We start from the raw sequence: 55,529 nt of genomic DNA, 5'->3' as shown, positions 1-55,529 counted from the left end.
TCACCGTGTGTCGCTCGGTCCGCCCGATGACGAGGCTGAGGACATGCGAATTCACGGAGCTGGTGGACCGGTCGTCGAACTGGTCGAGGTGGTGCGGAGGTATGCGGGCGGCAGCGGTGCGCCCGCCCTGGCCGGCGTGACGGTCGCCTTCGCGGCCGGGACGTTCAGCGCGGTCATGGGGCCGTCGGGGTCGGGGAAGTCCACCCTGCTGCAGTGCGCCGCCGGGCTGGACCGGCCGGACGGCGGCCGGGTCCGGCTCGCCGGGCAGGAGCTCGGGACGCTGCGCGAGCCGAAGCTCACCCAGGCCCGCCGCCGCCGGGTGGGCTTCGTGTTCCAGTCGTACAACCTGATGGACTCCCTGTCGGTGTGGCAGAACGTGCTTCTCCCGCAGCGGCTCGCCGGCACCCGGCCGGATCGGGCCTGGGCCCGTGAGGTGCTGCACCGGGTCGGCCTCGCCGGGCGGGAGAACGACCGGCCCGGGCAGCTCTCCGGAGGCCAGCGGCAGCGGGTCGCGCTCGCCCGGGCGCTCGCCGCCCGACCCGAGGTGATCTTCGCCGACGAGCCGACCGGGGCGCTCGACCTCGGCGCCGGCCGCGAGGTGCTCGGGCTGCTGCGCGAGGCGGTGGACGACCTGCGTACCGCCGTGGTGATGGTGACCCACGACCCGGCGGCGGCCGCGTGGGCCGACCGGGTCGTCTTCCTGGCCGACGGCCGGGTGGTCAGCGAACTGGCCGACCCGACGGCGGAGACGGTGGCCGCGTGGATGACGGCGGTGACGGCCGCATGATCCGCCTGGCGATCGGAACGCTCCGCCGCCACCGGGGCGCCTACCTGGGCACCTTCCTCGCCGCGCTGCTGGCCGTCGCGCTGCTGGCCGGGGCCGGGCTGCTCCTCTTCTCGGTGCTCACCGCGACCCCGCCGGCCGACCGGTTCGCGAACGCCACGGCCGTGGTCTCCGGCGCCCGCGAGGTCACCCTCACCACGACGAAGGAGAAGCACAAGAAGGGCAAGACCAAGACCAAGACGAAGACCGAACGCCTCAGCGGTGCCGGGACGCTTCCCGCGGACCTCGTGCCGCGGCTGGCCGAGCTGACCGGGGTGGCCCGGGTCGTCCCGGACACCGCCTTCCCCGTCGAGCTGACCACCGCCGCCGGGCCGGTACGCGGCGCCGACGGCGCCCCGGTGATCGGCCACGGGTGGTCGTCGGCCGCGCTCACCCCGTACCGGTTGCGTGCCGGACACGAGCCGGCGGCCGGGGAGGCGGTGGTGGACGCCGACCTCGCCGCCCGGGGCGGCCTCACCGTCGGGGACGAGGTCCGGATCACCACCCGCACCGGCGTCCACCGGCTGCGACTGGCCGGCGTCGCCGCGCCGGCCGGGCGGGACGCGTTGCCCGCGCAGGGCGCGCTCTTCCTCGCCGACGGTGCGGTGACCCGGGTCTCCGGCCTGGCCGGCCCCACCGCGGTCGCGGTGCTGGCCCAGCCCGGAGCCGACCAGGCGGCCCTGCTGGCGGCCGTCCGGGCCGGGGCCGGGGATGCGCCGGTGCTGACCGGGGCGGACCGGGTGCAAGCCGACCTGCCCGGGGCGCTGCCCGACTACATCGGAGCGATCTCCGTCTTCGGTTTCACCATCGGCATCACCGCCTTCGCCGCGATCTTCGTGCTCACCGGCACGGTGGCGCTCGGGGTCCGGCAGCGGCTGCGCGAGCTGGCGCTGCTGCGCACCATCGGGGCGACCCCGCGTCAGCTACGGCGGCTGCTCGGGATGGAGAGTCTGGTACTCGCCGCCGTGGCCGCGCTGCCGGGGCTGCCGCTCGGCGTGCTCGTGGCGCACCTGGTGGCGGCCCGGTTCCGGCACCTCGGGGTGGTGCCGGCGCAGTTCTCCGTGCGGGTCAACCCGGTGGTGCTGCTGCTCGCCGGGTGCGCCGGGGCGCTGGTCACCCTGGTCGCCGCCCGGTTCGCCGGCCGCCGCGCGGTACGGGTCGCGCCGGCCCAGGCGCTCGTCGAGACCGTCGTCGCACCACGCGGCGGGGTGGCGGCCCGCGCGGCCGTCGCCCTGGTCGCCGCGGCCGGCGCGGTCGCCGTGCTGACCTTCGTGCCGCTCGGCGGTCCGTTCGGCATGGGGATGACCTTCATCTCGTCGGCGCTGCTGCTCTGCGCGGTCGCCGCGCTCGGCCCGCTGCTGGTCCGGCTGGTCGCCGCCGTGCCGGGACGGCTCAGCGCCGGCACCGGGGCGGCCGGCTGGCTCGCCGCCGCCACCACCCGCACCGAGGTACGCCGCACCGCCGCGGTGGCCGTGCCGCTGGTGCTGATGTTCGCGATCAACGCGCCGCTGCTGCTCAACGGCGAGTTGACCGCCCGGCTGGCGGAGGAGCAGCAGGCCGCCCGGCTCGCCGGGGCGACCACCCTGGTCACCGGCGCCGCCGGACTGCCGCTCGACACCGCGGCACGGGTGGCCGCGCTGCCCGGCGTCACCGGCGCGGTGGCGACCGTGCCCACCCGCGTGGTGCTCGCCCAGGAGGGCAAGCCCCAGGACCACGCCGCGCAGGGTCTGCTCCGCACCGGGTCGGAAGGCGTCCTCGACCTGGCCGTCGAGGACGGTGCGCTGGGCGGGGACGGGACGTTCGCGGCGAGCGCCGACCTGGCCGCCGCGTACGGTTGGCGGCTCGGTGACGAGGTGCCGATCTGGCTGGCCGACGGGGAGCGGGTCGTCCTGCGGCTCTCCGCCCTCTTCACCCGGCATCGCGGGTTCGGCGAGCTGACCCTGCCGGCCGCCCTGGTCGCCGCGCACGACCCGCGTGGTCTGGTCAGCACGGTCGCCCTCCGGCACTCCGACGGCGCGGTTTCCGAACGGATCGGGCAGCGCTGGCCCGAGCTCCGGGTGGTGCCGACCGCGGCGGCGACCCGTACCGACGACGGGAACCAGCAGGGCGCGTGGGAGTTGCTGGTGGTCGTCTCGCTGGGCTTCACGGCGATCGCCGTGGTCAACACGTTCGCCATCTCGGCCGCCGCCCGCCGGCGGGAGTTCGCGGACCTGCGGCTGGCCGGCGCGACGGCGGGGCAGGTGCACCGCCTGGTGGACCGGGAGGCTGTGATCACGGTGGTGGCCGGGCTGGCCCTGGGCGTCGCGGTCACCAGCGCGGTGGTCGTCCCGTTCAGCGTGGCTCAGGACGGCGTGTTCCGGCTGGTGGTGGCGCCGGCGACGTACCTGGTGCTGCTCGCCGGGGTGGCCGGACTGGGGCTGGTCGCCGGCGCCCTACCGGTCCGGCTCGTGCTGCCGCGGCGTGGCCTGCCGGCCCTCGGGGACCGGTGACCCGCTGCTCCCGGGCCGTCGCCGACCCGTCGGCGGCGGCCCGGGCCGTTAGGATCCGCCGGGTGACGATGGCGACCGCCCGGAGCCTGGCGTACCTGGCGGCCGGCATCCTGGCCGGCGTCGCCGGGTTCGCCTGGTCGGTGCTGGCGCTGGTCACCGTCGGTCTGCTCTCGGTGACCCAGCTCGGCGGCCCGGCGTTCCTCGGCGCCGCCTGGGTGACCCGGCGGATCGCCACCGTCGAGCGCCGCCGGGTCGGCTGGGTGCTCGGGCGGCCGTTGGACGAACCGTACGAGCCGGCTGCTCCGGGCACCATCCGGGAACGGGTCACCGCCGTCGCCCGGCAGCCCGCCACCTGGCGGGACCTGCTCTGGCTGCTGGTGTCCCTACCGCTGGGTCTGGTGACCGGGGTGGCGGCGGTGGTGGCCACCGCCGTGCTGGTGGGTGCCGTGGCAGCGCCGGCCTGGCTCTGGGCGGTGCCCAACGACAACGCGCCGTGGCCGTTGCGGCCCCTGCTCACCACCACTCCCGGCCGGTTCGCGCTGTGCGCGCTCGGGCTCCTGCTGCTGCCGGTCGGGGCCGCGCTGCTCCGGCGGCTGGCCCGCGCGGTGGCCGCCGCCGCCCGCGCCCTGCTGGCTCCCGGCGCGCATCTCCAGCTGGTACGGGAGGCCGCCCGGCTCGCCGAGACCCGTTCCCGGGTGGTCGACGCGCAGGCCGCCGAACTGCGCCGGATAGAGCGTGACCTGCACGACGGCGCCCAGGCCCGGATCGTGGCCGCCGGCATGACTCTCGCGCTCGCGGCCCGCAAACTGCGGTCCGAGGGCGGCACCGCGCTGTCCGACGTGGACCTGGCCCGCAAGCAGCTCGACGAGGCGCTGGCCGAACTGCGCCGGCTCGTCCGCGGCATCCACCCGCCCATCCTCACCGACCGGGGCCTGTACGCCGCCGTCGCGGCGCTGGCCGCGGACAGTTCGCTCGCCGTGAGCCTGCGCGGCGACCCGAACGGTCGCTACCCGGCGGCGGTGGAGTCGGCGGCGTACTTCGTCGTGGCCGAAGGGCTGGCGAACGCCGGGAAGCATGCCGAGGCGTCCCGGTGCGGCATCGTGCTGAACGGCGCGGCCGGCGCGCTCCAGGTGACCCTGACCGACGACGGCCGGGGCGGCGCCGACCTCACCGGCGGCGGGCTCGACGGCCTGCGTCGCCGCGTCGAGGCGCTGGACGGGACGCTGACCATCACCAGTCCACCGGGCGGCCCGACCGTCCTGCACGCGGAGCTGCCATGCGCATCGTGATCGCCGAAGACCTGCTGCTCCTCCGGGAAGGGTTGGTGCGGTTGCTCACCGACACCGGCCACGAGGTGGTGTCCGCGGTGGACAACGCCGGCGACCTGATCGACGCCGTCGAGCGGCACCACCCCGACCTGTCAGTGGTGGACGTCCGGCTACCGCCCGGTTTCCGCGACGAGGGGCTGCGCGCCGCGCTGCGGCTGCGGGCGGAGGGGCGGGACCGCCGGGTGCTGATCCTGTCCCAGTACGTCGAGCGGGCGTACGCGGCCGAACTCCTCGCCGACGGCCGGGGTGGCGTGGGCTACCTGCTGAAGGACCGGGTCACCGCGCTCGACGACTTCCTGGACGCGGTGGAGCGGGTCGCCGCGGGCGGGACGGCGATGGACCCCGAGGTGGTGCGCCAACTCTTCGTCCGCAACAGCCGCCGCTCCGGCGTGGACGCGCTCACCCCGCGCGAGCGCGAGGTGCTGGGGTTGATGGCCCAGGGAATGTCGAACTCGGCGATCTGTGCGGCCCTGGTGCTCGCGCCGGTGAGCGTGGAGAAGCACATCACGAACATCTTCGCCAAGCTCGACCTGCCGCCGGCCGACGACGCGCATCGCCGGGTACGGGCCGTGCTCGCGTACCTGAACGGCTGACGGACTGCTCGACCCGTTCGGTTCACGTCCCCGCTGCCGGAGCGTGCGCAACCGCCACGTCACGTCCCGCACCCGCTCGCTCCTCGAGTGCCGCGCGGACGACGGCCACCGCCCAGACGAACATGAACGGGATGATGGTCACGTTCTTGACGGCCAACGTCCACGCCAGCGCCGTCTTCGGCTCGGTCAGGCCGGCGATCCACGTGTCGACGCCCACCTTGAAGACGAGGGTCAGCGCGACGAGCAGGACCCCGTTCCAGAGCATCGCGGCCCGGTGCGCGGCGATGTAGTCGGTGCTGTGCCGGACCTCGGACCAGGTGGGGCGCAGCGGGCGGAGCATGCTTCGGGCGACCCAGAGGAGGAACAGCAGGCGGATCCCGTTGGTGAACAGCTCGCCGGCGATGCCTCCGGTCCACGCCCAGTCCGCACCACCGCCCACGGCGAGGAAGCGCTGCGCCGAGGCCAGTACGCCGAACGCGAAGACCACGGGGTAGTGGCGGACGAAGAACCGCAGGGCAGCCAGGAGCACGGCTCGGGACTCGATCCACCCCGTCGTCATGGCAACTCCTTCAGCAAACTGAACTGTTTAGCTATCTGAACTATATGCGATGGTGAAGGATGTGTCCATGGCCATGGATGAGCGAGCGCCGGAGGCGGCGGAGGCCGGAGCCCGGCTCGGCAGGGACCTGAGCGACGCCGTCGTGCTGTTCCACGAGGCGCTGGGCTCGCTCATGGGTCTGTCGGCGGCGGATCACAAGGCACTCGGGATCGTGCGCCGGGAAGGCCCCATGTCGGCGCGCGAGCTGGCCGAGCGGACCGGGCTGACCGCGGGTGCGGTGACCGGCCTGGTGGACCGCTTGGTCGCCGCGGGACTTGCCCGGCGTACGCCCGATCCGGCCGACCGGCGCCGCGTCGTCATCGAGGCGACGGTGCCGGCGGACGCCGCGGTGAGCGAGGCCGTCGGGCGAATGGTGGCCGGCATGGCGGAGGTGAACGGCCACTTCACGCCCGAGCAGCTCCGCGTCGTCGCCGAGTGGGTCGAGCGCACGACGGCGGTGCTGCGCGAGCAGGCCCACGCGATCTCGCACGGCTCACCCGCCTGACCGCCTCCGACGACGACCGGACCGGGGCCACCACAGTGGCGGCCCCGGCACCGGTGGTTCAGTCGAGTCGATCGGTCCAGGCGGTGCCGAGGATCACCTGGTAGGCGCTGATCCGCAGCGGTGAGAGGGTGAGCCGCTCGTGCGCGAGCAGTTCTCCCGTGTTCGGGTCGAAGATCAGCAACGACTGCGCGTTGTGCTCGCGGTCGTCGTAGGTGATGGCCACGCCCTTCCGGCCGGCCCGATCGGTCACCTGGCCCCGCCACCGGAACCCGGGCACCTCGGCGAGGACCCGCAGGATCTCAGCCCGCGTCTGCCGCGGAACGACGTACCGGCCGTACACCGTGCTGACCTTCTTGCTCACGGCGCCCGCGCCGTACCTGACCCCGAGCAGGTCGGCCAGCTGGGCCCGACCCGACGGCAGCGGTGCGAGGTCCTCCGCCGGGAGCGGCATGTCGTCGGGCGCGGGCGTGGCGGGAGCCTTGGGCTTGAGGTTCCGCTGCCAGTACTCCCGGGACTCCTGGTCGGGGTACTGCGGCTCGAGCTGGGTCGTGATCTGCTTGCCGGTCCCGTCGGCCGCCTGCCAGACCTTGGTCTCGTCGGCGAAGGCGACATGGTGGCGGCCGTCGGCAGAGGTCATCACCGGGTCGCCCCACGTCTTCGTGTGGTGGTACATGTACCGACCGGTGCGGTGGTCGTACTCCGCATCGACCAGCCTGCCGGCCAACCCGCGTAGCTCGCTCCCCGCGTCGCGGGTGCCAGCGCCGTACGCCACCGGCACGAGCACCACCCCCGGGTCCGCCCCGGGCGGACCGGCGATCCCCGAGGTGTCCGGGGTGGACGGACCGAACGTCTGGACGATCGCCGCGGCGCCGACCGCTGCGGTCAGTGCGCCGGCGGTCAGAACCAGCCGGCGCGTCGGGCGGGCGTGGCGGTGGTGGGCGACCGGCTCGGCGACAGCCTCCGCGCGGACGATCAGGTCGTGTGCCGACAGCCGGGGCGGTGCGATGGTGCTGTGCCGGGCCGGGTCGGCCGGGCCGAGGAGGGTACGCGTTCGCTCTTCTCCGAACATCACATGACCTTTCGCGGACTCGCCAACACCGGCTGCTGTGCCGGCGGTACGGCTCGGTACGACATCGCTTCGGTGAGGCGCCTACGGGCGCGGTGCAGACGTACGGCAGCGGTGGTGCGGGTACAGCCGAGGACCTGAGCGGCCTCGGAAACGGTCAGCTCCTCCCACCCGACCAGCCGGAGGATCTCCTGGTCGAGGTCGGCGAGGGTGGCCAGAGCGGCGTGGAGATCGGCGACGCCCACGGTCGCGTCGGCGCCGGACGAGCCCGGCTCCCGCAGCAGGCCGGCGTCGGTCATCGGTAGCACGTCCGGCGCGGCTCGCCGCGCTCGCCATTCGTTCGCCAGCAGGCGACGGGCCACCCCGTACAGCCAGGGCAGGCTGCGGTCGGGAACCTCGCGGCGACGCCGCCAGGCGACGACGAACACCTCCTGGGCGAGTTCGGTCGCCGCGTCCAGGTCGGCGAGCCGGCGCTGGCCGTACCTCACCACGTGTGGGTAGTCGGCCGCGTAGACCCTGGTGAACCAATCCTCGTCGCGTTTTCCCGGTGGACTCATCCAAGACTCCCGCCTGGTTGACGAACGTTCACCCTGGCTTGTGTCACCACCGGCCCGATGATTACCGCGGACCTCCCACCAGCGCTCGGGCGGTTCCGCCGGAACGGACCGTCGACCGGCTCCCACCGGGGCGATCCGGCGGGCGCGGCGGGACGCCGTGGGCCGGCTCGGCCTCCACTCTGCTGCGAGGGCGCGTGACGCGGTTGCGTTGCTCAGTCTCCGGAGACCGGAAGGAGGCGCGGGTCCAGGGTCCCGTTCAGCCAGGCGCGCAGGACCCCGTTGAACAGGCCGGCGTCCTCCACGTTCCAGATGTGGTGCATGCCCGGTGCGAGCCGCAACTGTGCCTGCGGTGCGGCCCGGGCGATCTCCCGCAGGGACTGACGCACCGCCGCGGATTCCTTCTCGCCCGCCATCGCGAGCAGGGGCCCGGAGTAGTGGCGCAGGGTCGCGGGCACGCCACCCGCGAACACCTCGGCGTTCATCGCGGACGCGGTCTCGCGGTGTACCGAAAGGCCGTGCGCGACGTACCGGGCGCGCGAGTCCGCCGGGAGCCCGAACGCCGCGGCTTGGGCGCGCCAGAACCACGGCGCCCGCCAGAACGCCAGTTGCAACCGGCAGATCAGGCGTACGCCGGCGCCGGCCGGCGTGAGCGGCGCTCCGGTGAGGAACGCCGAGTGCACCCGGTCAGGGTGCCGCGCCAGCACGCGAAGCGCCGTCACGGCGCCCAGGGAGAGCCCGACGAGATCGAACGGGCCGTCGACACCGTGGTCGGTCACCCGGGCCACGAGGTCGTCGGCCATCGCGTCCAGGCCCGGCCAGCCCTCGCTGACCCGCGTCCCGAAACCCGGCAGATCCGGCGTGAGCACCTTCCGGTCATTGAGCGCGGGCAGCTGCGGCTGCCACATCCAGTTCGCGACGTTGCCGCCGTGCAGCATCACCAGCGGCCGCCCCGCCGGGCCGGTCTCAGGACGGTGCACCTCGGGGAACCCGCTCATGCGACCTCCTCCTCGACCGCGTCGAGCCAGGCGAGCTCCGTGCGTAGGTGCGCGATGCCGTTGTCGAGCGTGGCGAGCCGGAGCCGGGCACCGCGATCGGACGCCCCGGCCTCGGCTCGCATCCGCTCGAAGCGCGCCAGCTGCGCCCGGGTCGCCGCGCGACGCTGCGCGAAGAGCGACCGGAGGCCGTCATCGTCGAGGTCGGCTCCGAAGAAGACCCGCGCGAGGAACGGGTCGCGTTCGACCTGGCGCTCCGGCTCGCTGGCGAGCCACGCGGCGAGAGCCGCCCGCCCGGCGGCGGTGATGCGGTGCTCCTGACGGTCCGGCGCCCCTGATCCGGCCACCGTCTCGACCTCCGCGTACCCCTCGGCGACGAGCTGGGCGAGGGTGCGGTAGATCTGCGCCTTGTCCGCCGACCAGAAGTGCCCCACCGTCGAGTCGAAGTGCCGCTTCAGGTCGTAGCCGGTCATGGGCGCGAGGGCGAGCAGCCCCAGGATGATGCGTGACAGAACCACGCGGCTAGTAGACAAGTCATCTAGGAGATTTGTCAACTAGCCCCGGAGTCGAACCTGTGTGTTCCGGCCTGGGCAGCCCGTGGCCGACGCACAGGCAATTCGATCGACCTGCTGAGCGAGCTCGACGCAGCAGGCGCCGACATCTGCGCGTCCGCTACTGCCGCCGCCCCGGGTCGGGCGGCCTACCCACGACGGGGCATAGTGACCCGCGGTGTCTTCGACGGTTGCCGCGCTGGGATGAGGTAGTTGGACGTGACGACGCGCTTACCTGCCCGACGGGTCCTGGCGGTGGCGGTGACAGCACTGGCCGGGGCGACCCTCGCGGTTCCCGCGGCGCCCGCGGCGGCCGCTCCGCCGACCATCAGCATCCTGAGCGTGTCCGCGGAGAACGTGAAGTCCGGCCAGTCGGTGCAGGTACGGTTCCGTGCCGCGAACAATGGGAGCGGCAAGGAAACGGTCTTCGTGGCCGTCTCCGGCGGCCTTCAATGCACCGCCGGTTGTTCCGTGTCCCGGGTCATCGGCCCCGGCCTGAGCGAGACCTTCACAGCCACGGTCGTCGCGCCCAAGGTCCACGAGAGCGAGGTGAGCGGCCGCAACCTCGCGGTCTCCGCCCGGATCGGCACGCAGACAGCGTTCGACCACAAAATGATCTTCGTCCACGGCGCCGGCCAGCCACTCCCCGCCGACCAGCCGTCATCCGCGGTGAGCCAGGTCTCCGGCCTGGTCCGTGACAGCGACGGGAAGCCGATCGGTGGCGCACGCCTGACCGTCCGGGACAGCGCCGGACACGACTACCGTACGACCAGCGGTCGAGACGGCAGGTTCTCGATCAAGTCGAGCGCCAGCAAGCCGGTCGCCGTAGGGCTCATCAGGGTCGAGGCGCGAAAGGACGGCTACCGCACCGCTCGCGCGACGGTGCGGGGTGCCACCGGCGGCGCCGCGACCGTTCGGCTCACCCTCGCCGCCGTGGCCCCGCCATCGTCGCCCTCCGCCGCGGCGAGCCTTCCCGGGCCGACCGAAGAGCCCGCGACCGAGGCAGGCTCCGCCGGGGCGGCGCCGCCGGCCACCCTCAAGCAGGTCAGCGACGAAGGTGGCAGCTCGCCGCTCTGGATCATCCTGGGCGGGCTCCTGGTCGCCGCCGGTTCGGGCGGCCTCGTGCTGGCGCTGATCCGCAGGAGGAACGCACTGAACGAGCCGAACCCGCCAGCCCTCGCCCCGAACAGGGTGGACGCGCCGGTTGGCGGATCCGGGGCCGGCATGGCAGATGCCCCGACCGCCGTACTGTGCACCGTGCCGCCGGACGGCGGATTCTCCGACCCTTACGGCGCGGCCACCCAGGGCGGCAACCAGCAACACGGCTACCACCATGGCCCTTACGACAGTTACTCCGGACCAGTTCGTTAGCGGTCAGGTTGCCGCCGCCGCATAGCACCGGACGGCGACCTTCTGCTCCGGGCTCCACTGCTGTTCGACTGTGGCCAGCGGCTGCCAACCGAGCCTCTCGTACGCAGCCGCCGCCGCAGTGTCAGAAGGCACCACGTCGAGCACCGGATGCAGACCGCGATCCCGTGCTCCTTCCCCGACCCGTGCTTTGTCGACACCGACTCCAGGCGCACCGCGTAGCGCGATGTCCCGAGCGTCGTACGCATTCACGACCTAGGCCACTCGTGCTGCTTTACAACCACGGCGTGCCGCTGGAACGGATTCAGGACGTCCCCGGGCACAGCTTCCCGACCATCACGAAGTCGATCTACGTCGAGGCCATTCGGCGGGTGCAGCAGGACGCCGTGGACCGGCTCGGCTTCCTCTTCGCCGCGTAGGCGCAGGGTCAGCCCTCGGGGTCACAACGATCAAGGCCGGTCTCCCGTGACAGGAAACCGGCCCTCGATCTGCTGCGCGCCCGAAGGGACTCGAACCCCTAACCTTCTGATCCGTAGTCAGATGCTCTATCCGTTGAGCTACGGGCGCAGGTGCTCGGCCAGTCTACACACCCGGCTTTCGCGCGGAGACTCCGGGATTCGAACCCGGGAGGGGCTTTAAGACCCCAACCGCATTAGCAGTGCGGCGCCATAGACCAGACTAGGCGAAGTCTCCCCGGTGGCCTGCAGACCACCGCGCCCGAGGATACAGGCCCAGACCCATCGGGAGCAAAGCGACTACCGGACCGCCTCCGCCGGGTCACCCGGCTGGCCGCGGTCGAGCGCTGTGCGGCGGCTCGATCAGGACTAGGCTCCATCGATATGCAGGAGCAGCCGCCCAGCGAGCCGAACCCCCGAGAGCCTGCTGAGGGAGCGCGCCGACGCTCCCCCAAGGCGACCTTCACCCCGCCGCCGCTGCCGGCGACGCCGGATCCGGCGGAGCGGGCGGAGGCCGGGGAACCCCGTCCGCGCCGGGCCAAGGCGGCTCCGACGGTGCTCTTCCAGCCGCCCGAGCCGGACCGTCCGCTGCCCCGCCAGCCGAGGGCGGCCACCGGGTCCCCGGACCGCCGGGCTGACCGGTCAGACAGCGCCAGTGATCCGAACCACACCGCGCCCTCGGGCTCCGCCGCCCCCGGTTCCGACGCCGGACCGGCGCAGCCGACCCCCGACACCGCCGCCACGCGGCAGACCGGGGCGGATCCGGGCACGGTCGACCCAGCCGGGGAAGATCCCGCCCCGGCAGCGCCGACCAAGGCTGGCCCGGCGAAGAAGGCCGCGCCGCGGAAGGCAGCGGCACCGCGGAAGGCGGCTGCGGCCGAGGATGTTCCGGCCAAGCCCAGCCGGGCGAGGAAGGCCGCCGGCAAGAAGGCGGCGCCGGCGAAGAAGGCAACCACGGCCACCCGGCCGCCGACCGAGACGGCCACACCGCCCCCCGGGACAACCCCGGCCACCGCGACCACCTCGACCGGAACGGCGAGCACCGCACCTCAGCGAACGGCCACCCCGGCCGAGACGCCGGCCGCCGTGGCCGAGACCACGACCACGCCGACCGCCCGGACGGCAACTCCTCCCGCTCGGCAGACGGTCACCCCGGCCGAGACGACCACGCCGGCGGCCGGAAAGGCGACGCCGGTGAAGAAGGCCACCGCCGCGAAGAAGACGGACGCCGTCCTGGAGCGCCCGAGGGAGATCCAACAGGTCGCGCCACCGACGCGTACGCCGGAACTGCGCGCCGCCCTCGCCCGGGTGGTCGAGCATCCGGGCTTCGCGCCGGAGCTGCTCGCCCTCGCCGCCGTCGAGGCGGTCGGGCCGCGCGCCCGGGAGTGGGCCGACCGGCTGCGGTCGGCGTACCCGGATGCCTCGCCGGACGGCCTGGCCCGGCTCGCCACCCGGCGGTTCGTCCGGCAGGCCGGGGCGGGTGGGGCGACCGCCGCGCTGGCCGGCGCCTTCGCCCCGCTGGCCGAGCTGGCGGCGGTGCTCTGGACCCAGGCGAACCTGGTGCTGCACCTGGCGGCGGCGTACGGCCGGGACCCGGCCCACCCGGACCGGGCCGCGGAGTTGCTGGTGCTGACCCAGGTGCACCCGGACGCGGAGAGCGCCCGGACGGCGCTGGCGGCGGCCCGGGCGGCGGACGGACCGGGTGACGAGCCCTGGTCGCGGGCGGTGGAGGCGGCCTGGCGGCTGGCCGCGCCGCTCGCCGCGCAGGCGGGCGGGTGGCTGGTGCTGCGGCTGGCGTCCCGGGTGCTGCCCGGCGCGGCGGTGCTGGCGGCGGCGGCCGGCGACTCCGCGGCCGCCGCGCGGCTGGCCGCCCGTGCGGTCAGCAGCTACCGGCCGCCCCGGTCGCGCTAGGAGATCCACGCGAGGTGCGGTACGCCGCGGTCCGCGGGGCCGTCGATGCCGCGTCCTGCCGCATCCGGAGTCGATCGAGCCGGGTGAGCCCGCCGGCACCCGTCACAGCCAGGAGAACCACTCCTTGGGCAGCAGGGCGTAGCCGACGAAGGCCACGATGTCGAGCAGCGCGTGCGCCACGACCAGCGGCATCACCCGCCGGGTGCGCAGGTAGACCAGGCTGAACACCACGCCCATCACCACGTTGCCGAGGAACGCGCCGAAGCCCTGGTAGAGGTGGTAGGAGCCGCGCAGCAGCGCGCTCGTCGCGATGATCGCGCCGGTCCGCCAGGCTAGCTGGCGCAGCCGGGTGACCAGGTAGCCGACCACGATCACCTCCTCCAGCACGGCGTTCTGCACGGCGGCGAGGATCAGCACCGGCACCGTCCACCAGAAGTCCGGCAGCGCGGCGGGCACCAGCGTGGCGTTCACGCCGAGCTGCGCCGCGGCCCAGAAGAGCGCCAGCCCGGGCAGCCCGATCAGCGCCGCCAGTCCGGCGCCGCGGGCCAGGTCCGGCCCGGGCTGGCGGGCGTCCAGGCCGAGGGTGCGGGCCGGGTCGCCGGGGTCGCGGGCGATCAGGTGTACGGCGAGCAGCACCGGCAGCAGCGCGAAGACGATGCCGAGCAGTTGGTACGTCAGGTCCAGCCAGGGCCGGGGCGACACCGACGTGTTCAGCGACGCGGTCTGCTTCGACAGCGGCCCCTCGGCGGTCAGCTTCGCGATGATCGACACCATCGCGTAGACGGCGGACTGCCCGAGCGAGAGCCCGAGCACCAGCAGCGTCTCGGTGCCCAGGGTGCTGCGGGACACCGGGCGGGCGAGCTCAACGGTCACCGCACCACTCTGCCCGACCGCGACCGCCGGCGGCACGCGCCTGAGCGGCCCTCGTGAGCCGGTCGCACATTCTGTGCGACCGGTGGGCACGCTGCGTGGTCATGCTGTGCGTGCCCGATCCCCCGACAGGTCAAGGAGCGCGCCCGGTGGACGACTTCGCGCGGCTGCTGAAGGAGAGCTGGACCCTGGTCGAGGAGCACCGGGAGCGGCTGAGCGACCACTTCTACGCTCGCCTCTTCCTGCTCGACCCGGAACTGCGGAACCTCTTCCCGGTCCAGATGTCCGGGCAGGGCGACCGCATCCTGGAGGCGATCGTCACCGCGAGCCAGACGGTCGGTGACCCGGAGAGCTTCGACGAGTACCTGCGCGCGCTCGGCCGGGACCACCGGAAGTTCCATGTCGAGGCGGCGCACTACGCGACCATGGGCGTCGCGCTGCTGGACGCGCTGCGCAGCACCGCCGGCGACGGCTGGAACCTGGAGTACGACCAGGCGTGGCGCGACGCGTACGCGGCCATCTCGGAGAAGATGCTGGCCGGCGCGGCGGCGGACGAGAACCCGCCCTACTGGCACGCCGAGGTGCTGACCCACCAGCGGCACGGCTCGGACACCGCCGTGCTCACCTGCCGGGCCCTGCAGCACCCGCTGCCCTGGAAGGCGGGCCAGTACGTCAGCGTCGAGGTGCCCCGCTACCACCCCCGGGTGTGGCGGACCTACTCGGTGGCGAACGCCCCGAACGACGACAACGTGCTGGAGTTCCACGTCCGTACGCCCGGCGCCGGTTGGGTCTCCGGCGCGCTGGTCCGCCGGGTCAAGCCGGGCGACCTGATCCGGGTGGCCGCCCCGATGGGCTCGATGACGCTGGACCGCTCGTCGGACCGGGACATCCTCTGCGTCGCCGGCGGGGTCGGCCTGGCCCCGATCAAGGCGCTGGTGGAGGAGTTGGCCAGCTACAACCGGACCCGCTGGGTGCACGTCTTCTACGGCGCGCGTACCGAGGCCGACCTGTACGGGCTGGCCGGGCTGCGGGAACTGGTCGCCCAGCACCCCTGGCTGTCGGTCACCCCGGCGTGCAGCGAGGACCCGGACTTCGACGGCGAGTTGGGCGACGTCTCCGAGGTGGTCAGCCGGTACGGCCCGTGGACCACGCACGACTGCTACGTCTCGGGCTCGGCCCCGATGGTCCGGGCCACCCTGCGGGTGCTCGCCGCCGACGACGTCCCGCCGGAGCACACCCGGTACGACACCTTCGGCAGCATCTAGGCATTTCTCCCCCCATGCCGGGGCGCGTGCCCCTGCCCCCTGGGGCACGCGCCCCGGCCCCCGATCGGGCGGACCGGCACCGCCCGCCCGACCACGCCCGCCCGGCCGTCCGTTCCCACCCGGGCGGGCGTGGTCGGTGCGTCAGTAGCGCCAGGGGTGCCCGGTCTCGCGGTACTCCTCGATCGGCACCAGCGGCACGCCGGGTGCCATCCGGTCGACGTAGAGCCGCCCCTCCAGGTGGTCGATCTCGTGCGCGACGAGGCGGGCCATGCCGAACTCGAACGAGGTGATGATCCGGCTGCCGTCGTACTGGGCGTGCTCCACGTCGATCCGCAGCGGCCGGGGCACCAGGCCACGGTGGTCGAAGAAGGAGAGGCAGCCCTCGTACTGCTCGTCGGTGTCCGGGGCGGCGTCGACCACCCGGGGGTTGAGCAGGACCACCGGCTCGGCGGTGCGGTCCGGCGGCCGGACCACCGCGGCGGCCGAGCCGATGCCGAGCTGCGGCGCGGCGACGCCGACGCCCTTGCTGAACGGGTGCAGCTCGTCCAGGCGGACCAGCACCGCGCAGAGCCGGTCGACCACGGCCCGGGCCACCCGCTCCTCGCGAGGCAGGTCGAACGGGCGGGCCGGCTGGCGGAGCAGGTCGGCGCCGCGTTGCACGATGCCGATGCCGCGCATCCGGTCACTCGGGCGGATCCGGCCCGCGTCCGGCTCGGGCTCGGGCCGGCCGCGGAACCGCCACTGCAACCGGTAGCGGGCGTTCAGCGGCGGGTCGTCGGTGGCCCAGTCGAACAGCGCCCGCTCACCCGCCTCGCGCCGGCTCACCGGGGTGCGCAGCGGGCCCTCCTCCGCCGAGAGCGAGGTCTCCACGCCCCAGACCTGCGGGTCGAGGTCCGCCGGCAGGTCCAGGCGTACGGCGAGGTGCCGGGTGGGCAGCCGGACCGCCCGCTGGAACCAGGGGCCCCACTTGTCCTGCCCGACGTGGTACGCGTACTCGATGGTGGCCCGGTCGCCCGGGTAGAGCGGGAACCGCCGGTCGCCGTTCTCGAAGAGCAGCCAGATCTCCTTGAAGGCGTCCCGGTCGTGCTTGGCCCGCCAGTGCATCGCCTCGCGCTCGCCGCCGTCCTCCCGGTACGCCCGCAGTTGCAGCTCGGCGAAGGTGAGCGGGTGTTCCCGGTGGTGCCGGTTGGACCGGCCGGGATCGTTCGGGTACCGGTCGACGGCCACCCGGACCAGGTACCGGGTGACCGGTTCGGTGCCCGCGTTGTAGAGCTCCCGGCGGATGACGCAGCGGTAGCCGTCGTCGGTGTGGGTGAGGGTGGCCAGTTCCCGCTCGACCACCAGGCCGGTGCCCGGTGGCAGCCACTGGCCGGGCAGCGGGGGATCCCGGTGGCCCTTCTCGGCGCGCGCGTGCCGGAGTTCGTCGTACTCCCGGAAGCGCTGCCAGATCGCGCCGCTGGCCTCCAGCACCGCCTCCGCGCGGCGGGCGAAGTCCTCGGTGGGCCGGTGCCGGCGCCCTTCGACATGGCTGACGTAGGACGGGTCGAACCCCATCAGGGTGGCGAGCTGTTTCTTGGACAGCCCCCGCCCGGTTCGCTGCCGCGCGAGTTCGGCGGCGAAGGAGTCGGCAGCCCGATCGAGCGGTGAGGTCGTCATCAGCTTCCTCGTGGCCGGGAGTATCAGTTTCACGTTCCGTGGCCGGGCAGATACGAAACTGCCACCTTGCCGACACGAGGCTTGACTGGTCAGCGACGTCCGTCGATACTGTGCCCCGCCGCCGATACCGGCGGCGTTTTCCGTCCCGACCGCCGGGTAGTAGGCCGAGGCCGGCCGACCGGAGTGACCGGGGCCTCCCCCGCCGACCCAGGTGAGGCTTCCCTTAGCGCCCGAGGCATGGTTAGGCTAGCCTTAGCTCAGCGAGGGCGCTTCGGACGGGGGACGATTCGGATGACAGCGGTGATGCCGGGGCGCCAGGTCGCCACCGCACCGCTCGCGCCGGTCACCGCCACCCTGCGGGCCATGTTCGGCACCGACGACGTGCCCGGCCTGATGCCCGGCCTGCTGGTCACCGACGAGTACGGCTGGAGCCCCGCGACCACCCTCGTCGACGGCAGCAAGCTGCCCGAGTTCCTGCACGCCGCGACGCTGCGCTGGGGTGGCACCCCGCACGCCTGCGCCGCGCTGGCCTGGAAGTCGTACAGCTACTGGACCGCGCTGCCGGTGGTGCTCGGCTGGGCGTCCGCCCGCCGGGTGCCGCTGTTCGACCCGGCCGACGTGCTGATCCACTTCGAGGACCACCGCCCGCTGCTCACCCTGGGCCTGCGCCGCTCGACCACCGTCGCGGTGCTGCCCGGCGACCCGCTGGCGGTCTCCGGCCTGCCCGAGGTGCGGGTGGTGGCCGGCGAGGCGGAGCTGCTCGGCCTGCTGCGCGCCTCCCTGCTCGACGCCCACCTGGCCCCGATGATCGAGGCGATCCAGGCCGAGGTGCGGATCGGCACCCGCACCCTGCTCGGGTCGGTGGCCTCCGGCATCGCCCACGGCATCCTGCGGGCCGCCGACGGGCTGCCCGGCTCCTCCGTCGAGACCATCGACACCCTGCTCGGCGCGCTCGACCTGCGCGACCTGGTGGAGTTGGTGCCCGGCCCGGCCGGCGAGCCGACGGTGCAGCGGCGCACCTGCTGCCTGGCCTTCACCCTGCCCAAGCCGAAGATCTGCCAGGGCTGCTGCGTCCGCCAGTCCTGACCGGGCCGCCGGTGCCGCCGGTCGCGGTCAGTCGGTGAGCGGGCGGACGTCCCAGACCCAGACGCCCCCGGTGCGCGTCGGCCGGATCCCGGTCAGCTCGGTCATCCCCCGGCGCAGCGCGGCGGCCTGCGGGTGCGGGCCGAGGATCACCACGCCCGCCCGCCAGTACCGCAGGTCGTCGACCGCGTTCACCCGCGCCTGCGGGGTGATCGGTGGCACCGCGCCGGTGCTCCGGATGACCGCGAAGAAGCTGCTGGTCGGCCGGGGTGGGGCGGTGAACAGGGCGGCTCCCCGCTCCTCGCTGCCCGGGCGGGTGTCCGGCCCGAGGAAGTAGCCGCGGGCGATCGGCATCTCCAGCCGGGTCGTCGCCGACCAGCGCAGCGGTTCGGCGTAGTTGGTGTCCGGCAGCGGCAGCGTCACCACGCTCCGACCCCCGGCCACGTACGGCCGCCAGGCGCCCGAGGTGACGAAGGCGGGCACCGGGTCGAGCCGTTCCGCCGGCAGCGGGGTGGGCAGCAGCGGGAGCAGGGCCATGGTCAGCACGGTGGCGGTGGCGAAGCGGAGCTGCGGGCGGGCGGTGGGGAACCGGGCGGCGAGCGTACGGACGCACTCCGCGCCGTACGCGAGCAGCAGCCCGATCACCGGGGTGAGCGCCAGCGACCACCGGGTCGGCACCACCGAGTGCAGGATCGGCAGGTTCTCCAGCGCCGCCCACGGGCCAGGGATGCCGGTCTCCCGGCCGTTGAAGCGGATCTCCCGACCCAGCGAGAGCAGGCCGAAGAAGAGCCCGAGCGCGGCCAGCCCGAGTACCGCCACGTTGCGCCGCAGCCACCAGACCAGCGCCACCACCAGCACCATCAGCGGCCAGCCGAAGAAGGCGTTCTCCTCGGTCGGGTTCTTGGCCAGGCCGGCTGAGCTGCGGTTGTCGCCGGCCAGCGACTCCCGGGAGAAGGCGACGAACGACACCAGGTCGGTGGAGTAGCCGCGGATCAGCCGGGACAGCCCCTGGTAGGCGCCGGGACCGAAGAACTGCACGTAGAGCGGGTACGCCAGGACCACCGCGCTGGCCGCCGCGGCCACGCCCAGCCCGGCGAGGAAGGGTCGGGTCCGCTGGCGCAGGGCGGGCCGGCCGAGGGCGAGCGCGGCGACCACCACGCCCAGTCCGATCGCGGTCATCAGCAGGATCTCGAGGTTGAGGAAGGACTGCCAGACGATCACCAGCGCGAGCAGCAACCCGTTGCGCAGCCAGCGGCCGGGCTCGGCCAGCCGTACGGTGCGCCAGACGATCAGCGGCACCACGAACTGGGACACGATGTTCGGGTGGGCGTTGGCGTGCGACACCATCGCCGGCGCGTACGCGCAGAAGGCGGCGCCCAGCCAGGCCGGCCCGCGAGCCCCGACGAGCACCCGGGAGAGGACGAGATACCAGGCGGTGGCCGTGGCGATCATCCCCGCGGTGAGGAAGAGCAGGAAAGCGGCGCGGGGACCGAGCAGGACGGTGATCGGCGTCATTGGCAATGAAACGGATAATACCGACGTATTTGCCATCAAATTGACGCCATCCGGAACGTTCATCCGGTCGGAGAAGAACGGATAGGCAAAATCGGTCACGACCCGCGCCCCGTGGGCCATCATCCACTCGAACTGCGCCTGGTCCGACGGGTTGTCCCGGAGGCCCTGGCGCGGATCGAGCCAGAGCCGCGCGGTGATCCAGAAGGCGAGCGCGACGAAGCTCAGCACCGCGGCGAGGTCGGTCCACCAGCCCGTCCGGCGGCGTACGCCCCGGTCGGGCCCGCCCTCCGGCGCCCCGGGCGAGGGTTCGCCGGCGGGGAGGTCCGATTCGGGAGTAGTCATGACAATTCGGAGCGTAGTCACGGGAAGGCGGCACCGTGACATGTTTCGGGGTACTGCACTACCATGTGCCGGGTTCGCCGCCCGCGATCACGCGCCCGACCCCCGACCGCATTTCGGCCACCACGGTGCCCCGATTCTTCCGCCCCCTGTGCGGATGATTCACTCTGTCGGTTCAGGCGCGGGTCGAGTCATATCGTGAGGAATCGACGCATGGCAGAAATCACCGGGGATCAGCGCGTCCAGTCCGAGGTCCTGGAGGGCCTCGCGACAGCGGTCAACCACCGTCGCTGGTTCGTCGAGCTCGCCCTGCCGTACCTCGGTGACAACCCGATCGAGATCGGCAGCGGCCTCGGCGACTACGCCCTGGAGTGGGCCACCCGGCTGCCCCGGTTCACCGCCACCGAGGCCGACCCGGACCGGCTGGTCTCGCTCAAGGAGCGCCTCGCCGAGCAGCCGACCATCGAGGTCCGGCAGATGCTGCTGCCGCACTCGGAGCGGGGCGACTACAGCGCGGCCGTGTCGTACAACGTGCTGGAGCACATCGAGGACCACGTGGGCGCGCTGCGCAGCATGCGCGACCTGGTCCGCCCCGGCGGCGCCGTGATCATCATCGTGCCCGCGTTCCAGTTCGCCATGAGCCCGGCGGACATCGCCACCGGCCACGTCCGGCGCTACACCAAGAAGACGCTGGCCGGCGCGATGACCGAGGCCGGTCTTGAGGTCGAGACGATCCACTACGCCAACGCGCTCGGGCTGATCGGCTACTTCATGGCCACCAAGGTCTTCCGGCTGATGCCGAAGGAGGGCCCGATGGTGAAGGTCTACGACACCCTCGTGCTGCCCGCCACCAAGGCCGCCGAGCAGCTGGTCCGCCCACCCTTCGGCCAGTCCGTCTTCGCCGTAGCCCGCGTCCCCGCCTAACCCCGCCCTCACCCCAACCCGGACTCACCCCGTTGATCATGAGGTTGACGGCGATGTCGATCTCCTCGATCGCCGCCAACCTCATGATCAACGTGGGGGTCGGGTGGGAGTGGGTTACTGCTTGATTTGGTAGGTGGGGCGGGTCACGGCGCGGGCGAGGGTGTGGAAGGTGAGGTTGAAGCCGACGTAGGCGGGGGAGGCGTCGGGGGTGAGGTCGAGGCGGTCGACGTCGAGCGCGTGCACCGCGAAGACGTAGCGGTGCGGCCGGTCGCCGGCCGGCGGCGCGGCCCCGCCGTAGCCCCGCTCGCCGTAGTCGTTGCGCACGGTGAACGCGCCGCCGAGGTCCGCCTCGGCCACCCCGCGCGGCAGCGACGTCACGTCGGCCGGCAGGTTGACCAGCACCCAGTGCCAGAATCCGCTGCCGGTCGGCGCGTCCGGGTCGAAGCAGGTCACCACGAAGCCCCGGGTCTCCGCCGGGAAGCCGGACCAGGCGAGCTGCGGCGAGAGGTTGTCGCCCCCGACGCTGCCGTGCGCGAAGGTGGCGTCCATCGGCTCGCCGTTCTGCACGTCGTCACTGGTGAGATTGAACGACGAGACGGTCGGTAGCAGCTCGTACGGGTCCGGGGCGATCGGTCGTTCCAGGGTCATCGAACGGGTCCTTCCGGTGAACGGTTTCCTGCCCCTTCTTACCTCGCCGTCGCCCGACTATCGACCGGAAGCTCCCGTTGTCCGGCCGATCCGCCGGTCCGGGCCGGACCGTTGCCACGGAACAATCCTCCTCGGGAGGACCACCCCTTGACTTCCATCTGGCGTGACTTCTGCAAGGCCCTCGTCGCCGCGGTCCGCCGCCCCGACGAGGCGGCGCTGCGCGCCGAGCGCGGGCGGGCGGTGCGGCGGCTCGCCGAGGAGAAGATCCGCGAGCAGGAACGGCGATCCGCCGGACCGGACCGCCGGGCGGAACCGGCGGACGAGGGCTGACGGCCCGCCAGGCATCTGCCGTGGTCCATGAGCCGTTACCCTCGGGCTATGGCCCTCGACCTGTTCGCCGGGATTCCGGTCAGCGACTACGCCGCCGCGTTGGCCTGGTACGAGCGGCTGTTCGGTTCCCCGCCCGCCTTCGTCCCGAACGACCACGAGGCGGTGTGGGGGCTCGCCGAACACCGGTGGGTGTACATCGAGCGACATCCCGACCGGGCCGGCCACGCCATGCACACCGTCTTCGTCGACGACCTCGACGCCCTGCTGGCCGAGACGGCCGGGCGGGGACTCGAACCGGCGAGGCGGGAGACGTACGAGAACGGGGTCCGGAAGGCCATCTACGTCGATCCCGACGGGAACGAGATCGGCTTCGGCGGCCCGCCGCTCTGACCCCGTGGGGTGCCGTCGTGCGACCGATGATCGTCGCCGCGCTCGGTACGGCCCTGTTCGGTGGCGGAGGGTGTGGGATTCGAACCCACGAAGGACATCGCTGCCCTTACCGGTTTTCAAGACCAGCGCCATCGGCCACTAGGCGAACCCTCCCGGACCACGGACCCGACGGGGTACGCGGCCGTGCCTAGTCTGCCACGGCTGGCGTCCGGGCGAGCGGGCACGCCACCCCGGCTGGGATGATCGACGCCATGTGGGAGACCCCGGCCATCGTGCTGATCACTGGGATCATGGCCGCCGGCAAGTCCACTGTGGCCGAGGCGCTGGCCCGCCGGCTGCCCCGCGCGGTGCACCTGCGCGGCGACGTCTTCCGGCGGATGGTGGTCAGCGGCCGGGCCGAGATGACCGCCGAGCCGTCCGAGGAGGCGTACCGGCAGTTGCGGCTGCGCTACGACCTGGCGGCCGCGGCGGCGGACCGCTACGCCGCCGCCGGCTTCACGGTGGTGCTCCAGGACATCGTCATCGGCGCCGACCTGCCGGCCATGGTCGGCCGGATCCGGCACCGGCCGCTCGCCGTCGTGGTGCTCCCGCCCCGGCCGGAGGTGGTCGCCGCCCGCGAGCGGGACCGCCCCAAGAAGGGGTACCGGGACTGGCCGGTCGCCGACCTCGACGCCGACCTGCGCTCGGGGACGCCCCGGATCGGGCTCTGGCTGGACACCTCGGCGCAGACCCCGGAGCGGACGGTGGACGAGATCCGGGCCCGGGCGTGGACCGACGGCCAGGTGGGGTAGACACGACACATGCGTGCGATCACGATCTCCGAACCCGGCGGGCCCGAGGCACTGGTCTGGAGCGAGGTCCCCGACCCCGAACCCGGGCCGGGCGAGGTGGTGGTGGACGTCCGCGCCAGCGCTGTCAACCGGGCGGACCTGCTGCAACGGCAGGGGCACTACCCGCCGCCGCCGGGCGCGTCGGCGTATCCCGGGCTGGAGTGCGCCGGGGTGATCGGCGCGCTCGGTCCGGACGTGACCGGGTGGCGGGTGGGCCAGGAGGTCTGCGCGCTGCTGGCCGGCGGCGGCTACGCGGAGCGGGTCGCCGTGCCGGCCGGCCAGCTGCTGCCGGTGCCGGCCGGGGTCGACCCGGTCGACGCCGCCGCGCTGCCCGAGGTGGCCTGCACCGTCTGGTCGAACGTGGTGCGGCTGGCCGGGCTCGGCGCGGGCGAGACGCTGCTGGTGCACGGCGGCGGCAGCGGGATCGGCACCTTCGCCATCCAGCTCGGGGCGGCGCTGGGCGCGACCGTGGTGGTGACCGCCCGGTCGGCCAAGCACCCGGTGCTGCGCGAGCTGGGCGCCGCGCACACCGTCGACTACCGGGAGCAGGACTTCGTCGAGGAGGTCCGGCGGGTCACCGACGGCCGGGGCGCGGACGTGATCCTCGACATCATGGGCGCCTCCTACCTGGGCCGGAACGTGGCGGCGCTGGCCACCGGCGGCCGGCTGGTGGTCATCGGCATGCAGGGCGGGCGCAAGGGCGAGCTGGACCTCGGCGCGCTGCTGGCCAAGCGGGGCACGATCGCCGCGACGGCGCTGCGCTCCCGGCCGGTCGCGGAGAAGGCGGAGATCGTCCGGGGCGTACGCGAGCAGGTCTGGCCGCTGATCGAGGCGGGCCGGATCCGCCCGATCGTGGACCGCCGGCTGCCGATGAGCCGGGCCGCCGAGGCGCACCAACTGTGCGAGACGAACGAGCACGTGGGCAAGGTCCTGCTCACCACGGGGTGACCGGGCACGGCCTGTCCGGCGCGGGCCGGACCGGCGGCCGGGCGGGGCAGCATCAGGCGCGGGCCGGACCGGCGGCCGGGCGGGGCAGGATCAGGCGCGGGCCGGGTCGGCGGCCGGGCGGCGCAGCATCAGGCGCGGGCCGGGGCCCTCACCGGCCAGCGCGTCGCTGGGGTTGCTGAGCGTGCAGCGCTGCAACGACAGGCAGCCGCAGCCGATGCAGCTGTCGAGGTCGTCGCGGAGCTTGGTCAGCAGCCGGATCTGCTCGTCCAGCCGCTCCCGCCAGATGGTGGATAGCCGCGACCAGTCCTCAGCGGTGGGCGTACGCGAGGCGGGCAGCGACTCCAGCGCCGCCCGGATCTCGTCCAGCGAGATGCCGACCTGCTGGGAGATCCGGATGAACGCCACCCGACGCAGCTCGCTGCGGGCGTAGCGGCGCTGGTTGCCGCCGGTGCGCTCGGCCCGGATCAGCCCGAGCCGCTCGTAGTAGCGCAGCGCCGACGGCGCCACCCCGCTGCGCTCGGAGAGCTGGCCGATGGTCAGAGACTCGTGCATCACGTTCGCCTTGAGTTGAAGTGCGCTTCAACTTGCAGGCTATCCGCATGACCACGATGACCGCCAGTACGGGCCGGGCCGGCGCCGCCCCGCCCGGGCCACGGCTCCCCGCGCCCGTGGCGCCGCTGCTCGACCGGATCCGGGCCGGCCGGGAGTTCGGCGCCAACGTCTACTCCACCGTCGACGTGCTCTGGGTGCTCTACGACCGGATCCTCCGGATCACCCCGGAGACCGTCGACGCCCCGGAACGGGACCGCTTCCTGCTCTCCAAGGGCCACGCCGTGGCCGGCTACTACGCGGTGCTCGCCGCGAAGGGCTTCGTCCCGCTCGACTGGCTCGACGACCAGGGCGGCCCGGCGAGCCGGCTCGGCGACCACCCGGACCGGCTGCTGGTGCCCGGCGTCGAGATCGGCTCCGGTTCGCTCGGCCACGGCCTGGGGCTCGGCGTGGGCACCGCGCTCGGGCTGCGCGCCCAGGGCCTGCTCACCCCCCGGGTGTACGTGCTGCTCGGCGACGCCGAACTGGACGAGGGCTCCAACCACGAGGCGATCGCGTACGCCGGGGCGACCGGGCTGGCCAACCTGACCGCCGTGGTGGTGGACAACTCCTCGGCCACGCACGGCTGGCCGGGTGGCGCGGCGGCCCGGTTCACCGTGAACGGCTGGACCGCCGCCACTGTCGACGGGCGCGACCACGACGCCCTGCACACCGCCCTGACCGGGCAGGACAACCACCGGCCGCACGTCGTCGTCGCGGTCGTCGACTCCGGGGAGTGACCATGCGGGAGACCTTCGTCGACACCACCACCGCGTTGCTGGCCGAGGATCCGCGTACCGCGCTGGTGCTCGCCGACATCTCCGCCGCCGCGTTCGCCGCGGCCGCCCGTCGGCACCCGGAACGGGTGCTCAACGTCGGGATCCGGGAACAACTGATGGTCGGCGTGGCGGGCGGGCTCGCGCTGACCGGGCTGCGGCCGATCGTGCACAGCTACGCCCCGTTCCTGGTCGAGCGGGCGTACGAGCAGCTCAAGCTGGACCTGGACCACCAGGGGACGAGCGCGGTGCTGGTCAGCGTCGGCGCGTCGTACGACCGGGCGGCCGCCGGGCGCACCCACCTCGCCCCGGCGGACGTGTCGCTGATCGACACGCTGCACGACTGGACAGTGCACGTTCCCGGGCACCCGGGCGAGGTGCCGGCGCTGCTGCGGGGCGCGGTGGCCGCCGAGGGCTCGGCGTACCTGCGCCTGTCCACGCTGCACAACGACCGGCCGCGCGCCGGCGACGGTTCGCTGGACCTGGTCCGGGACGCCGGGCCGGGCGCGCCGCTGCTGGTCGCGGTCGGGCCGGTGCTGGACGCCGCGGTCGCCGCGGTGGCGGATCTGGGGGTCTCGGTGGCGTACACCCACCGGCCCCGGCCGTTCGACGTCGCGGGCCTGCGGGCGCTGGCCGGCACCGAGGTGATCCTGGTCGAGCCCTACCTGGCCGGTACGTCCGCGCGGGTGGTGTCGGCGGCGTTGGCCGACCGGCCGCACCGGCTGCTGGCGCTCGGCGTGGGTCGGCAGGAGCTGCGCCGCTACGGCTCGCCGGACGACCACACCCGCTGGCACGGGCTGGACGCGGCCGGGCTGCGCCGCTCGGTGAGCGGATTCCTGGCACCGGCGCTGACGCCGGCCGGCCGCTGAGCGGCCACGCGGAGCGGGCCGTCGAGGGGCGGCTACTGGTCAGCGGGCGGGGTGCCGGCGGGGCGGGCCGAGGGTCAGCGGGCCGGGGTGCCGGCGGGGCGGCGGCGGGTGCGTTCGCGGCCGAGGATCCAGAGCGCCTCGACCCCGTCCTTCCAGGTGATCTTCTTGCCCTCCTCGCGACCCCGGGCGCGGTAGCTGATCGGCACCTCGTACGGCCGGATCCGGCGGCGCAGCAGCTTGCCGGTCACCTCGGCCTCCATGCCGAAGCCGCGGGAGCGGATGTCGAGCGAGCGGTAGAGGGCCACCGGCATCAGCTTGAAGCAGGTCTCCAGGTCACCGATGTAGGAGTTGAACAGCACGTTCGCCGCCATCGTGACGCCCTTGTTGCCCATCACGTACCAGAAGCTGTACGCGCTGTGACTGCCGAAGGTGCGATTGCCGTAGACCACCGTGGCCCGGCCGTCCAGCACCGGGTCGAGCAGCTTGGGGATGTCCTGCGGGTCGTACTCCAGGTCGGCGTCGAGGATGACCATGTAGTCGCCCTCGGCGTTGTCGACGGCGGTCTTGATGGCCGCGCCCTTGCCCGCGTTGCGCGGGTGGGTGACCACCCGCAGCCGCGCGTCGTCGGCGCGGCCGAGGATCTCCCCCGTGCCGTCCCGGCTGCCGTCGTCGACCACGACCAGCTCGATCTCGCACGGGTAATCGACCGCCAATGCCTGCTTCAGGGCATCCGCGATGCGTTCTTCCTCGTTGTAGACCGGCATGAGGATCGAGAGCTTCACGGGAATCTCCACGGTGGCGACAATACGTCGGGCCTAGCGTAGCCTGGCAGGTCAGCGGCGCGGTGGCCGCCACCGCGGGCGTCGGCCGTGGCAGCCGGCCGCGGATGGTGTTTACTTCCGGCCATGTCGGCAGCCGGCTACCCGCTCGCCCTGGCGCCCGTCGCCGCGCTTCTCCTGCTGACCGTCGCGCTGCGACCGGCCGCGCCGGACGCCGTGGCGCCGCTGCGCCTGGCCGTGGTCCGGGCCGCGCTGGTCACCGGTGCGTTCGCGGTGCTCACCGTGGAACTGCTCGGCGCGCTGCGGCTGCTCACCCGGCCCGCGTTCGCGGTCGCCTGGCTGCTCTTCCTGGCCGCCGCCGGCGCGGCCGCCGGCTGGCGCCGCCGCCGGGACGCGGCGCGACCGGCCGGGCCGGTCGTCGCCGCCCGATCCGACGCGCTGGTCGGGGCGGTCGCCGAGCCGGCCCGCGCGAGCGGCGCCGGCCTGCCGGCCACCGCCGGGCCCGGATCCGCCGCCCACCCACCCGCCGGGCCCGGCCCCGACGGCACGGACCGCGCCGGCTGGTCGACCCGGCTGGCCGAGTGGTGGCGTACGGCGGGCCGCGGCGAGCGGCTGCTCACCGGCACCGTGGGCGGGCTGGTCCTGGTCGAGCTGCTGGTCGCGCTGCTGGCCGAGCCGAACAACTTCGACTCGCAGACCTACCACCTGCCCAAGGTGGAGCACTGGGTGGCGCAGGGCGACCTGGACTTCTGGCCCACCGCCATCCACCGGCAGGTGACCATCCCGCCGGGTGCCGAGTACCTGCTGCTGCACCTGCGCCTGTTCACCGGCGGGGACGCGCTGCACAACCTGGTGCAGTGGGCCGCCATGGTGGGCTGCCTGCTGGTCGGCGCCCGGATCACCGCCCAGCTCGGCGGCGGCCGGCGGGCCCAGCTGCTCACCGCTTTCGTGCTGGCCACCACGCCGATGGTGGCGCTCCAGGCGACCAGCACCCAGACCGACCTGGTCTGCGCCGCGTGGGTGGCCTGCGCGGCCACCCTCGCGCTGGACGGGCTGCACCGGCGCACCGGGCCGGGCACCCTGCTCGGGCTGGGCGCGGCCACCGGGCTGACCGCGGTGACCAAGACCAGCGGGCTGATCGCTGTCGGTCCGCTGCTGGTGCTCTGGGGGCTCGCCCAGCTGCGGCTGGCGTACCGCGACCGGGGCGCGGCCCGGATGGGGGGCACGGCCCGTACGGTCGCCGGGTCGCTGCTCATCCTGACCGTCGCCGCGGCGGTGGTCGGGCCGTTCCTGGCCCGGGTGACCGTCGAGTTCGGCCACCCGCTCGGCCCGCCCCGGCTGCGCGAGTCCATCCCGATGGAGCGGCACGATCCGGGGTCCATCGTGGTCAACGCGCTGCGCATCGGGCACACCGCGTTCGACACCCCGCTGGCGCCGCTGCGCCGGGCCGGCGCGGAGGCGATCGTCGGCGTGGCCGGGCTGATCGGGGTGGACCCGCAGGACCGGGCCACCACCTTCGGGCGGGAGACCTTCCCGGTGCCGTCCTGGTATCCGGACGAGGACCGGGTGGCCTTCCCGCTGGCCGGCGCGCTGGCCCTGCTCGGGGCGGGGTTCGCGCTGGCCCGGCCCGGCCGGCTCAGCCCGGAGCGGGCGGGGACGCTGCGCGCGTACGCGGTGGTGGTGGTGGGCGCGGTGCTGCTGCACACCGCCATGATCAAGTGGCAGCCGTGGGGCAACCGGCTGCTGCTCTACGCGCTGGTGCTGGCCGTGCCGCTGGCCGGGGTCTGGCTGGACGCCCTGATCCACCGCCGGTCCGCCGCCACCGCCACCACCGCCGCCGCCACCGGCCCGGGTGGGCGGCGCTCGGTGGCGGTGGGGCTCGCGGTAACCGTGCTGGCGACCAGCGCGCTGGCCGGGGTGCTCGCGGTGTCGTACGGCTTCCCGCGCCGGCTGGTCGGCACCGGCTCGGTCTTCACCACCGGCGACTGGGAGACCCGGTTCCTGCGGCGTCCGCAGTGGACGGCGGAGTTCCGCTGGGCGGCGGAGGCGGTCCGGGCGGCCGACGCCCGCCGGATCGGCCTGGTGCAGCAGAACGACAACTGGGAGTACCCCTGGTGGCTGCTGCTGCGCGAACCGGACGGCCGGCCGCCGGAACTGGTCGCGCTCCAGTCGGTGCTGCCCGAGCGCCCGCCGGCCGACCCGGCCTCGGTGGACGCGATCGTCTGCACCGGCAGCCGGCCGACCTGCACCCGGCTGGTGCCGCCCGGCTGGCGGCTGGAGTTCCGCGGCTACGTCGGTTACGCGCTGCCGCCCGCCGGCTGAGCACGAAGCCCCACTGCCGCTCGCCGGCCGAACGGGACGGCGCCCACCGCCGCCGGCCGAGCGGGACGGCCCGCCTGCCGGGCGAGATGGTCCCAGCCGGGCCGTCGGCGGGGCGGATTGCCGGGATCGCCCGGTTCGGCACACCGCGCGCAAGGATTCCGAACCGTATTCACATACCTGCGTCACGCGCGTTACCTTCCGGTAACTCGATCGACACCCAACGATCGAGGCGAAAGGAGTGCGTCGATGCTTGGTTCCCCTGCCAGGCGCGAACGTGCGACCCGACGACGGAGCCTCACCGCCGTCTTCGCCGCCGCTCTCGTCCTGCCGATGCTCGCCGGTCCGGCCACCCCCGCCTCCGCGGCGGACCGCCCGGCCATCCAGCCGCTCCCCGCCAACCTGGAGGCGATCCGTGCCGCCGAGGCCACCGCGCTCTACGGCACGCCCGCCATCCGCCCGATCGAACAGCGCCGCACCGCGCTGATCACCATGGGCGACAGCGAGATCTCGGGTGAGGGGGTGGGCAACTACGTCCCCGGCACCCACGAACCCGGCAACTGGTGCGACCGCTCGTACGACCAGGCGGTGTTCCGCACCGGCATCGCCGCCGACGAGAAGTACAACATCGCCTGCTCCGGGGCGACCCCGTGGAACCTGATCCGGGGCGGGCCGACCCAGCACAACGAGCTGAACCAGGGCGACCACCTGGCGATCAAGGCGCGGAACACGCACCTCAAGCTGATCTGGGTGGTGGTCGGCGCGAACGGCGACGGCACTATCCAGTTCGGCCCGGTCGCCACCGACTGCACCATCCGCCGGGTCTTCTTCCAGGGCCCGTGCTACCCCACCTACACCGACCAGTGGACGGTCCGCACCGACGGCAGCCGGCGAGCGGTGGAGGACGCGCTCACCGACATCCGGCGGACCATGACCAACGCCGGTTACCTGCGCTCGGACTACGAGCTGGTGCTCATGTCGTACCCGAGCCCGGGCAGCCCGGACGTGGAGGACAACCCGAACTTCCCCGGCTGGTACGGCGGCGGCTGCCTGCTCTACCTGGCCGACGCGGCGTTCGCCCGGAACAAGGCGGTGCCGCTGTTCGAGGCGGCCATCCGGGCGGCGGCCACCAACACCGGCACCCGCTACCTGGACGCCAGCCGGCTCTTCCACGGCCACGAGGTGTGCACCGACAACACAGCGGTCCGGGGCCTCTACATCGAGGTCGGCATCTGGGACGAGAACGCGGCGCGGCAGTCGTTCCACCCGAACTACCGGGGGCACGGCATGTTCGCCCAGTGCATCACCCAGTTCTGGAACTCCGGTCAGCAGCGGGCCACCTGCGTCGACCCGGCCAGCACCGGCAGCGGCGCGCTCTACCCGGGGCTGTTCGAGTTCAAGCAGCTGCGCAACGTGGCCACCGGCACCTGCGTGGACGGCAAGGGGTACGACTCGCGCAACAGCACCCCGCAGCAGTCGTACGGCTGCCACGGCGGGCGTAACCAGGGCTTCTGGTACGACCCGACCCGGCAGTCGCTGCACTCCGAGCTCTCCCACGACCGCTGCCTGGACGTGGCCGGCGGCACGCTGAGCGCCGGCACGGCCGTCAACATCTACGACTGCCACGGCGGCGCGAACCAGAAGTTCGTGCTCGCCGGCAACCAAATCAAGGCGGCCGGCAACACCAACCTCTGCCTGGCGTTCGACAGCCCCTTGCTGGGCAGCCCGCGGCTGCGGCTGGCCACCTGCTCGTCGAGCACCCGCCAGCAGTGGTCGTTCGAGTCCCGCACCTTCGCCAACCCGGTCGGCTACGGGCACGACGACTTCATCGGCTCCCGGGTGTACTGATCCCCACGCCTGCGCGTACAGCGAAAGAGTGGCCATTTCCCGCGGAATGGCCACTCTTTCGCTGAACGTGCGCCGACGCTGGCCGGGCTGCGGGGGGCCTACTTCTGGCGGGCCGGCACGACGATCAGACGGGCCAGGCCGCCGTCGCCCTCCTTGGCGCCGGCCACGCCGACCGTGGTGCCGACCGTGACGTCGGTCGACTGGATAGTGGTGCGGCGCTCCACGACGCGCAGCTTGTCGCCGAAGGTCCAGGTCATGGTGAAGCCGTCGGTGGACTTCACGGTCATCGAGTCGGCGTCGATGGCGGTCACCTCGCCGCGCTGCACGGCGACCGTCTTCGTACCGTCCTTGGTCCGCACCACGGCCTCGCCGTGCAGCATGTTGCGGCGCAGCAGCACCCGGGCCTTGCGGCGCTCGCGCCCCTCCTCGCCGCGCTCGCGCCGCGGCTTCGCCCCGGTCGCGGACGGCGAGGCCGCCGGCGAGGCGGGCGCGGCCAGGGCGTCGACGTCCAGGTCGCCCGCGTCGAAGCCGAGCGCGGCGAGCGCCTGGCCCTCCGCGCCCATCGCCGCGGCCACCTCGACGGAGGTCTCCCGGACCGGCTGGCCGCCCACCTGGTCGGCGCCGCACCCGCCGACGCCCAGCGCGACGGCCGCGAGCAGGGTGGTGGTGGCGATTCCCCAACGTGCCATGAGTCTTCCTCTCGTCCGTGGTGCTGCCAGCCTGCCCCGCGTCGGCGAGCGGAGCGTCAGGCCGATGTTCGGGCCGGGTAAGGATCCGGCGGCAGCCGGACCGTGAAGGCGGCGCCGCCCTCCGGGGCGTGCCCCGCCGAGATCTCCCCACCGAGCCGGCGGACCAGGCCGGCGGCGAGCGCCAGCCCCAGTCCGCTGCCCACCTTGCGCACCCCGCGGTACCGCTGGTGCAGCGCGCCGCGCTCGAAGGCCACCGCCAGGTCGTCGTCGGTGAAGCCGGGCCCGCCGTCGCGGACCTCGACCACCCCGCCGGCGGCCGGGTCCGCGCCCACCGGCCGGACCGCGAGCACCACCGGCGCCCCCGGCGGTACGACCCGCAGCGCGTTCTCCAGCAGCCCGTCGACCACCTGCCGGATCCGGCCCGGGTCGGTGTACGCGGGCACCGGCCGGTCCGGCACCTCGACCCGGAAGGACACCCCGACCGCCGCGCAGCGCCCGGCCCAGGTCCGCTCCGCGTCGACGGCCAGCCGGGTCAGGTCGACCGGCGCCGGTTCCAGCGGGAAGTCGGCCGCCTCCAGCCGGGCCAGCGCCAGCAGGTCGCTGACCAGGCGGTCCAGGTGTTCCGCCTCGGCGAGCAGGGTCCGCCCGGTGCCGGCCGCCTCGTCCGCCGGGATCACCCCGTCGGCCAGCGCCTCGGCGTACCCGCGGATCGCGGTCAGCGGGGTGCGCAGCTCGTGCGAGACGGAGAGCAGGAACTCCCGCTGCCGGCCCTCGCTGGTGGCCAGCGCGGCGGCCAGCCCGTTCAGCGCGTACGCCAGGTCGGCCGTCTCCTCCGGCGGTTCCACCGGCACCCGTACCGTCCGGTCCCCGGCGCGCAGCCGCGCGGCGGCCTCGGCGGCCCGCCGGACGGGCCGGGCCAGCCGGCGGGCGAGCAGCAGCCCGGCGACCACCCCGGCGCCGAGCCCGGCGAGCAGCGGGAGCCAGAGGCCGGGCAGCACCTGCCGCCACGGTGCGTTGACCCGGCGGGTCAGCACCACCCCGTTGCCGCCCGGCAACGCGCGCCCCTCGACCAGGGTGCGCCGCCCGTCGACCGGCCGTCGGGTCGAGACGTTGCGCCCCTCGGCGACCCGCTGCACCACCCGGGGCGGCAGCCCGGCCCGGTCCGGCACACCCCGCCGGATCAGGTACGCGTCGATGCCCTGCGCCCGCAGCTGGCGGAGCAGCCGCTCCTCGTCGGCGGTGCGGCCGGTGGCCAGCCGGGGACGCAGCACCTCGGCGGCCAGCCGGGCCTGGGCGGCCAGCGCCTCCTGGTCCCGCCGTTCCACGCCCCGCACCGCCAGCGGCACCGCGACGATCGCGGTGACCAGCACCGAGACCAGGGCGACCGCGCAGGTGACCAGCACCGCGCGGGCGGTCAGCGTACGGCCGAACCGGCGGCGCGGCGGGGCCGGCGGCGGGCCGACCACCGGCAGCGCGAGGGTCGGCTCAGTCATCGGCGGCGTACCCCACGCCCCGGTGGGTCCGGATCACGCTGGCCGCGCCGAGCTTGGCCCGGACCTGCGCCACGTGCACGTCGACGGTCCGGGTGCCGGCGTGCGCGGCGTAGCCCCAGACCGCGGCCAGCAGCTCCTCCCGGGTGAACACCCGGCCCGGGCGGGCCATCAGGTGCGCGAGCAGGTCGAACTCCGTGCTGGTCAGCTGGACCGGGGCGCCCGCGACGGCGACCGTCCGGCGGACCGGGTCGAGGGTCACCCGGCCGACCACCCGCGGCCGGTCCACCTCGGGCGGCCCGGCCGTGCGGCGCAGCACCGCCCGCACCCGGGCGACCAGTTCGCGCGGGCTGAACGGCTTGGTGACGTAGTCGTCCGCGCCCAGTTCCAGGCCGACGACCCGGTCGACCTCGTCGTCGCGGGCGGTGAGGAAGATGACCGGGGTCCAGTCGCCCGCCTCGCGCAGCCGCCGGCAGATCTCGGTGCCGGTCAGGCCGGGCAGCGCGATGTCGAGCACACAGGCCACCGGGCGCAGCCGGCGGGCGGCGGCCAGCCCCGCCGTCCCGTCCCGCTCCAGGTGTACGCCGAAGCCGTCCCGGCTGAGGTAGCGCCGGACCAGGTCGGCGATGGCCGGCTCGTCCTCGACCACGAGGACGAGCCCGCGCGGTTGGGCGTCGGCGGTCACCGGCCCATGATTGCCGACACCGGCGGCGGTACGGACGCCGGCGGATGTTCGGATTCGGTAAGGAGACGCCGGGGCGGGCCGCCCCGGCCGGTGCTCAGCGGACCGTGGCGGGGCGGAGGGTGGCCGGTCGCGCGGTGGCCGGTGCCTCGCCGATGGTCGCCACGATCCGCTCCCGGGCACTGCGCAGCCGGGTCCGGAAGGCGTGGTTGAGCAGGGCGTCGAGCTGCCACACCTGCTTCGGGTGCTGGGTACGGATGACGAACCGCTCGCGGACCCCGTCGATAGCGGTGGCGGCCAGTTCGACCGAGTGCAGCCGGGGGTCCGGGCTCCAGGTGACGTTGCTCAGCTCGCGCAGTTCGGTGTTGAGGTGCAGGCGCAGCCGGTGCAGCACCCGGGTCTGCTGGGTGACGACCAGCCGGCGGTGGGTCAGCAGCAGCAGGTACTCGCCGGCCATCGGGCGGTCGGGACGGTTGCACCGGCCGACCAGGATGGTCGCGTCGCCGGATCCGACGCAGCCACGGAAGACCGGCATGTGCCGGGCGACGGTCTGCGCCGCCAGTCCGGCCTCGGCGGCGGCCGGGAGGAACGTACGGGAGAACACGTCCATGCCCTGCCCAACGACGGCCATCCCGCAGTGACGCGGCTCACAGGAGGATTTTGGAAGTTCCACGACGCCGCGTCGCACCGCCTGTGCGACGGCGGCGGCCGCGGCGGTCACCGCACCGGCGTCAACCGGCGGAGCGTCCCGGACAGGGTGCCGTACCTGCGCAGCTGCGGCTGCGCCGTACGGACCGCGTACGCCGGCTGCTCGAGTTCCAGGTAGTTGCTGTCGATGTTGATCCGGACCCCGCCCCAGGTCTCGTGATGGTCGCCGCGGTACTGCTTCATCCGGCGCTTCGGCCAGTAGGACGCGGGAATGGCCTCGTCCGACACCGTCTGGATGCCGTCCCAGCGGGCGAAGTCGATCAGATCCGGGCGGGCGTAGCCGGGCCGCGCGTAGGCGGCCACCTGGTCACGGAGGCCGGCGGACTCGACCGAGGTGTACACGCCGGCCAGGAACCCGTGCTCGTGCAGCCGGCCGGTCCAGGCGCTCACGAAGGTGTCGACCGCGCCGGTGCACGTGGCGTCGCCGGCCGGGTAGCGCTCCAGGTCCAGGATGATCGTGCTCCGCGCCGCGAGTCCGAGGTTCCGCGCGCTGGTCGCCGCGTCGTCGGCCGCCTCGCGGCCCTGGGTCGCGGCCCGGGCGGGGTCGATCCGGCGCTGGTAGCTGGAGCAGGGCGCCTGGAGTCCGACGTAGAGCGGGAAGAACCGCCAGCCGGCGGCCTGCTGGGTGCTGACCCACTCCTTGGTCAGGTTGGCCTGGGCGCAGCCCCGGTTGACCCCGCCGATGTAGATGCCCACCGCCCGGTACGGCGACTGGAGCCAGGCCTTCATCGCCGCGTTCGACGGTGCCGCGCAGGTGTCGAAGCCCAGGCCGGTGAAGGTGCCCGGGTGCGGGCCGGTGTAGCCGGCGGCGGTGGCCGGGGCGGGCCGGTCGACCACGGCGGCGCCGGCGAGCAGCGTGGCCACCGCGGCCACGGCGAGGACCCGTCGGGCGGCACGGCGCAGGGCGAGCCGGCTGGCGAGGAGCGTCAAGGGTCTCCCGATCTGACGACGGGGCGGGAAGGCGGCGGAACCGGCGGGTCGGCACCCGCCCCCGCACGCCGCGTTCGGATCATCCCCGCCCGACCGGCCACTGTCCAGTTCGTACCCGTGGTCGCCGTCCGGTCAGGCCGCGTCCCGCTGTCGCCCGACCGGGAGTGCGCGGGCCGGCCGCCGGATCGGGCGACCGGCCGGGACGGTGGGGTCAGAGCAGCTCGACGATGGTGGCGTTGGCCATGCCGCCGCCCTCGCACATCGTCTGCAGGCCGTAGCGGATGCCGTTGTCGCGCATGTGGGCGAGCATCGTGGTCATGATCCGGGCGCCGGACGCGCCCAGCGGGTGGCCCAGCGCGATCGCGCCGCCGCGCGGGTTCAGCCGCTCCGGGTCGGCCTCGGTCTCCGCCAGCCAGGCCAGCGGCACCGGGGCGAACGCCTCGTTCACCTCGTACACCCCGATCTCCTCGATGCCCAGCCCGGCGCGGCGCAGCGCCTTCGCGGTGGCCGGGATCGGCGCGGTGAGCATGGTGACCGGGTCGTCGGCGGCGACCACGGCGGTGTGGATCCGGGCCAGCGGGCGCAGGCCGTGCTGGCTGGCCCACTCGGAGGTGGTGACCGCCAGCGCCGCCGCGCCGTCGGAGATCTGCGAGGCGGAGCCGGCGGTGACCACGCCGTCGGGCCGGAACGGGGTGGCCAGCTCGCCGAGCTTGGCCAGCGAGGTGTCCCGCCGGATGCCCTCGTCGGCGGCGAACTTGCCACCGTCGGCCAGGGCCACCGGGGCGAGTTCGGCGTCGAACGCGCCGGCGTCCTGCGCGGCGGCCGCCTTCTCGTGGCTGGCCAGCGCGTACTCGTCGAGCTGGGTGCGGGAGAAGCGCCAGCGCTGGGCGATCAGCTCGGCCCCGACGCCCTGGTTGAACGGCAGCGGGGACTCGTCGGCGAAGCCCTCCACGCCCCGGTAGCGGTCGCGCACCTGGTCGCTGAAGGGCATCCCGCCGGCCACGCTGGAGCCCATCGGCACCCGGGTCATCGACTCGACGCCACCGGCGACCACCAGGTCGGCCTGGCCGGAGAGCACGGTGGCCGCGGCGAAGTGCAGCGCCTGCTGGCTGGAGCCGCACTGCCGGTCGAGCGTGGTGCCGGGCACCGACTCCGGCCAGCCGGCGGCCAGCACGCCGTTGCGGGCGATGTTCCAGGACTGCTCGCCGACCTGCGACACGCAGCCCCAGACCACGTCGTCGACCTGCCCCGGGTCGATGCCGGTGCGCTCGGCCAGGGCGCGCAGCACGTGCGCCGACAGGTCCACCGGGTGCACCGTGGCCAGGCTGCCCTTGCGTCGCCCCACCGGGGTGCGTACGGCGCCGACGATAACCGCGTCACTCATGTCTACTCCCCGGTAACTTGGCTCGGTCCCGAGTCTACGTCCTCGGTGCGGTGGTCGTCCGCCCCCGGGTGCGCTGGCATGCTGGGCGCATGCCAGCAGAGTCCTCCGGGCAGTGGCGGGTGCCCGCCGCGCTACCGGCGCTGAAGGCCGTCGGCGCGCTCGCGCTGGTGGCGCTCGGGCTGCTCCTCGCCGGGGGTGACCCGGTCCAACTGGTGCTCGCCGGGCTGGCCGCGGCCGGGCTGCTCGGCTGGGCGCTGCGCGACGTGGTCGCCCCGGTCCGGCTCGCCGTCGACCCGGAGGGCGTCACGGTGATCCAGGGTTATGCCGGGCACCGCCGGCTGCCCTGGGCCGCGGTGGAGGCGATCACCGTAGCTCGCCGGGGCCGGCTGGGCCTGGCCAACGAGGTGCTGGAGATCGACGCCGGCGAGTCGCTGCACCTGTTCGGCCGCTCCGACCTGGGCGCCGAGCCGGCCGAGGTGGCCGAGGCGCTGCACGCCGCCCGCCCCGCCGGCTGAGCGGCCCGCGATCCACCCGCCGGCTGAGCGGCCCGCGATCCACCCGCCGGCCGAGCGGCCCGCGTCCGCCCGCCGGGCCGAGGTGGCGCGGCGGGCCGAGCCGCCGGTCAGCCGACCAGGGCGGCGGTGCGGACCAGCGCCAGGCCGAGCAGCGCCAGCACCAGGATCGCGCCGCCGGCGAGTTGCACCAGCGAGCGCCGCGACCGCGGGGCGTACGCCAGCACCAGCGCCATCGCCGCGCCGACCACCAGGCCGCCCAGGTGCCCCGGGATGGAGATGCCCGGCACCGTCAGCGTGAAGACCAGGTTGATCACCAGGATCGGGATGACCTGGGAGATGTCCCGGCCCATCTTGCGTTCGATCACGATGAGCGCGGCGAAGAGCCCGAAGATGGCCGTGGAGGCGCCGGCGGTGGTCACGTTCGGCTCGCTGAACAGGTAGGCGGCGACGTTCCCGCCGAACCCGGCGACCAGGTAGAGCGACAGGAAGCGCAGCGGCCCGAGGTTGGCCTCCAGCGACCGGCCGAGCACCCAGAGCGCCCACATGTTCAGCAGCAGGTGGACCACGCCGAAGTGCAGGAACATCGCGGTGAGCAGGCGGTACCACTGGCCCTCGGCGATGCCGCCGACCGTGCCGTCCGGGAAGATCGCCCCGCCCAGCACCGACCCCCAGTCGGTGAGCGGGGTGCTGCCGCCCAGCAGGCCACCGAAGCCGGAACCGCCGAGGGCGGCGTCCCCGCCCCGGTCGGAGGCGATGGAGAGCAGCATCAGCAGCACGTTCAGCGCGATCAGCGCCTTGGTCACGTAGCCGTGCCGGCCGGCGGCACCGCCACCGAAGGCGGTACGCGCCGGCCGCACGCTACGGCGTCCCTCGTTGACGCACTCCGGGCACTGGTGCCCGACCGACGCCTCCCGCATGCAGTCCGGGCAGATCGGCCGGTCGCAGCGGGTGCACCGGACGTAGGTCTGCCGGCCCGGGTGCCGGTAGCAGACCGGGGTGGTCGGTGGCGACTCGCTCACCGCGCCGACCTTCCGTCCGGGCCCGTCCGGCCCCGCCCTCCGGAGCGCTCAGTCATGCGAGCAAAGGTACCTCGCCGGGGCTCAGCCCTCGCCGCCCTCGATCTCGACCCGCTCGATGACCACGTCCTGCAGCGGCCGGTCGCTCGGACCGGTCGGGGTGTTGGCGATGGTGTCCACGACCTTCGCCGACGCCTCGTCGGCGACCTGGCCGAAGATGGTGTGCCGGTTGTTCAGGTGCGGCGTCGGCGAGACGGTGATGAAGAACTGCGAGCCGTTGGTGCCCGGCCCGGCGTTCGCCATCGCCAGCAGGTACGGCCGGTCGAAGCGCAGCTCCGGGTGGAACTCGTCGGCGAACTTGTAGCCCGGCCCGCCGCGACCGGTGCCGGTCGGGTCGCCCATCTGGATCATGAAACCGGCGATCACCCGGTGCGAGATGGTGCCGTCGTAGTACGGACCGCTGCCCGGCTGGCCGGTACGCGGGTCGATGTATTCGCGCTTGCCCTGGGCCAGCTCGACGAAGTTGCGGACGGTCTTCGGCGCGTGGTTGGGGAAGAGCTCCAGCCGGATCGGGCCGGCGTTGGTGTGCAGGGTGGCGTAGACAGCCTCGGCCACGGGTACTCCTCACTTGTCGGTCAGTTCCATGCGGATCCTCCCATGTGCCCGATCTGGCCATGCGGAGGCATCCGAAGGTGGAGGATGACGGAGGAACAACTCCCAGGAGGTGGGACCGTGTTTGGAATCGGGCGGCGTAAGTCCCAGGGGCAGCTCGCCAGGGCCGAGCTGAACCAGAGCATCAGCCACCTGATGCAGGCGGCCAACCATGCCGCGAAGGGCGCCGGCGCGAGCGTCGGCCCGCGGGTCCAGGCGGCCCGGGGCTTCGTCGCGCCGACGGCGGCGAAGGTGCGTGACCGGGCCGCGACCGGCTGGGGGACCACGCTCACCACGCTCGCGCCGCTGGCGGCGGTCGCTCGTGACGGTGCCGGCCAGGCGGGCTCGATGACCAGGAAGGCCAAGGCGAAGAACATGCGGATCACTGGAAAGAAGAAGCAGCCCCGCCGTCGCGGGTCCATGATGACCGGTCTGCTCGCCGCGGGCGCGGTGGCGGGCCTGGCCGGCGCGATGGCCATGCGCCGGCGCCGGGAACAGCAGGAGTGGGCCGAGTACGACCCGACCCGCACGCTGGAGCCGATGCGCGACGAGGTCGACACCATCGAGGTGAAGACCCGCTCCGGCGGCGGCAGCGGGGTGACCGACGCGTCCACCATGTCCAGCGGCTCGGGCGTGGCCGGCGGCCCGACCGGGGCCGGCAGCTCGGCGGTGGCCGGCGGCGACAGCGCCTCCACCACCTCGCCCGGGGTACAGCCGACCATCCAGGCGACCGAGAAGGTCCCCTCGGTGGCCGAGGGTGCCCGGGACGTCTCCGGCCGGCCGGCGGACGACCTGAGCAAGGCGCTGGGCAAGAACACCGCCCGGACCAACGGGCGCCGCTGACCCGCGGGTCAGGGCGCCGCGGACCGGAGGGCCGCGGGAGGCGCCGGCGAGGCGGGGGTCACCCCGTGACGCCGGCGCTTCCGCGTCCGGGCCCCGGGCCCGGCTTACGGCGGGCGCGCGTCGGGCAGGCGAGGCCCGACGGCGGGCGGTCAGAGCCAGCCGTTGCGGCGGAACCAGCGGTAGAGCGCGAGCGAGATGGCGAGCATCAGCGCGAGCACGACCGGATAGCCGTACGTCATCCGCAGCTCGGGCATGACGTCGAAGTTCATGCCGTAGATGCCGGCGATGGCGGTCCAGACCGCGGCGATGGCCGCCCATGCGGCGATCTTGCGCATGTCGTTGTTCTGGTCGACCGTCACCTGGGCCAGCCGCGCCTGGAGGATCGAGTTGAGCAGGTCGTCGTAGGAGTTGACCTGCTCGACGGTGCGGCTGAGGTGGTCCTGCACGTCCCGGAAGTAGCGGCGCACCTCCTTGGGCACGTCCCGGTTCATCTGCGAGGTGAGCGTCATCAGCGGCCGTTGCAGCGGGGTCACCGCCCGCTTGAACTCCACCAGCTCCCGCTTCATCTGGTAGATCCGCTGGATCCGGCCGCTGGCCTGGCGGTCGAACACCTCGGCCTCCAGCGTGTCGAGGTCGTCCTCCAGCCGGTCGGCCACCTCCAGGTAGAGGTCCACCACCCGGTCGGTGATCGCGTACGCGACCGCCCACGGGCCCTGGAGCAGCAGTTCCTGCTTGGTCTCCAGGTCGGCCCGGACGGGCGAGAGCCGGCAGGCGTCCCCGTGCCGGACGCTGACCAGGAAGTTCGGCCCGATGAAGAGCATCACCTGGCCGGTCTCGACCACCTCGGAGGTCTCGGTCAGCTCGGCGTGCTCGCAGTACCGGGCGGTGCGCAGCACCAGGAAGCTGACCTCGTTGAAGAGTTCCAGCTTGGGACGCTGCTGGGCCTTGACCGCGTCCTCGACTGCCAGCTCGTGCAGCCCGTAGGTGGCGGCGATGGCGGTCATCTCGTCCAGCGACGGTTCGTGCAGGCCGAGCCAGACGAAGCCGTGCTCCGCCTCGCGGGCGGCGTGGAGCGCCTCGGCGTAGTCCCAGTCGCCGGGCTGCCGCCGGCCGTCGACGTAGAGCGCGCAGTCGACCACGGCGCTGCGGCCGGGGCCGCTGGGCGGGGCGGTGTCCCGGGAGTCGTCGGCGCTGCGGCGGCGGGCCATCGCCCGTACCGGCGCCACCCAGGCCCGGGGCTTGAGCACCCGGCCAGCGCTCGGCGGTGCCACCCGCTCGACACGGTCCGTCATCGTGCCCCCCTTCCCACGCTCCGCTGCGGCTTGCAGGTTACGCCGCCGCGCCCGTCACCGCCCGTGACGATCAGGTGCGGGGGTGGCGCCGGGCGGGCCGGGTCGCATCGGGGGGTGAGGGACGACACGGCCCACCCGGCACCCTTTGGGGGCGGGGGTTGTGCTGGTCACGCCACTCACCGTGACGGCGGCTCGGGTGGCCCGCGTACGCGCCGGTGGGCGCGGGGGCGCTGCGCGAGACCGGACTCCGCTACAGGTGGTGAGTGACGCTCGCAGCATTGTGGGCCGCCGGCCGCCCCGGCGGGAGTCCCGGGACGGCCGGTATCGCTTTATTGTCGGAAACCCGACAGAATTCAGCCCCGGACGGCCGCGACTGCCTCGGCCAGCCGCCGGACACCCTCGTCGATCCGGTCGGCGGTGACCGCCGAGAACGCCAGGCGGAGGGCGTGCTGCCCGCCCTCGACGACGAAGTCGCTGCCCTTGACCACGGCCACCCCGCGCTCGGCGGCGGCCGGGGCGAGCCGGTCGACCAGCACGTCCTCGGGCAGCTCGATCCAGAGGAAGTAGCCGCCGTCCGGCTCCACGAACCGGGCCTCCGGGATGTGCCGGCGCAGCGACTCGGCGAGCACCCGGGCCCGCTCGCCCAGCGCGGCGCGGACGGTCTCGATCGAGCGGTCGATGTCACCGGAGACGCAGAACTGGTGGACGATCGCCTCGGAGACCATGCCGGGCGAGATGTAGAGGCTGGTCGCGTTCTTGGCGATGTCGGCGATCAGGTCAGCCGGCCCGACCAGGTAGCCGACCCGCACGCCGGGGCAGACGGTCTTGGTGAAGCTGGACGCGTGCACCACGACCCCGCGGGTGTCCAGCGACAGCATCGACGGCAGCGGCTCGCCCCGGAACCGGATGTCGGCGTACGGGTCGTCCTCGAAGATGGTGAACCCGTACTCGGCGGCGAGGTCGAGCAGCTCGCGGCGCTTCTCCAGGGAGAGCGTCACGCCGGCCGGGTTCTGGTAGTTCGGGATGACGTGGGCCAGCCGGGGGCGCACCCCGGACTCCAGCAGCTTGCGCAGCTCGGCGGTGTCCAGCCCGTCCGGCTGGATGGTGATCCCGTGCAGCTCGCTGCCCATCCGCTTGAGGTTGAGCAGGGTCCGGTCGTAGGTCGGCCGCTCGACCACCACCGCGTCGCCGGGCCGGACCAGGTGGTCGAAGAGGAACGCGTCGGCCTGCAACGAGCCGTTGGTGACCAGCACCTGCTCGGGCCGCACCCCGTGCTTCGCGGCGATCCACTCACGCAGCGGGAGGTAGCCGACGGAGGTGCCGTACGCCGTCACCCCGGCGGGGTCGGCGTCGAAGGCGCGGACGGCGGCGGCCTTGAGCCCCTCGACATCGACGATGTCCAGCGAGGGAGCGCCACGGGCGAAGGAGATCAGCTGCTCGGCGGTCATGGCTGTTCAGCGTACGGGCGGCGGCGGGGTGCGCGCCGACGGCACGGCGATGTCCGCATCCTGAGCCACCGGGTCGGGTGACCTGCGTCAACCGGTGGTCGGCAAGTCGGACCGGAAGGCCGAGCGGGTCGTGCTGCGCGGACCGGGAACGGCCCCGCGCCGCCCGGCGGGGCGCCCGCCGGGCGGAGCCGCGGCTCAGCCGGTGGCGACCATCCGGCTGCCGGCCCAGACCCGCATGATGTCCCGGACCGAGATGACCCCGGCCACCTCCCGACCGTCGAGCACCACCAGGTGCCGGAAGCCGCCCCGGGCCATCGCGGCGGCCGCCTCCTCCACCGTCCAGTCCGGTCCGGCGTAGACGACGTCCCAGGTCAGGTGCTCACCGGTGCGCTCGACGTCGCAGTCCAGCCCGGCCCCGATGGCCTTCAACACGTCACGTTCCGTCATGATCCCGACCCCTTCGGAGTCCGGGTCGATCACGACCGCCGACCCGACGCCGCGGGCCGTCATCATCCGGGCCGCCTGACGGAGCGTGTGCTCCGGGCCGACCACGAGAACCTCGCTGGACATCGCTTCCCGAACCTGCATCACGCATCACCCCTGTGGGACGGTGGCACCCGGTACGGACATCGTGGACCCCGGATGTTTCCGGGACAAGACCGGGCATCGCCGCCAGGCCCGACCGCTCGCTACTGTCGTGGCGTGTCCACCGAGCCCCTGCGCTGCGCCGGCGCCCTGATCGTCGACGACGACGGCCGCCTCTTCTTCCAGCGGCGGTCCGCCGACCGGCGTCTCTTTCCCAACTGCTGGGACATCGTCGGGGGTCACCTGGAGCCCGGCGAGGACGTCGACGACGCGCTGCGCCGCGAGGTGACCGAGGAGACCGGCTGGACCGTCTCGCACGTGCTCGGCCCGGTCGGCGAGTACCGCTACGTCGGCGACGACGGCCTGCCCCGGGTGGAGAGCGACTGGCTGGTCCGGGTCGACGGCGACCTGTCCCGGCCCCGGCTGGAGGCGGGCAAGCACACCGAGTTCCGCTGGCTGCGCGCCGACGAGCTGGCCGTGCTCGACGAGCACCGCGACGTCAACGACGGCCTGATCCGGCGGATCGCCGAGGAGGCCTTCGCCGCCCTGCGCTCGATCGGTCTGTGAGCGACGCCGTCGAGCTGCCGCCGCACCGGTTCGCCGGGCTGGTGGCCCCGGCGGTCGACCGGGTCTTCGTCGCCGCCATGCTGGCCGGCCGCGACGGCGGCGGCGCCGAGCTCAGCCAGCGCTACGGCGGGCCGGCCGCGACCGGGTTCCTGGTGGAGTTCCGCACCCGGCTCGCCGTGCCCGGCGGCAGCGTGGACGGGGCGGGGTTCGCCGCGGTCACCCGCTACCGCGACCCGGCCGCCTGCCAGCGGGCGCTGGACAAACAGGTCGCGTACGGGATGATCCACCGCCGGCCGGACGGCGGGCTCTCCGCCACCGACCGGGGCGCGGCCTTCCTCGCCGAGCTGTGGCAGGTGCACGCGCAGGTCACCGGGGAACTCTGGGCCGGGCACGAGGAGCGGGTGGCCCGGTTGGTGGAGGCGCTCGGCCGGCTGCTGACGTACGCGCTGGTCCACGCCGAGGAGGAGGGGGACGGCACGGGCGCGGCGTTCGGCGCGATGGCGCCGCCGTACGAGCCGGACGGCACCCCGCCCGGCGTGCTGCTGCTCAACCGGCTCGGCACGCTGCGCTACCACCGGGCCGACGCGCACGCCGCCGCGTGGACCGCAGCGGGGCACACCGCGTCGAGCGTGGCCGCCCTGCCGGCCGGACCTGAGCGGCTCGCCATCGAGCTGGAGACCGACCGCCGGGCCGCCCCGCCGTACCTGGTGCTCACCGCCGAGGAGCGGCTGACCATGCTCGCCGACCTCGCGGCACTGCCCGGCTGACCGGGCGTCCGGACGCCCCCGGGCCGGCCGCCGCTGCCCGGTTGGCCACGGTCGGCCTGTCACGCAGCGCTATCCTCCACCGGTGACCGGGAGTCGTACGAGGGAGGACGCCTCAATGATCGGGATGGTGCTCGCGGCCGGGGCGGGGCGCCGGCTGCGCCCGTACACCGACACCCTGCCCAAGGCGCTGGTGCCGGTGGACGGTGAGACCACCATCCTGGACATCGCGCTGCGCAACCTCGCCGAGGTGGGGCTCACCGAGATCGTGATCGTGGTCGGCTACGCGGCGGACGCGGTCCGCGAGCGGCAGGCCGACCTGGAGAAGCGGTACGGCGTCACGCTCACCCTGGTGCACAACGACAAGGCCGAGGAGTGGAACAACGCCTACTCGCTCTGGCTGGCCCGGGAGCACTTCTCCCGGGGCGTGCTGCTGGTCAACGGCGACACCGTGCACCCGGTGAGCGTGGAGAAGACGCTGCTGGCCGAGCGCGGGCCGGGCATCCTGCTCGCCGTCGACACGATCAAGGCGCTGGCCGAGGAGGAGATGAAGACCACCTTCGACGCGGCCGGCCAGCTCACCCGGATCACCAAGATCATGGACCCGGGCGAGGCGTACGGCGAGTACATCGGCGCGACGCTGATCGAGCCGCAGGTGGCCGACGCCCTGGCCGACGCGCTGGAGGCCACCTGGCGGCGGGACCCGAACCTCTACTACGAGGACGGCTACCAGGAGTTCGCCGACCGGGGCGGCGAGGTGCGGGCCGCGCCGATCGGGGACGTCTCCTGGGTCGAGGTGGACAACCACGCCGACCTGGCCCGGGCGCGGGAGATCGCGTGCCGCTACTAGCCCGTACGGTCAACACCCCGCTGGCCATCGAGGTCCGGCGGGGGGCGGTGGCCGACCTGGGCCCGCTCCTGGCCGACCGGCGGATCTCCGCCGGTGGCGACGTCGCCGTGGTGGTCGGTCCCGGCCAGGGCGAGAAGATCGTCGAGCTGTGCCGGCCGTCGCTCGGCGCGGCCGACGTGTTCACGGTCGCGGGCGGCACCATCGACGCCGCCAACGAACTCGGCGACCGGCTGCGCCGCCGCCAGTACGACGCGGTGGTCGGCATCGGCGGCGGCAAGACCATCGACACCGCCAAGTACGCGGCCACCCGGTACGGCATCCCGATGGTGACCGTGGCGACCAGCCTGGCCAACGACGGCATCGCCTCACCCACCGCCTCGCTCGACCACGAGGGCGGCAAGGGCTCCTACGGGGTGCACATCCCGATCGCGGTAATGGTCGACCTCGACTTCGTGGAGACCGGCCCGGACCGGCAGACCCAGGCCGGCATCGGCGACGCGGTGAGCAACCTGAACGCCTGCGCCGACTGGGAACTCGCCCACGAGGTACGCGGCGAGCCGATCGACGGGCTCGCCGTCACCCTGGCCCGCACCGGCGCCGAGGCCCTGCTCAACCACCCCGGCAAGATCACCGACGACGGCTTCCTCACCACGTTGGCCGAGGCGCTGATCCTGGGCGGGATCGCCAGCTCGGTGTGCGGGTCGACCCGCCCGGCCAGCGGTGGCGACCACGAGATCTCCCACGCGATCGACCGGCTCTATCCCGGCACCGGCTCGCACGGCGAGCAGGTCGGGCTCGGTGCCCTGTTCTGCACCTTCCTGCGCGGAGATCTGGACCGGTTCGGTCGGCTCGCCCGCTGCCTGCACCGGCACGGTCTGGCCACCACGCCGGCCGAGCTGGGGCTGACCGACGAGCAGTTCACCGAGGCGGTGCAGTTCGCGCCGGCCACCCGGCCGGACCGCTACACCATCCTCGAACACCTCGCGATGACGCCTACCGAGACGCGGGAACGGCTGGCAGACTACGCCGGTGCAATCCGCGACCAGCTTGGCTGAGCCCCGCCCCACCGTCGCCGACTTCCACCGGGTCAACCGCGGTGGCGGCCTGTTCAGCGAATCGATCAGCCAGTGGCTGGGCGCGGTCTTCGCGCTCGTCGCCCAGCGGCTCGGGCTGCCGCCCACCGCGCTGACCATGACCAACCTGGTGCTCGGCCTGGCCACCTCGGTGACCGTGGTGGCGCTCGCCGGGCCGGTCGCCGACGGGGACACACCGGCCTGGGTGGTCGGGCTGCTCGCGCTGGTCGGCTGGCAGGTGGCGTACGCCCTGGACTGCGCGGACGGTCAGCTGGCCCGGGTGACCGGGCAGGGCAGCGCGGCCGGCGCCCGGGTCGACGTGCTCTGCGACGTGGCCGCCCAGATCGCCCTGGTCGCCGCGTTGGCGGCCACGGCCGTGGCGCAGCAGCCGTCGACGCCCACCTGGCTGGTCGCGGCCTTCGCCGGCACCTGGATGGTCAACCTGGTCACCTCGGTCATGCAGGCCGGTCCGAACGCGGCCAGCATGGTCACCTCGACCTCGCTGCCGGTACGCCTGGTGAAGCTGGTCCGCGACTACGGCGCGGTGATCTTCGTGGCCGCGCTGGTGCTGCTGCTCGCCCCCGCCCTGGCGTTCTGGGTGGTGGTCGCCTTCACCGTGGTCAACGGGGGTTTCCTGCTGGCCAGCATCGCCTTCTCGGCCCGCGCCTCCCTCCGCTGACCCCGCGCCCCGCGCCCCGCGCCCCGCGCCCCGCGCCGAGAGATCTTGGTAGCAAGTGGCCCCTATAGGGGCCGTTTCCTACCAAGATCTTCCGCCATCCCAGTGAGTGGAACGTCGGTTTCGAATGACGGGCGGGTGGCAGCCGGCGGGCTGGAGGCAGCGAGGGCTGAGCCCAGCCGGGCTGGCCGAGGAGGCGGGCCGGGGGGAGCAGACGGGCGGGCGGGACGGCGGCGCAGACGGGACGGCGGGGCAGGCGGGACGGGCTGGGAGGGTGGGGGTCAGCGGTCGACGGGCGTTCCGGTGCGGATGACCCCGGCGTAGATGTCGATGAGCTGCTTGGTGACCACGTCGGGGTGGAAGGTCCGCTCGTAGCGGGCGCGGGCGGCGGCCGACAGCGTCCCGGCGCCCGCCCGGGCCAGCGGCAGCGCGGCGGCCAGGGCGGCCGGCTCCGGCGGCACCACCCAGCCCGCCTCGCCCGCGACCACGCCCGACGGCAGGGTGGCCATCCCGTCGCCCGCGACGGCGGAGGCCACCGCCGCCGGCCCGGTGCCGGCCGGCTCCCGGGGGGTGTCCGCGCCGACCAGGTAGGGGATGCCGCCGAGGGCGGTGCCGAGCACCGGCCGGCCGGCGGCCAGCGCCTCGATGATCACCGTGGGCAGCACGTCGTGCCAGGTCGAGGTGGCCAGCACCACGGCGCTGGACTCCAGCGCGGCGCGCACCCCGGCACGGTCCAGCGGGCCCAGGAAGGTGACGTCGGCCCGCTCGGCGGCCGCCGCCTCGACCAGCGGGCGCAGCTCGCCGTCACCGGCCACCCGCAGTGGGCCGAGGGCGCCGTCCGGGTGCCGCCGCCACGCGTCCAGCAGCAGGTCCAGCCCCTTCTCGGGGGAGAGCCGGCCGAGGAAGAGGAAGCCCTCGCCGAGCGGCGCGGGCCGGCCCGGGTCGGGGATGCCGTTCGGCTTGACCACGATCCGCTCCGCCGGGATGCCGTAGTCGCGCAGGTGGTCGGCGACCGCCGAGGTGAGCGCGACGAACCGGTCCACCGAGCGCCAGGTGCCCCGGTGCACGGCCAGCGTGGTGGCCATCAGGGCGCTCTGCGCCCGGGAGCCCCGGTAGCAGCGATGCACGATCGCCGGCACCCCCAGGGCCCGGCCCCGGCAGTCCTGGCAGATCATCCCGTCCCGGAAGTAGAGCCCGGAGGAGCAGACCTGGCGGTAGTTGTGCACCGTCTGCACCACCGGCACGCCGTGCCGGTGCGCGGTCCGCACGATCCACGGCGAGAGCAGCGGGTACGGGTTGTGCAGGTGCAGCACGTCCGGCCGGTGCTCGGTGATCAACCGGCTCAGCTCCTGCTGGGCCCGGGGCGCGTAGATCGGGGAGATCGGCAGCAGCGCCTTGGCCGTCTTCGGCATCGTCGGGATCTCGTCCGAGCTGCGCAGGAACGGCAGCACCTCGACGCCCGCCGCGGTGAGCTGGGCGATCTCCGCGTCGACGATGGTGTTCTCCCCGGACGGCTGGGCTTCCCGGTACCGGTTGTGCGCCACCACGATTCTCACGGGAAAGAAGGCTACCGTTGGCTGATGCCCGAACTCCCGGAGGTTGAGGCGCTCGCGGGCTACCTGCGCGAGCGCGCGGTGGGGCGGCGTGTCGACCGGCTGGAGGTCGCCGCGATCAGCGCCCTGAAGACGTACGACCCGGCGCCGACCGCGGCGGCCGGGCGCGCGGTGCTGGACGCCGGCCGGCACGGCAAGTTCCTCGACGTGGTGCTCGACGGCGACCTGCACCTGGTGGTCCACCTGGCCCGGGCGGGCTGGCTGCACTACCGGGAGAGCTTCCCCTCCGCGGCGCCGCTGCGCCCCGGCAAGGGCCCGATCGCGCTGCGGGTACGCCTCGACGACGGCTCCGGCTTCGACCTCACCGAGGCGGGCACCCAGAAGAAACTCGCCGTCTACCTGGTCACCGACCCGGCGACGGTACCCGGGGTGGCCAAGCTCGGCCCGGACGCGCTCGCCGCCGACCTGGCCACCTTCAGCGCCCGGATGCGCAGCCGCCGGGGCCAGGTCAAGGGGGTGCTGACCGACCAGGCGGTGCTCGCCGGGGTCGGCAACGCGTACTCCGACGAGATCCTGCACGCGGCGAAGCTGTCCCCGTTCGCGATCACCGACCGGCTGACCGACGAGCAACTGGCCGCGCTGCACGAGGCCACCCGGCAGGTGCTCGGCGACGCCGTACGCCGGTCGCTGGGGCAGAAGGCGGCGGAACTGAAGGGCGAGAAGCGCTCCGGGCTGAAGGTCCACGCCCGTACCGGGCAGCCCTGCCCGGTCTGCGGGGGCACCGTCCGGGAGGTCTCCTTCGCCGACTCCAGCCTCCAGTACTGCCCGACCTGCCAGACCGGCGGCAAGCCGCTCGCGGACCGACGGTTGTCCCGGCTTGTACGGTGAGTAACACCACGCCGTGGTTACGGAGAGGAATCGGACTCCGATCGCCGAACCTCCGGTCCGGCTCTCTTCCAGGGCGGCCATCCATCGGTATAGTGGCTCGGTCCCCGGCTTCCAAAGGGCACGGAGCCGGCCAGATCCCAGCCGCACCAGCCAGGCGCAATGTCCTCCGGGTCGGCGTCCGGGTCGGTGCCGCGTGGGAGACTGGGACGGTGGGCGACCCGGGCCCTCACGGCGAGTGAGCGGCACGTGTCATGCGGGAGGACATGGGTGAGGTGACGACAAGCCTCCAGCGCCCGGTAACCAACGAAGGCCGGAGCAAACTCGTGCGGCACGTCGACAGCTTCGAGATCCAGCCGCCGGCGCCGCCGTCCCACAACGGCGTACCGCGTTCGGCGTGGGCCCGGGCCCGCCGCCGGGTGTCGCGCTGGCACCGCCCCTACATCGCCCTGCTCCTGCTGCTCGACTTCGCGGCGGCGGCTGTGGCCAGCCTGATCGCCATCCAGGCGTTCGACCAGTCCCGGGCCGGCTTCTACAACGCCGAGCAGGACCCGACCTGGTTCCACACGGTGGCCTTCCTGCTGCTGCCGCTCGGCTGGGTGGTGATCCTCTGGGGCAACCGCGCCTACGACCGGCGCTACCTGGGCCTCGGGCCGGACGAGTTCAAGCGGGTGATCCGGGCCGGGGTGGCGGTGGCCGCCACGGTCTCCTTCCTGGCCTTCGCCACCAAGACCGACCTGTCCCGGTACACCGTCGGCACCGCCCTGCTCGCGGCGTTGATGCTGATCCTGCTGAACCGGATCCTCTGCCGCTTCGTGCTGCACGTGGTCCGGCGCAACATCGGCCAGGCGGGGCACCGGATGGTGCTGATCGGCACCCTGCCGGAGTGCCTCGAGGTCTACACAGCGGTCACCCGCAACCCGGCGGCCGGGCTGATGCCGGTCGCCATCCACGTCACCGACGGCTACGCGGCCGCCCGGGGCATGCAGACCCCGGTCCCGGTGTACGCCGGCCGCGACGTGCTCGCCCTGGTCCGCGAGGTCGGCGGCGACACCATCGCGGTCTGCGGCTCGGCCAGCGCCGAGCCGGGCGAGCTGCGCCGGCTGGCCTGGCAGCTGGAGGGCTCCGGCGTCGACCTGGTCGTGGCGCCGCAGCTGACCGACATCGCCGGCCCCCGGGTGCACATCCGCCCGATCGAGGGCCTGCCGCTGCTGCACGTCGAGGAGCCGACCCTGTCCGGGCCGGCGCTGCTGGCCAAGAACCTGATGGACCGGGTGGCCGCCGGGCTCGGGCTGCTGCTGCTGATCCCGGTCTTCGTGGCCATCGCCATCGCGATCCGGATCTCCGACCCGGGGCCGGTCTTCTTCCGCCAGCCGCGGGTGGGCCACGAGGGCCGCACCTTCCGGGTGTGGAAGTTCCGGACCATGTACGTCGACGCCGAGGAGCGGCTGGCCAGCCTGGTCGACCAGAACGAGACCGACGGCATGCTGTTCAAGATGAAGCAGGACCCCCGGGTCTTCCCGGTGGGCCGCTTCCTGCGGGCCACCTCGCTCGACGAGCTGCCACAGCTGATCAACGTGCTCTGGGGCGAGATGTCGCTGGTCGGGCCGCGTCCGCTGCCCGCCGACGACGGCGACTTCCTCGGCGACGTGCGCCGCCGGCTGCTGGTGCGTCCCGGCATGACGGGGCTCTGGCAGGTCTCCGGCCGCTCCGACCTGTCCTGGGACGAGGCGGTCCGGCTCGACCTCTACTACGTCGACAACTGGTCGCTGGCCTACGACCTGAGCATCCTGTGGCGCACGGTCGGCGTGGTGCTCGCCCGCAAGGGCGCCTACTGACCTCTTGGCGTCCGGGCCCGGAGCCGACAGGATCTGGGCGTGGGTGGCAACCTCTCCGCCGTCTTCGGCGTCGTCTCGCTGGTCACCGCGCTGGCCGCGGCCCTGTTCGCGGTGGTCCGGCTGCGCGGCCGGCGGGGCATCGCCACCGCCACCCAGCGGGCCACCTACGAGGTGCTGCACACCGCCGGGCTGGCCGCCGAGCCGCTGCGGGCCGGGCTCAGCGCGGCGAACGCGGCGAAGGCCGTACGCCATCTGCGCGCCCTGGTGGGCGCGGTCGGGCTGGCGCTGACCGACCGGGCGGAGCTGCTCGCCCTGGACGGGCGGGGCGGGCACCACGGCGAGCAACTGCTCGCGGCGGCCCGGCGGGCGGTGGCGGCCGGACGCTCGACCGTGCTCGGCGACTCCGAGCTGCACTGCGACCGGGTCGACTGCCCGGTCCGCGGCGCGGTGGTGGCGCCGCTGGCCGGACCGGACGGGCGGGTGGTCGGCGCGCTGCTCGCGATCGCCGACGGCGCGCCCGCGCCCGGGCTGGTGCAGGCCACCCTGGAGACCGCGCACTGGGCCGGCAACCAGCTCGCGCTCGCCGAGCTGGACTCGTCCCGGGAGCGGCTGGCCCGGGCCGAGATCCGGGCGCTGCGGGCCCAGATCAGCCCGCACTTCATCTACAACGCGCTGACCGCGATCGGCTCGTTCGTCCGCACCGACCCGGAGCGGGCGCGCGAGCTGATCCTGGAGTTCGCCGAGTTCACCCGCTACTCGTTCCGGGCGCACGGCGAGTTCACCACGCTGGCCGAGGAGCTGCGCTCGATCGACCGCTACCTGACCATCGAGCGGGCCCGGTTCGGCGACCGGCTCCAGGTGCGGCTCCAGATCGCCCCGGAGGTGCTGCCGGTGACGCTGCCGTTCCTCTGCCTGCAACCGCTGGTGGAGAATGCCGTCCGGCACGGGTTGTCCCGCAAGCCCGGCACGGGCATGGTGAGCATCGAGGCCCGGGACGCGGGCGCCGAGTGCCACATCACGGTGGAGGACGACGGGGTGGGGATGGATCCGGCCACGCTGACCGCCGGCATCGCCGAGTTGGCGGCCGGTGACCCGGGCGACGACCCGGGCCAGCACGTCGGCCTCTCCAACGTCGACGAGCGGCTCCGGTCGGTCTTCGGGGACGGCTTCGGCCTGGTCGTCGAGACCGGGCTCGGCTCGGGTACGAAGGTGAGCATGCGGGTGCCGAAGTTCCACCCGGGCGTCCGGGCGGGCTCGTGAACGCGACCGGGTTCCTCCGGGTGCTGGCCGTCGACGACGAGCCGCCGGCGCTCGACGAGCTGGCGTACCACCTGCGGTCGGACCCCCGGGTGGCCCGGCTGCACACCGCCGGCGACGCCACCGAGGCGCTGCGGGTGCTCCGCGACGGCGACGTGGACGTGGTCTTCCTGGACATCCGGATGCCCGGGCTGGACGGCATGGAGCTGGCCCGGGTGCTGCGCCGGTTCGCCCGGCCGCCGGCGATCGTCTTCGTCACCGCGTACGACGACGGCGCGGTGGACGCGTTCGACCTGGGCGCCACCGACTACGTCCGCAAGCCGGTGCGGGCCGAGCGGCTGGCCGAGTCGCTGCGCCGGGTGATCGGCTCCCGGGTGGTGCCCTCGCACCCGGCCGCGCTGGCCCGGGCCGAGGAGGACCCGACCATCCCGATCGAGCTGGCCGGCACCACCCGGATGCTGCCCCGCTCGGCGGTGCGCTGGGTGGAGGCGCAGGGCGACTACGCCCGGCTGCACACCGCCGACGGCTCCCACCTGGTCCGGGTGTCGCTGGCCACCCTGGCCGAGCGCTGGGCGGATGCCGGTTTCGTCCGGATCCACCGGTCGTACCTGGTGCAGCTCAAGCTGATCGCCGAGCTGCGGCTGGTCAACTCCGGGTACGTCGTGGTGATCGACTCGACCGAGCTACCGGTGAGCCGCCGGCACACCCGGGAGCTGAAGGACAAGCTGGTACGGGCGGCGAAGCAGGACTGGAACCGGTGACCCCGGCCCCAGTCCCGCCCGCCGGCGGGCCCGCTGTCAGGCCCTGATCTGCTCGGCGATCCGCACCGCCAGCGCCGTCAACTGTCCGGCGGAGAGCGGCGTCTCCGGCCGCGACGGCCTGCTCGTCGACCCCCACCATGTTGCTGACGCTCGCACTGAGGGGCCCGCTTCACGGCGCTGTTCCCCTTCGCTGACCGTCACGGCGGTACGACGCAGCGATCGCGCGGCGAGGTTGGACCGGACCGGCCTGGATCGCGGCGGGTCAGGGTCCGATCCGGGCGGCGACGTCGAGGGCCACCGCCTGGGCCTCCTCCATCAGCAGCGGGGCGTCCGCGGCGGGTGGCACCGCCCCGGAGCCGTTGTGCACGTCCAACCGGAGCCGGCCGTGCTCGGGCAACTCGACGTCGACCCGGTGCCGGACCGAGCCGTCCCGTCCGACGCTCGTCTGGACCTTCGTCCGGGTGCCGTCGGGAGCCGGAGACTCGTCGCAGAGCGCGCCCGTGCGCCGGTCGGCGGACCGGCAGGACCAGTCGAAGCTCGGTGGCCCGAAGCTGACCCGCACCCGGAGTTCGCCCCGGCGGCCCTGGTGCACCAGCGGCGCGCCGACCTGTACCGATGTCGTGCGGCCGTCCCGCCCTGTGCGCACCGAGTGCGCCGGGCTCGCGCCCCACACCGCGTCCGGGAACTCCGCACGCAGCGCCTGGCGCACCAGCACGACCAGCCGCCGCCCCGTCACCGCCACCCGTCGCGCACGTGCGGAGCCCGGCAGGGCGGTGGGGACGGGCGTCGGGGCGTCCGCCGGCCGAGGGCTGACGACCGGCGTGGTGACGGGCAGCGGCCCACCGCCGACGACGGTCGGGCGCGCACCGATCACGGCGACCTCGCCGGTCAGGGCCAGGCCGAGGAGAACCGCGAGGGGCACACCGATCCGCTTCCGGATGACCTTCATGACCTGAGGACGGACGAGTCCCGGCAGAGGGTTGCAGCAACCGCTGGCGGGCGGGAATAGAAGCAGGATGTCGTACGCTGTACCGTACTCCGTACGAGAATGGAGGCCGCCTTGTTCGACGCCGCGACCGAATTCGACCGCCAACTCGACCGCCTGGTGGACCTGGGCTACCCGGCACTCGCCAACCTGACCGAGGACGCCTTCCGGGCACTGGTCGCCCCGCTGCGGGCGGCGGCCGTCACCGGCGCGGCGGGCCTGCCCGAGCCCACCGAGGCACGGGTGCCGTTCCTGCTGGTGGTCACCCGCGACCTGGTGCCGGTCGAGGAGCGGCTGGCGCTCACCACGCTGGCCGGCAAGCGCAAGCCCGGCGTCCTCGACCGGCACTACACCGAGGACGACCTGCCGAAGTTCGACCCGATCAAGGAACTGGAGGTGCCCGAGGGCCCGGCGTACCTGCTCTTCGACGTCGACCGGGGCGAGGAGACGCTGAACCTGGCCCCGGCGGACGCGATGGAGGTGATCACCGCCCAGGACCGGCTGCCGCTCACCATCGACGAGGGGCTGGCCTTCGTCACGCTGTACCCGGCGGCACTGGCGAAGAACAAGTGCTTCTCGCTGGTCGGCTCGCGCTGCGGCGACAAGCGGGTGCCGGCGATCTGGATCAGCCAGGGCGCACCGAAGCTGGGCTGGTGCTGGTACGGCAACCCGCACACCTGGCTCGGCTCCGCCTCTGCCCGCCTGGAACGGATCGGCCTGGCCTGAGGTCGGCGGCGGGGGGGGGGGGGGGGGGCGGGGGGGGGCCCCCCCCCCCCCCGGCGTCCCGGCTCAGGGAGCGCAGTTGTAGTTGCGCACCGGGTTGGTCAGCTTCTCCTGGGCGCCGAACTTCGCGTAGACCCGCAGGTAGCACGGC

At 73.9% G+C, this 55,529-nt stretch carries 55 protein-coding genes and 3 tRNA genes; 31 read left to right on the top strand and 27 right to left on the bottom strand.

Going from position 1 to position 55,529, the window contains the following annotated elements; translation table 11 throughout:
• The first annotated feature begins 43 nt into the window (after window positions 1-43).
• The 4 genes from SM577_RS31025 to SM577_RS31010 all read left to right on the top strand — a co-directional run bounded on the left by SM577_RS31025 (window position 44) and on the right by SM577_RS31010 (window position 5,233).
• Complete coding sequence (locus tag SM577_RS31025; RefSeq protein WP_474588643.1) at window positions 44-787, top strand: ABC transporter ATP-binding protein; 744 nt, start codon at window positions 44-46, stop codon at window positions 785-787.
• Window positions 784-3,312, top strand: a complete 2,529-nt coding sequence (locus tag SM577_RS31020) for an ABC transporter permease (protein ID WP_474588642.1) — start codon at window positions 784-786, stop codon at window positions 3,310-3,312. The genes SM577_RS31025 and SM577_RS31020 overlap by 4 nt, the downstream gene beginning before the upstream one ends.
• Before the next feature lie 68 nt (window positions 3,313-3,380).
• Complete coding sequence (locus SM577_RS31015) at window positions 3,381-4,601, top strand: sensor histidine kinase (protein ID WP_302921002.1); 1,221 nt, start codon at window positions 3,381-3,383, stop codon at window positions 4,599-4,601.
• Window positions 4,589-5,233 carry a response regulator transcription factor gene (locus tag SM577_RS31010; RefSeq protein ID WP_302920504.1) on the top strand — a complete coding sequence of 215 codons (645 nt, stop codon included), beginning with the start codon at window positions 4,589-4,591 and terminating at the stop codon, window positions 5,231-5,233. The genes SM577_RS31015 and SM577_RS31010 overlap by 13 nt, the downstream gene beginning before the upstream one ends.
• A 22-nt stretch (window positions 5,234-5,255) precedes the next feature.
• Here the strand turns inward: SM577_RS31010 and SM577_RS31005 are convergent, their stop codons facing one another.
• Window positions 5,256-5,792, bottom strand: coding sequence for a hypothetical protein (locus SM577_RS31005; RefSeq protein WP_474588641.1), 537 nt, complete (start codon window positions 5,790-5,792; stop codon window positions 5,256-5,258).
• A 49-nt stretch (window positions 5,793-5,841) separates the two neighbouring features.
• Here SM577_RS31005 and SM577_RS31000 point away from each other — a divergent pair, with 49 nt between their 5' ends.
• Window positions 5,842-6,336, top strand: coding sequence for a MarR family winged helix-turn-helix transcriptional regulator (locus SM577_RS31000; protein ID WP_474588640.1), 495 nt, complete (start codon window positions 5,842-5,844; stop codon window positions 6,334-6,336).
• 58 nt (window positions 6,337-6,394) lie between these two features.
• On the opposite strand, the gene SM577_RS30995 is transcribed toward SM577_RS31000, so the two are convergent.
• From SM577_RS30995 to SM577_RS30980, 4 genes are all read right to left on the bottom strand, one after another.
• Complete coding sequence (locus SM577_RS30995) at window positions 6,395-7,405, bottom strand: CU044_5270 family protein (protein WP_474588639.1); 1,011 nt, start codon at window positions 7,403-7,405, stop codon at window positions 6,395-6,397.
• Window positions 7,405-7,959, bottom strand: coding sequence for an RNA polymerase sigma factor (locus SM577_RS30990; protein ID WP_474588638.1), 555 nt, complete (start codon window positions 7,957-7,959; stop codon window positions 7,405-7,407). The genes SM577_RS30995 and SM577_RS30990 overlap by 1 nt, the downstream gene beginning before the upstream one ends.
• A 212-nt stretch (window positions 7,960-8,171) precedes the next feature.
• Window positions 8,172-8,954, bottom strand: a complete 783-nt coding sequence (locus SM577_RS30985) for an alpha/beta fold hydrolase (RefSeq protein WP_474588637.1) — start codon at window positions 8,952-8,954, stop codon at window positions 8,172-8,174.
• Window positions 8,951-9,469: a PadR family transcriptional regulator gene (locus tag SM577_RS30980; RefSeq protein WP_474582848.1), complete on the bottom strand. Its 519-nt coding sequence runs from the start codon at window positions 9,467-9,469 to the stop codon at window positions 8,951-8,953. Before SM577_RS30980 ends, SM577_RS30985 begins: the two co-directional genes overlap by 4 nt.
• A 252-nt stretch (window positions 9,470-9,721) precedes the next feature.
• On the opposite strand from SM577_RS30980, the gene SM577_RS30975 reads away from it, so the two are divergent.
• Both SM577_RS30975 and SM577_RS30970 read left to right on the top strand, forming a co-directional pair.
• On the top strand, window positions 9,722-10,873 hold the full coding sequence (locus SM577_RS30975) for a carboxypeptidase-like regulatory domain-containing protein (RefSeq protein ID WP_474588649.1): 1,152 nt from the start codon (window positions 9,722-9,724) through the stop codon (window positions 10,871-10,873).
• Between the two features lie 284 nt (window positions 10,874-11,157).
• A complete protein-coding gene (locus SM577_RS30970) occupies window positions 11,158-11,289 on the top strand; it encodes a hypothetical protein (RefSeq protein WP_474588636.1) in 132 nt (43 codons plus the stop codon).
• A gap of 75 nt (window positions 11,290-11,364) precedes the next feature.
• On the opposite strand, the gene SM577_RS30965 is transcribed toward SM577_RS30970, so the two are convergent.
• Window positions 11,365-11,437 (bottom strand) — tRNA-Arg (locus SM577_RS30965).
• A 35-nt stretch (window positions 11,438-11,472) separates the two neighbouring features.
• Window positions 11,473-11,563: transfer RNA gene (locus SM577_RS30960), tRNA-Ser, on the bottom strand.
• 848 nt (window positions 11,564-12,411) lie between these two features.
• Between SM577_RS30960 and SM577_RS30955 the strand changes: the two genes are divergently transcribed.
• Window positions 12,412-13,236, top strand: coding sequence for a hypothetical protein (locus SM577_RS30955; protein WP_474582842.1), 825 nt, complete (start codon window positions 12,412-12,414; stop codon window positions 13,234-13,236).
• Between the two features lie 102 nt (window positions 13,237-13,338).
• On the opposite strand, the gene SM577_RS30950 is transcribed toward SM577_RS30955, so the two are convergent.
• Entirely contained in the window at window positions 13,339-14,109 is a 771-nt protein-coding gene (locus SM577_RS30950) for a CPBP family intramembrane glutamic endopeptidase (RefSeq protein WP_302920494.1), read from the bottom strand.
• A gap of 146 nt (window positions 14,110-14,255) precedes the next feature.
• On the opposite strand from SM577_RS30950, the gene SM577_RS30945 reads away from it, so the two are divergent.
• Window positions 14,256-15,371, top strand: a complete 1,116-nt coding sequence (locus tag SM577_RS30945; RefSeq protein WP_302920493.1) for a globin domain-containing protein — start codon at window positions 14,256-14,258, stop codon at window positions 15,369-15,371.
• Between the two features lie 141 nt (window positions 15,372-15,512).
• Here the strand turns inward: SM577_RS30945 and SM577_RS30940 are convergent, their stop codons facing one another.
• Window positions 15,513-17,027, bottom strand: coding sequence for a peptide deformylase (locus SM577_RS30940; protein ID WP_302920492.1), 1,515 nt, complete (start codon window positions 17,025-17,027; stop codon window positions 15,513-15,515).
• A 303-nt stretch (window positions 17,028-17,330) separates the two neighbouring features.
• Here SM577_RS30940 and SM577_RS30935 point away from each other — a divergent pair, with 303 nt between their 5' ends.
• Entirely contained in the window at window positions 17,331-18,113 is a 783-nt protein-coding gene (locus SM577_RS30935; RefSeq protein ID WP_302920998.1) for an IucA/IucC family C-terminal-domain containing protein, read from the top strand.
• 27 nt (window positions 18,114-18,140) lie between these two features.
• On the opposite strand, the gene SM577_RS30930 is transcribed toward SM577_RS30935, so the two are convergent.
• Window positions 18,141-19,967 carry a DUF6311 domain-containing protein gene (locus SM577_RS30930; RefSeq protein WP_474588635.1) on the bottom strand — a complete coding sequence of 609 codons (1,827 nt, stop codon included), beginning with the start codon at window positions 19,965-19,967 and terminating at the stop codon, window positions 18,141-18,143.
• Between the two features lie 210 nt (window positions 19,968-20,177).
• Between SM577_RS30930 and SM577_RS30925 the strand changes: the two genes are divergently transcribed.
• Window positions 20,178-20,888: a class I SAM-dependent methyltransferase gene (locus SM577_RS30925; protein WP_474588634.1), complete on the top strand. Its 711-nt coding sequence runs from the start codon at window positions 20,178-20,180 to the stop codon at window positions 20,886-20,888.
• A gap of 114 nt (window positions 20,889-21,002) precedes the next feature.
• Here the strand turns inward: SM577_RS30925 and SM577_RS30920 are convergent, their stop codons facing one another.
• A complete protein-coding gene (locus tag SM577_RS30920; protein ID WP_302920489.1) occupies window positions 21,003-21,536 on the bottom strand; it encodes a YbhB/YbcL family Raf kinase inhibitor-like protein in 534 nt (177 codons plus the stop codon).
• Window positions 21,537-21,683: 147 nt separating this feature from the next.
• Here SM577_RS30920 and SM577_RS30915 point away from each other — a divergent pair, with 147 nt between their 5' ends.
• Both SM577_RS30915 and SM577_RS30910 read left to right on the top strand, forming a co-directional pair.
• The gene (locus SM577_RS30915; protein ID WP_302920488.1) at window positions 21,684-21,866 is read left to right on the top strand and encodes a hypothetical protein; all 183 of its coding nucleotides are present in this window, start codon (window positions 21,684-21,686) and stop codon (window positions 21,864-21,866) included.
• A gap of 48 nt (window positions 21,867-21,914) precedes the next feature.
• Window positions 21,915-22,256, top strand: a complete 342-nt coding sequence (locus SM577_RS30910) for a VOC family protein (protein ID WP_302920487.1) — start codon at window positions 21,915-21,917, stop codon at window positions 22,254-22,256.
• Between the two features lie 61 nt (window positions 22,257-22,317).
• On the opposite strand, the gene SM577_RS30905 is transcribed toward SM577_RS30910, so the two are convergent.
• Window positions 22,318-22,409 (bottom strand) — tRNA-Ser (locus SM577_RS30905).
• 86 nt (window positions 22,410-22,495) lie between these two features.
• Between SM577_RS30905 and SM577_RS30900 the strand changes: the two genes are divergently transcribed.
• Window positions 22,496-23,047, top strand: a complete 552-nt coding sequence (locus SM577_RS30900; protein WP_474588633.1) for an AAA family ATPase — start codon at window positions 22,496-22,498, stop codon at window positions 23,045-23,047.
• 9 nt (window positions 23,048-23,056) lie between these two features.
• Complete coding sequence (locus tag SM577_RS30895; RefSeq protein WP_474588632.1) at window positions 23,057-24,034, top strand: NAD(P)H-quinone oxidoreductase; 978 nt, start codon at window positions 23,057-23,059, stop codon at window positions 24,032-24,034.
• A 90-nt stretch (window positions 24,035-24,124) separates the two neighbouring features.
• Here the strand turns inward: SM577_RS30895 and soxR are convergent, their stop codons facing one another.
• The gene (gene soxR, locus SM577_RS30890) at window positions 24,125-24,586 is read right to left on the bottom strand and encodes a redox-sensitive transcriptional activator SoxR (RefSeq protein WP_474588631.1); all 462 of its coding nucleotides are present in this window, start codon (window positions 24,584-24,586) and stop codon (window positions 24,125-24,127) included.
• A 56-nt stretch (window positions 24,587-24,642) separates the two neighbouring features.
• Here soxR and SM577_RS30885 point away from each other — a divergent pair, with 56 nt between their 5' ends.
• The gene (locus tag SM577_RS30885; RefSeq protein ID WP_474588648.1) at window positions 24,643-25,362 is read left to right on the top strand and encodes a transketolase; all 720 of its coding nucleotides are present in this window, start codon (window positions 24,643-24,645) and stop codon (window positions 25,360-25,362) included.
• Window positions 25,363-25,364: 2 nt separating this feature from the next.
• On the top strand, window positions 25,365-26,267 hold the full coding sequence (locus SM577_RS30880; RefSeq protein WP_474588630.1) for a transketolase family protein: 903 nt from the start codon (window positions 25,365-25,367) through the stop codon (window positions 26,265-26,267).
• Between the two features lie 74 nt (window positions 26,268-26,341).
• On the opposite strand, the gene SM577_RS30875 is transcribed toward SM577_RS30880, so the two are convergent.
• Entirely contained in the window at window positions 26,342-27,049 is a 708-nt protein-coding gene (locus SM577_RS30875; protein ID WP_302920996.1) for a glycosyltransferase family 2 protein, read from the bottom strand.
• A gap of 123 nt (window positions 27,050-27,172) precedes the next feature.
• Here SM577_RS30875 and SM577_RS30870 point away from each other — a divergent pair, with 123 nt between their 5' ends.
• Both SM577_RS30870 and SM577_RS30865 read left to right on the top strand, forming a co-directional pair.
• Entirely contained in the window at window positions 27,173-29,368 is a 2,196-nt protein-coding gene (locus tag SM577_RS30870) for a hypothetical protein (protein WP_474588629.1), read from the top strand.
• A 246-nt stretch (window positions 29,369-29,614) separates the two neighbouring features.
• Window positions 29,615-31,213 (top strand): ricin-type beta-trefoil lectin domain protein, encoded by a 1,599-nt coding sequence (locus tag SM577_RS30865; protein ID WP_474588628.1) that lies wholly within the window; start codon window positions 29,615-29,617, stop codon window positions 31,211-31,213.
• A gap of 98 nt (window positions 31,214-31,311) precedes the next feature.
• Here SM577_RS30865 and SM577_RS30860 read toward each other — a convergent pair whose 3' ends face one another.
• The 6 genes from SM577_RS30860 to SM577_RS30835 all read right to left on the bottom strand — a co-directional run bounded on the left by SM577_RS30860 (window position 31,312) and on the right by SM577_RS30835 (window position 37,096).
• Window positions 31,312-31,902: a hypothetical protein gene (locus SM577_RS30860; RefSeq protein WP_302920480.1), complete on the bottom strand. Its 591-nt coding sequence runs from the start codon at window positions 31,900-31,902 to the stop codon at window positions 31,312-31,314.
• A 56-nt stretch (window positions 31,903-31,958) separates the two neighbouring features.
• Complete coding sequence (locus SM577_RS30855) at window positions 31,959-33,395, bottom strand: sensor histidine kinase (protein WP_474588627.1); 1,437 nt, start codon at window positions 33,393-33,395, stop codon at window positions 31,959-31,961.
• On the bottom strand, window positions 33,388-34,077 hold the full coding sequence (locus tag SM577_RS30850; RefSeq protein WP_474588626.1) for a response regulator: 690 nt from the start codon (window positions 34,075-34,077) through the stop codon (window positions 33,388-33,390). The genes SM577_RS30855 and SM577_RS30850 overlap by 8 nt, the downstream gene beginning before the upstream one ends.
• 94 nt (window positions 34,078-34,171) lie before the next feature.
• Window positions 34,172-34,684, bottom strand: coding sequence for a hypothetical protein (locus tag SM577_RS30845; protein ID WP_302920995.1), 513 nt, complete (start codon window positions 34,682-34,684; stop codon window positions 34,172-34,174).
• Between the two features lie 107 nt (window positions 34,685-34,791).
• Window positions 34,792-35,712, bottom strand: coding sequence for a DUF1906 domain-containing protein (locus tag SM577_RS30840; RefSeq protein WP_474580243.1), 921 nt, complete (start codon window positions 35,710-35,712; stop codon window positions 34,792-34,794).
• A 211-nt stretch (window positions 35,713-35,923) separates the two neighbouring features.
• The gene (locus tag SM577_RS30835; RefSeq protein ID WP_474588625.1) at window positions 35,924-37,096 is read right to left on the bottom strand and encodes a thiolase family protein; all 1,173 of its coding nucleotides are present in this window, start codon (window positions 37,094-37,096) and stop codon (window positions 35,924-35,926) included.
• Between the two features lie 89 nt (window positions 37,097-37,185).
• Here SM577_RS30835 and SM577_RS30830 point away from each other — a divergent pair, with 89 nt between their 5' ends.
• Window positions 37,186-37,611 carry a PH domain-containing protein gene (locus SM577_RS30830; RefSeq protein ID WP_474580241.1) on the top strand — a complete coding sequence of 142 codons (426 nt, stop codon included), beginning with the start codon at window positions 37,186-37,188 and terminating at the stop codon, window positions 37,609-37,611.
• 107 nt (window positions 37,612-37,718) lie between these two features.
• On the opposite strand, the gene SM577_RS30825 is transcribed toward SM577_RS30830, so the two are convergent.
• Together SM577_RS30825 and SM577_RS30820 are read right to left on the bottom strand one after the other, a co-directional pair.
• Complete coding sequence (locus tag SM577_RS30825) at window positions 37,719-38,630, bottom strand: rhomboid family intramembrane serine protease (RefSeq protein ID WP_302920475.1); 912 nt, start codon at window positions 38,628-38,630, stop codon at window positions 37,719-37,721.
• An 81-nt stretch (window positions 38,631-38,711) separates the two neighbouring features.
• Window positions 38,712-39,242: a peptidylprolyl isomerase gene (locus tag SM577_RS30820; RefSeq protein ID WP_109898719.1), complete on the bottom strand. Its 531-nt coding sequence runs from the start codon at window positions 39,240-39,242 to the stop codon at window positions 38,712-38,714.
• Between the two features lie 84 nt (window positions 39,243-39,326).
• Between SM577_RS30820 and SM577_RS30815 the strand changes: the two genes are divergently transcribed.
• Entirely contained in the window at window positions 39,327-40,121 is a 795-nt protein-coding gene (locus SM577_RS30815) for a hypothetical protein (RefSeq protein ID WP_302920474.1), read from the top strand.
• Window positions 40,122-40,270: 149 nt separating this feature from the next.
• On the opposite strand, the gene corA is transcribed toward SM577_RS30815, so the two are convergent.
• From corA to SM577_RS30800, 3 genes are all read right to left on the bottom strand, one after another.
• Complete coding sequence (corA, locus tag SM577_RS30810; protein ID WP_474588624.1) at window positions 40,271-41,413, bottom strand: magnesium/cobalt transporter CorA; 1,143 nt, start codon at window positions 41,411-41,413, stop codon at window positions 40,271-40,273.
• A gap of 353 nt (window positions 41,414-41,766) precedes the next feature.
• A complete protein-coding gene (locus tag SM577_RS30805) occupies window positions 41,767-42,861 on the bottom strand; it encodes an aminotransferase-like domain-containing protein (RefSeq protein ID WP_302920472.1) in 1,095 nt (364 codons plus the stop codon).
• Window positions 42,862-43,056: 195 nt separating this feature from the next.
• Window positions 43,057-43,449, bottom strand: coding sequence for a CBS domain-containing protein (locus SM577_RS30800; protein WP_474588623.1), 393 nt, complete (start codon window positions 43,447-43,449; stop codon window positions 43,057-43,059).
• Window positions 43,450-43,563: 114 nt separating this feature from the next.
• Between SM577_RS30800 and SM577_RS30795 the strand changes: the two genes are divergently transcribed.
• The 5 genes from SM577_RS30795 to SM577_RS30775 all read left to right on the top strand — a co-directional run bounded on the left by SM577_RS30795 (window position 43,564) and on the right by SM577_RS30775 (window position 47,379).
• Entirely contained in the window at window positions 43,564-44,013 is a 450-nt protein-coding gene (locus SM577_RS30795; RefSeq protein WP_302920470.1) for an NUDIX domain-containing protein, read from the top strand.
• Entirely contained in the window at window positions 44,010-44,780 is a 771-nt protein-coding gene (locus tag SM577_RS30790) for a hypothetical protein (protein ID WP_302920469.1), read from the top strand. Before SM577_RS30795 ends, SM577_RS30790 begins: the two co-directional genes overlap by 4 nt.
• A gap of 115 nt (window positions 44,781-44,895) precedes the next feature.
• Window positions 44,896-45,627 carry a phosphocholine cytidylyltransferase family protein gene (locus tag SM577_RS30785; RefSeq protein ID WP_302920994.1) on the top strand — a complete coding sequence of 244 codons (732 nt, stop codon included), beginning with the start codon at window positions 44,896-44,898 and terminating at the stop codon, window positions 45,625-45,627.
• Complete coding sequence (locus SM577_RS30780) at window positions 45,615-46,682, top strand: iron-containing alcohol dehydrogenase family protein (protein WP_302920468.1); 1,068 nt, start codon at window positions 45,615-45,617, stop codon at window positions 46,680-46,682. Before SM577_RS30785 ends, SM577_RS30780 begins: the two co-directional genes overlap by 13 nt.
• On the top strand, window positions 46,657-47,379 hold the full coding sequence (locus SM577_RS30775) for a CDP-alcohol phosphatidyltransferase family protein (RefSeq protein ID WP_474588622.1): 723 nt from the start codon (window positions 46,657-46,659) through the stop codon (window positions 47,377-47,379). The genes SM577_RS30780 and SM577_RS30775 overlap by 26 nt, the downstream gene beginning before the upstream one ends.
• 278 nt (window positions 47,380-47,657) lie before the next feature.
• On the opposite strand, the gene SM577_RS30770 is transcribed toward SM577_RS30775, so the two are convergent.
• Window positions 47,658-48,932 (bottom strand): glycosyltransferase family 4 protein, encoded by a 1,275-nt coding sequence (locus SM577_RS30770; RefSeq protein ID WP_474588621.1) that lies wholly within the window; start codon window positions 48,930-48,932, stop codon window positions 47,658-47,660.
• Between the two features lie 24 nt (window positions 48,933-48,956).
• On the opposite strand from SM577_RS30770, the gene SM577_RS30765 reads away from it, so the two are divergent.
• From SM577_RS30765 to SM577_RS30750, 4 genes are all read left to right on the top strand, one after another.
• Window positions 48,957-49,817 (top strand): Fpg/Nei family DNA glycosylase, encoded by an 861-nt coding sequence (locus tag SM577_RS30765; RefSeq protein WP_474588620.1) that lies wholly within the window; start codon window positions 48,957-48,959, stop codon window positions 49,815-49,817.
• A gap of 263 nt (window positions 49,818-50,080) precedes the next feature.
• Window positions 50,081-51,652 carry a sugar transferase gene (locus SM577_RS30760; protein ID WP_474588647.1) on the top strand — a complete coding sequence of 524 codons (1,572 nt, stop codon included), beginning with the start codon at window positions 50,081-50,083 and terminating at the stop codon, window positions 51,650-51,652.
• Window positions 51,653-51,691: 39 nt separating this feature from the next.
• Window positions 51,692-52,912 (top strand): sensor histidine kinase, encoded by a 1,221-nt coding sequence (locus SM577_RS30755; RefSeq protein WP_474588619.1) that lies wholly within the window; start codon window positions 51,692-51,694, stop codon window positions 52,910-52,912.
• A complete protein-coding gene (locus SM577_RS30750; protein WP_302920463.1) occupies window positions 52,909-53,670 on the top strand; it encodes a LytR/AlgR family response regulator transcription factor in 762 nt (253 codons plus the stop codon). Before SM577_RS30755 ends, SM577_RS30750 begins: the two co-directional genes overlap by 4 nt.
• Window positions 53,671-53,932: 262 nt before the next feature.
• Here SM577_RS30750 and SM577_RS30745 read toward each other — a convergent pair whose 3' ends face one another.
• Entirely contained in the window at window positions 53,933-54,619 is a 687-nt protein-coding gene (locus SM577_RS30745) for a hypothetical protein (protein WP_302920462.1), read from the bottom strand.
• 99 nt (window positions 54,620-54,718) lie between these two features.
• Between SM577_RS30745 and SM577_RS30740 the strand changes: the two genes are divergently transcribed.
• The gene (locus SM577_RS30740; RefSeq protein ID WP_474588618.1) at window positions 54,719-55,381 is read left to right on the top strand and encodes a DUF5701 family protein; all 663 of its coding nucleotides are present in this window, start codon (window positions 54,719-54,721) and stop codon (window positions 55,379-55,381) included.
• Window positions 55,382-55,529 lie beyond the last annotated feature (148 nt).

This window comes from Micromonospora desertarenae, assembly GCF_056150265.1.
This window is presented reverse-complemented; position numbering and strand designations above follow the sequence as displayed.

Bases quoted from the DNA above. Each gene is read 5' to 3' on its own strand.
- SM577_RS30880 (WP_474588630.1), top strand. From the start codon at position 25,365: ATGCGGGAGACCTTCGTCGACACCACCACCGCGTTGCTGGCCGAGGAT.
- SM577_RS30740 (WP_474588618.1), top strand. From the start codon at position 54,719: ATGGAGGCCGCCTTGTTCGACGCCGCGACCGAATTCGACCGCCAACTC.
- SM577_RS31005 (WP_474588641.1), bottom strand. From the start codon at position 5,792: ATGACGACGGGGTGGATCGAGTCCCGAGCCGTGCTCCTGGCTGCCCTG.
- SM577_RS30865 (WP_474588628.1), top strand. From the start codon at position 29,615: ATGCTTGGTTCCCCTGCCAGGCGCGAACGTGCGACCCGACGACGGAGC.
- SM577_RS30745 (WP_302920462.1), bottom strand. From the start codon at position 54,619: ATGAAGGTCATCCGGAAGCGGATCGGTGTGCCCCTCGCGGTTCTCCTC.
- SM577_RS30935 (WP_302920998.1), top strand. From the start codon at position 17,331: ATGCCGGGGCGCCAGGTCGCCACCGCACCGCTCGCGCCGGTCACCGCC.
- SM577_RS30895 (WP_474588632.1), top strand. From the start codon at position 23,057: ATGCGTGCGATCACGATCTCCGAACCCGGCGGGCCCGAGGCACTGGTC.
- soxR (WP_474588631.1), bottom strand. From the start codon at position 24,586: ATGCACGAGTCTCTGACCATCGGCCAGCTCTCCGAGCGCAGCGGGGTG.
- SM577_RS30815 (WP_302920474.1), top strand. From the start codon at position 39,327: ATGACGGAGGAACAACTCCCAGGAGGTGGGACCGTGTTTGGAATCGGG.
- SM577_RS31020 (WP_474588642.1), top strand. From the start codon at position 784: ATGATCCGCCTGGCGATCGGAACGCTCCGCCGCCACCGGGGCGCCTAC.
- SM577_RS30860 (WP_302920480.1), bottom strand. From the start codon at position 31,902: ATGGCACGTTGGGGAATCGCCACCACCACCCTGCTCGCGGCCGTCGCG.
- SM577_RS30835 (WP_474588625.1), bottom strand. From the start codon at position 37,096: ATGAGTGACGCGGTTATCGTCGGCGCCGTACGCACCCCGGTGGGGCGA.
- corA (WP_474588624.1), bottom strand. From the start codon at position 41,413: ATGACGGACCGTGTCGAGCGGGTGGCACCGCCGAGCGCTGGCCGGGTG.
- SM577_RS30830 (WP_474580241.1), top strand. From the start codon at position 37,186: ATGCCAGCAGAGTCCTCCGGGCAGTGGCGGGTGCCCGCCGCGCTACCG.
- SM577_RS30990 (WP_474588638.1), bottom strand. From the start codon at position 7,959: ATGAGTCCACCGGGAAAACGCGACGAGGATTGGTTCACCAGGGTCTAC.
- SM577_RS30925 (WP_474588634.1), top strand. From the start codon at position 20,178: ATGGCAGAAATCACCGGGGATCAGCGCGTCCAGTCCGAGGTCCTGGAG.
- SM577_RS30930 (WP_474588635.1), bottom strand. From the start codon at position 19,967: ATGACTACTCCCGAATCGGACCTCCCCGCCGGCGAACCCTCGCCCGGG.
- SM577_RS30940 (WP_302920492.1), bottom strand. From the start codon at position 17,027: ATGACGACCTCACCGCTCGATCGGGCTGCCGACTCCTTCGCCGCCGAA.
- SM577_RS30845 (WP_302920995.1), bottom strand. From the start codon at position 34,684: ATGGACGTGTTCTCCCGTACGTTCCTCCCGGCCGCCGCCGAGGCCGGA.
- SM577_RS30800 (WP_474588623.1), bottom strand. From the start codon at position 43,449: ATGCAGGTTCGGGAAGCGATGTCCAGCGAGGTTCTCGTGGTCGGCCCG.
- SM577_RS30985 (WP_474588637.1), bottom strand. From the start codon at position 8,954: ATGAGCGGGTTCCCCGAGGTGCACCGTCCTGAGACCGGCCCGGCGGGG.
- SM577_RS30760 (WP_474588647.1), top strand. From the start codon at position 50,081: ATGGGTGAGGTGACGACAAGCCTCCAGCGCCCGGTAACCAACGAAGGC.
- SM577_RS30885 (WP_474588648.1), top strand. From the start codon at position 24,643: ATGACCGCCAGTACGGGCCGGGCCGGCGCCGCCCCGCCCGGGCCACGG.
- SM577_RS30870 (WP_474588629.1), top strand. From the start codon at position 27,173: ATGTCGGCAGCCGGCTACCCGCTCGCCCTGGCGCCCGTCGCCGCGCTT.
- SM577_RS30765 (WP_474588620.1), top strand. From the start codon at position 48,957: ATGCCCGAACTCCCGGAGGTTGAGGCGCTCGCGGGCTACCTGCGCGAG.
- SM577_RS31015 (WP_302921002.1), top strand. From the start codon at position 3,381: ATGGCGACCGCCCGGAGCCTGGCGTACCTGGCGGCCGGCATCCTGGCC.
- SM577_RS30805 (WP_302920472.1), bottom strand. From the start codon at position 42,861: ATGACCGCCGAGCAGCTGATCTCCTTCGCCCGTGGCGCTCCCTCGCTG.
- SM577_RS31025 (WP_474588643.1), top strand. From the start codon at position 44: ATGCGAATTCACGGAGCTGGTGGACCGGTCGTCGAACTGGTCGAGGTG.
- SM577_RS30855 (WP_474588627.1), bottom strand. From the start codon at position 33,395: ATGACTGAGCCGACCCTCGCGCTGCCGGTGGTCGGCCCGCCGCCGGCC.
- SM577_RS30920 (WP_302920489.1), bottom strand. From the start codon at position 21,536: ATGACCCTGGAACGACCGATCGCCCCGGACCCGTACGAGCTGCTACCG.
- SM577_RS30785 (WP_302920994.1), top strand. From the start codon at position 44,896: ATGATCGGGATGGTGCTCGCGGCCGGGGCGGGGCGCCGGCTGCGCCCG.
- SM577_RS30995 (WP_474588639.1), bottom strand. From the start codon at position 7,405: ATGTTCGGAGAAGAGCGAACGCGTACCCTCCTCGGCCCGGCCGACCCG.
- SM577_RS30900 (WP_474588633.1), top strand. From the start codon at position 22,496: ATGATCGACGCCATGTGGGAGACCCCGGCCATCGTGCTGATCACTGGG.
- SM577_RS30910 (WP_302920487.1), top strand. From the start codon at position 21,915: ATGGCCCTCGACCTGTTCGCCGGGATTCCGGTCAGCGACTACGCCGCC.
- SM577_RS31010 (WP_302920504.1), top strand. From the start codon at position 4,589: ATGCGCATCGTGATCGCCGAAGACCTGCTGCTCCTCCGGGAAGGGTTG.
- SM577_RS31000 (WP_474588640.1), top strand. From the start codon at position 5,842: ATGGTGAAGGATGTGTCCATGGCCATGGATGAGCGAGCGCCGGAGGCG.